Genomic DNA, 57,671 nt, shown 5'->3' on the forward strand with positions numbered 1-57,671 from the left:
GGTCTGCTCAACCAGCCTGAGATCTTCTTCGGTGCCTACCCGGAAAACATCTTCATCTCGCACGACCTGGCCGACTATGAGTACGACCCCGTGGAGAATGTGTATATCAAGCACCTGGAGACCAAGTTGCGCCCGCTGGTGTATATCTACCTGGTGCAGTTTATCCTCTACAACAACGAGGATGGCAAGATCAAGGGTATCAACGGTAATGCGGCACTCTCGTCGATGGCCAGTTCGACCAACGTGAACACGGGCCACACGGGCAACAAGCCTGCGCTGATCTACTTCAACACGCGCATGAAGAAGGGCCTGACGGTGAAGGGTCGCAAGAGCGACGTGATTGGTGGCAAACTGACTACCTTCGGCCTCTGCGACAACGAGCCCTACACGCGTTCGGGTGCGAAATACATGGGATCGCGCGCTGCACTGCGCAACTTCCTGTACTATGACCTGGTGTGGAAAGACGGACAGGTGAAGACCTACGAGTTTGACGTCACCGACCAATGTCGCGCGCAAGCGCACGGCGGCATCCTGACGGTGTGGGTGGACTGCGACAAACTGACGCCACCCGACCCTGTGAACCAAGGCACCGGCAGTCTGTTCATACCTACGGTAGAGGACTACGACGAGGTGTTCTGGGAAATTGAGATATAGGGGAAAAAGCCTCCCCTAAAAGCCTCCCCTAACCCCTCCAAAAGGAAAGCCTCCCCTAACCCCTCCGAAAGGAGGGGGATATAGAAAGAACTAAGATTATTCACTCTATTATATAATATTAAAACCATTAAAATGAAAAAATTAGCATTCCTGGCAGTAGCCGCTGTAGCCCTCGCAAGCTGCAGCAGCGATGATCTGGTTGACCGATCAGCTGCCGAAAACGAAGCTCCCATCGCCTTCAGCGTGGAGAAGAAAAACATTACTCGTGCTACGAATCTGGAGAAGCTTGGTCACTACAACTTCGGCGTGTGGGCTTACAAGTATGGTACAGGCTTGACAACTCAGCAAGTGATGAACAACTACCTGGTGGGATACTCTAACGAAACAACCAAAAAGGGTTATGATCACACCAACGCTACAACTTGGGCTAGCGAAATTGGTACAGAAACTGACCACACTTCACCTTGGTTCTACGAGTATCTGGGTAAAAATGAGTACACTTACACTGGCACTGATGGTTACTACACAAAGAACGACAACGATTACATGTCAGCCAATGCTAATCAGTACCTGCGTTACTGGGACTTGAAGTACACCAACACCAACTTCTATGCGTATGCTCCTTATCGTGCTACCGGCGTTAGCTTCGACGAGGACACAAAGAAGATTACTGTAGCAAACGGTGCTCAGAAGGCTGGCTACGATGATCCCTCACTGCAGGAGTTCATGTATGCTGGCGCTCAGGCCACCAATGCAGACCTGAAGGACGTGAAGCTGAACTTCAAGCACCTGGGCGCACAAGTAAACCTGCGTTTCTACGAGGACGTTCGCGGCTACAGAGTGGAGATTATCGATGTGACCGACCCTAACACCGGCATTCAGGCAACTCCTGCGACCACAGATGGCACGACCTACACCAAGGCTGACTATTACACCACCTGTGGTGCAACCATCGACTTCAGTACTGTTGGCAATCCCACTGCCAACGTTGACCACAGCACCGCTTCAAAGACTCAGGACAACCTGAAGTTCGTGATTCCAGCCGGAACTGAAGACGGACTGACTTCATTCACCTCAAAGCTTAGCACAAACTACAACGTGATTCCCGAAGCAGTAGCAACCGGCAACACACAGAACTATGCTAAGTCTTCTACCATTTATTATCCCGTAGCTCAGCCCACTACCAGCGAGGTTGGTTTCACCTTCCACGTGTCTTACAAGCTGATTGCTGAGGACAATGGCGAGGAGATCACTGTTCACAATGCCCGTGTCTATGTGCCTGCAAAGAACGGTTCAGAGTTTATCGCCGCTTGGCAGCCTAACACCAAGTACACCTATACTTTCAAGATTACAAAGGACTCTAAGGGTACGACCGATCCTGATGATACCACCATTGATATCACCAAGCCTGATGTGCCTGCAACTCCTACTGTTTATCCTATCGTATTCGACGGTGCAACTGTTGAGGATTACACAGAAAAATCTAATGATAGCAATTTCTAATCATAAGATAAATAAAACACTAAGCTGGTGGACTGGCGCACTCCTGTTGTGCGCCAGCCTCACCGCTTGTTCTTCTGACTCTACTTTCCTGGATGAGGATACGGACGACGGACGCGTGCCCATGCAGTTCAGTCAGGCTGTGATGAGCGCTCCGGTGATGAAAGCACCGACACGTGCAGCATCAAGCAACTACCTGACACAGGGATTCCTGGTGAGCTGCTGGAAAGGCTTTGCCACCGCCAAACAGGCCGTCATCATGGATAAGTATGAGGTGAAATACAAAACAGACGCTTGGGCCAACCTGTCGAAATGGGACTATGTTGGCTCTAAGACCGAAGGCTACTACAAAACACAGATTGAGCGCTATTGGGATGCCTCGGCTTTCCCTTACCGCTTCTATGCCATCAGCCCCTGTCCTGCTCAGGACGACATTGCCAACTTCACGCTGGATGCCAGCACGTTGGAGATACCCGCCACCACCGCATACGTCTATCAGACCTGCAACAACGGTGTGCTGACTGCAGGTGCCGAGCCTTACATGCCGGCACAGGTGGCATGCAACGATGGCTCTAACACCAAAGACGTGGACCTGCTGAACGGCAGCACGTTTATCAGCAAAGACCGCACAGAGAATGGCGCTACCACCAAGTACGACCGCTACGTGGCGCTGCCCTTCCACCACCTGACGTCGAAGGTGCGCTTTGCCATCTACAACAACTACGGCAAGGAGACACCTGCCAACTTCTACTTATATAATATAAAGGTGAAAGTTGTTTCCGACAACTTCGTCACCGAGGGACACGGCTACACAGCCGACCTCGCCGGCAGCGACATGCTGCATGGTGCCTTCACCACCACGACGAAGGCCGCCAACGACAGCCAGAGACTGCTGCTGCAGACCGACGACAACAAGCAGGGCGACCTGAACAAGGCCATCGACCGCGAGCACGCCTACTACTGCGAATGCAAAGACGGCATGCTGCAGATACCACAAACGGGAGTGAAAATGACCATCTCGTTTGATGTCTATGGCTTGGACTACGAGAGCGACTTCACCAGTGCCGATGGCCACATCACCTACGACAAGGCGAGCAAGACCATCCACTACACAGACATCGCTATCAAAGACGACAAGAAGAATATCGACGCCTTCAACTGGGAGTCGAACAACATATACACGTACATTCTAAAGGTCAGTGAGTTCTATCCGTTGACCATCGACTTCAGCGCAGAGCTGATGCCCTGGACGAATGTTTACGGCGACATCGAGACCAACCTCGAGCAATAAATCTATCACAGAATCATAATTAAAATACAATAACCAAAATGAAAAATCTCTTTTTCCCGCTGTTAGCCGCTACCGCACTGGTAACCACAGCATGTTCAAACAGTTTGGAGGACGATGCAAACGCCATCGATCCAAGTAACAAGACAGCCATCTCGTTCGTAGGCGAAGACAACGCTGCCATGACACGTGCAGGCTTTGCCATTAACACCCACATTGCCATGCATATCCGTAGTAACAAAAACGGTTTGACCACTGATGGTAATGTCCGCGAGACACGTACAGTGGCCAGTGCTCTGGCAGATGCAACACTATCAGATGCTTCTTTCTCTTCGATTGAAGCTCCCAGCAACGAAAACGTGTGCTATTGGGATGATGCTTATGGCCGCAGTGCCCAGCTGTCAGTATTTGCTGTGGCTGTACCTGGAAAGGACTACACCTTGAAGAACAACAACACCACGCTAACCGACCTCCTTGCTGGCGGCAGAACCTGGAGTACTAGTGCTCTGTCTGAGGAAATCGCATGGACTGTATCTGCCGACCAGAGTGGTGCCGGCGTGATTGACAACGAGGACCTGACCTATAGCAACAACATCAGTGCTAATGGAGAGGGCGGCGCTAAGGCGTTCAACTATACCGATAATGGTTATACTACTGTAAATGACGGTTGTCTGCAGTTCCGTCTGAAGGACGCCAACATGCAGGACGGTCCTGGTAAGTTCGACCAGGGTAACCTGAAGTTCAACCACGCCCTGAGCCGCATCACCGTCAACCTGAAGAAAGGTGAGGGTTATACTTCTGCTCCTTTTATCTTTGCCTCAGGCACCAATGTTAAGATCAAGAATGTACCGACACGAGGTCAGCTGGACATTGAGAATGGTTCATGGCCTGCTGCTACTTCTGGAGACATCGAGAAGATGGCCACGACAAAACCCGCAGCGAATGCCGTTTACACTCTGCAGGCTCAGATGTTGCCTGGCTACACTTTCAATGAGGGTAGCAACGTCAACGTGCTGGAATTTATTATTGATGACAACAAGTATTTCATCACTCAGGATATGATGCTCGATGCACTGAACAAGGGACAGGGCACTTCCGAGCCTTCGCTCACAATGGCTCAGGGCAAGAACTATGTGTTTACCATCACTGTCGGTAAGAGTAAGATTATCAACGTGACGGCAACTCTGGAGCCTTGGACTGATGTGACGGCTGCCAACAAGGATATGGACAACTCGCACATCGAACTGAGCCTCTTTAAAAACGATAATGGTACTCCTGCTGACAACTTCGACCTCTATCGCTTGAACGACGAGTCTGCAGAGATTAACACAGGTGCAAGTGAAGCTAAGAACTGGAAGGGTAACTATACCGACAAGGCTGGCCTTAAACCGAATGGCAACATTTGGACTACCGACTGGTTCTTCGAGAACAACAAGTCATTCTATCACTTCCGTACCGTAAACTCAGGCATCAAAATTAAGAATACAGATAACACCGAAGATGACTATTTCGATATCACCTCTGGTGACCAAGCAAGTCACGATTATCACTGGGGTGCTCCCTTCCTCACCAGCACAACCAGTCCTATTCAGTACAGCACCACCGACGGTTATGCAGCCACGCTGAGCCCTGCTATCGGTGCTACCAACTCTACCATCAACATGACAGAGCTGCACATGATGAGTAACATCAACGTTGTATTGCGTACCACCAAGTCAACAAGTCCTGATCATGTGGAGCTGGAGGATGGTGCTAACCAGTGTGTGGTATATCTGACCTACTTCTATGTTAATGGACAGGTGAAGATGGGTAATGGTCTTGTTACCCCAACAGGCAGCCTCACTGACAGCGATGCATTCACTGCACCTAACGCCGGACTTGATAAAACTGATAAAACATATGATGTAACAGGTACATTTACCTATGCTGTTGTACCGCAGGCTCTGGTTCGTACAACAGGAGACCAAAACCATTTGTATGTTGGTATCACCATCAAGACTCCCGACAACAACCAATATTACGTGGTTAAGAAACTGAGCGAAATCGTTGCTACGGCTAATGGTGGCAGTCAGAACCAGACCGCCAACAGTCCTGTTACTTTCTGGTATCCCAACCACAACTACACCTACACCTTCACTTTGACAAAGGCAGGTATCAAGAGTGTGACCTGCACCGTGGAAAAATGGGTTGACGTAACTGCTGAAAACAAAGATATCACTCTGGAAGACTAATTCTCTGTAATGACAGGAAAGAATTTCATATATACGCTGATGACCTCATTTGTGCTGGTACTTGGTGCCTGCACAAGTGAGGACGTGAGCGATTCGTTTGACAGGACGGCTGATGGCACGATAGACTTCAATGTTGGTGTTGAGGCTTCGCCTGTCAACCGCACCATTACTCGTGGCGGCGAGTCTTCGGCTTCCAAGTACTATGCCATGAAGGCAGGTACGCAGGTGCGACTGAAGGTGGATGGTACATGGGCAGGAAAGGATCCTGAAGCTATCAGTAAAAAGACCACATGCACCACAATAGCTGCCACTGATGCCGCACCAACCATCAATGCCTTGTCGTTTACAGAGAACGAAATGCTCTATTGGGACGATTATGGCACAGGTGATCCCAACAACAAAACCAACACTGATAATGGCTTAAAAGTACTTGGCGTAGCTGTGGATGGCATGGCTGAGGTTCCTGCTGTAAAAGACACAGAGTGGGAGAGGCTTACTTGGCCTGTTATCACCGATGGCAAGGATGTCTTGAATGGCGACATCATCGTATCGAACAACCTTTATACGGATCCTTATAAGTTCGTGAAGCCAACAAAGGAAAATGTTCGTAACATGATTTTCGTTCATCCTTTGAGCAAGATCACATTCAACCTGAAGGCTGCCGATGGCTTCACAAAGGGAACCGTAGGTGCAACGAAATATAAGTTTGAGAAGGACCCCACGGTGACGCTGACCAATGCCAACACGCTGGCCGGCATTAGCAACCCAGACCACAACTATGCGCTGACCAAGGGTAAGGTGAGCATTGCCAGAGCCGTGGCAGAAAGCGACGGCACGAAGGAGACGCTCATTGCCGGCACCACCAGCACCACAGATGAAGATATCACCGTGATAAAGCAGGCAGTGGTTTACCCCGGCACACAGTTGGGCGCAACCGCAGACACCGTGATTGCCATCGTGAATGCCGACGACAACATCTACTATATCAGAGCGAAAGAGATACACGATGCTATCGATGACAAAGGCGGGCATACAGACTATAAGACCCTGGCGGGCTACAACTATATCATCAACGTGACCATCAAGAAGACAGGCATCGTGCTGACGGCTACCGTAGAGAAGTGGGTGGACGTGAACTCTGACGAGGTACACCCCGTCATCAACGTCAACACGACCGTAGGTGGTGGCAGCTATAAGCCTACTGGAGCCAACATGTTTGCCTTCTATCGCAGCGAAGCTATTGATAAGGGTTATACCAATGACGCAACGCCCGAGATGGAGGCCGACGGCACGGTGAACTGGAACAACACCACAACACTCTACTGGACCAGCCATTATCAGCACTACCACTTCCGAGGCATCTATCCCGCAACAAGAACCGTGGTGGAGGATGCTACCGACCAGACACAGTATGTAGAGGTGGCAAACGGTGACTACGATGCTGCGACCTTCCCCAGCAACTTCGTGATGGGCATGCCCGAGATTGCAGCAGGAACGCTGTGCGGCAACCCAGACCACACTCAGGTGGACATGAGCATACATGGCATCTGCGCCCGTGAGGCTGCCATCAACCTGAATTTCCGCTATATGATGAGTCAGGTGGAGGTGGTTCTCTCTTCAAGCGCTGAGGGAGCCCACGACCATGTGGACCTGAGCAACGTGAAGGTGGAACTGGTGAACGTCTATAACACAGGACACATCCTGCTGAAAGATCGCTCGGCCGTGGTCACTGGCACAGCTACCGACTTCACTCTGCCACAGATAGATGACGCCAAGCATCAGTACCTGGGCGTCATCGTACCACAGGCGCTGCCCTACACCACCGCTGGTGCAGCAACCAACCTGCGCTTCCGCATCACCGTGACCAACAGCGATAGCACGAAGGACATCTACTATGCCGACGTGGAGCCTATTCTGAAGAAAGGCACCACCGAGAAAGTAGCGCCCAAGGGCAAATGGGAATCGGGCATACACTACGTCTATAACCTGAAGGTGACAAAGACAGAGATCAAGTCCACCGCATCGCTCACCGACTGGCAAACTGAAGATGCCGAGGAGGAAGTGTGGTTCTAATTATAATATAAGGTATAGGTAAATGACAATCAAAAGATACATCATACTCGCACTATCAGCACTGACGCTGGCTGGATGCAGCAACGACGACGAGGCCTCGCTGGTGCAGGAGCGCTTGCCCCTGACATTCGAGACATCGCTCTCGGGCAGTAGTCTGGTGACACGCGCCGCTGGCAGCACGATAGAAGCCGACGACAAGCTTTTGTGCTACGTGCGCCACATCGCTGACCAACAAGCAGATCCCGTGCAGAGCAAACTGGTGACCATCATCAATGATGCGCCTACCGAGCCCCTCTACTGGGATGACTTCAGCGAATCGACAGCAGATGGCGCCAAGGACCTGCGCACCAGCGGTCACGGACTGCAGTCGTTCTACGGCTACTGCTATAATGGCGGCACGCCGACGGTGCTTGATGAAGCAACGGGTGTCCTGGGTTGGACCACCGCTGCCGACCAGACAACTACCAAGGCGCTGAAGGAGAACGACCTGCTGTGGTCGGACGCTCAGAGTATGATAACCTATCAACATGCTAAGGACAAGCATGGCACGCTGACAGTGCCTTTCTATCATGCCATGAGCAAGTTTACCATCGTGGTGGTGCTGGACAAGGGCTTTCAGGCTGACGACCTGGCAACTACTACAGTCACCCTGGCTGGTATGAACCTGAATGGCACCTTCACGGCGCCAGACTCGACGGTCACCGCCACGGGAACTACCCCCGTGAAGATGTATGCCAACGCAGCCTCAACGACAGAGGCAGGCAAGCCATGTCGCACCTACGAGGCCGTGGCTGTACCCCTGACAGCACTGACCGACGGCAAATTGCTGGCCACGATTCAGTCGGTGGATGGCAACGACTATGAGGTGGTGCTCAACTCGGACGTACTGAATAGTTGGCAGGATGGCATCAAGAACAATGCCAGCATCAGCGGCGTGAACTATAAGCTCACCGTGACACTGAACAAGCAAGCCATCAGTCTGGTGGCCACGCTGGCCGACTGGACCGACGTGAGCGCAGAAACTATTGGCGAAATCAACTTCACCGCAGACGTGAAGACCATCGACAAGACCAACAATGCCAGCCTGAAGGCCGGCGACTCGTTCTCGCTGTGGCGCTCTACCGACGATACCGAATTTGGTACGATGGCTACCACAGCGACTTACGACGGCAGCAAGTTTGTCAACACGACAATCATCTATTGGCCCAACGGCAGCACCAACTATTATTTCCGTGCATTGGCCCAGAAGACCAACGAGAAAACACTGGAGGCTGTCACCACGATGGAGGCTCATCAAGGCACCGACCTGCTGTGGGCTACCACCGCTGCGCACACAGGTACGGAAGCCGATGGCACCACCACACATGACTATGCCGAAGGCGACGCCATCAATCCCCGTACGGGCGACGTGCCCCTAGTGTTCAAGCACGTGATGAGCAACGTAAAGGTAGAGCTGAAGACCAGCAGCGATGCCTCTGCCGTTGACCTGACAGATGCCACGGTGACCATGACAAACCTGAAGAACAAGGGTGAGGTCAGTCTGGCAACAGGTGTTGTCACGGCTGGTACAACCAAAGCCACCATTCCGGTGGAGGACGAGACAATCATGGTGCCACAACACATCACAGATGCGTCAAGACTGGTCATCACCCTGAAAGATGGTACGACCTACTCAGTGCAGTTGAACCTTTGTGAGGATGACACACAACAGGTCATCACCAAATGGCTTGGCGGTAATAAGTACACCTACACCATCACACTGACGAAAGAGGCTATTCAGTTCCGTGCCCTGATCAAGGATTGGACCGAGAACACCGGCAGTGGCAATGCAACACTGGATTGGGACTAGAGGGGTGCGGCTGCGCCACAAGATGAGAGATGAGAGATGAGAAGTGAGAGGTACTTTTAAGTGAGAAGACGTGAAGAATTGGTATAACATATATTTAAGCTTTGTATTGCTGTTGGCAGGATGTACTGCTGAACAGGAGACATACGACGGCGGACAGCAGATGGAGCGCATGCCGGTGCTTTTCTCTGCCGGCAATACGGATGCGGTCATCACGCGTGCCGCTTCGGCTTCCTTTATGCCAAAGGATGGCCGCTTCGTGTGCTCGATGTTCTTCCATGCCGGTGCCAACGACGACAACGATACGGAGTTCTACTCTGAGACTAAGGAGTTGTCGGAGGATGTCAACATGACAACGGCATGGATGAAGATCAACAACACCGTGGGCAATGCCGTTTACTGGAACAGGGCCTATGAGGATGCCATCAAGACCGACAGCTATGGTTTTGACGAGGCTGCCAAGTGCTTCTACTGGCAGAACCGCCTGAACCATATCTTCTTGGCACTGGCCGACTACAACAAGCTGAACAGCGATGATGGTACGGATGCAGGCAACCTGAGACTGTATCCCAGCGTGACCACGCAGTACAAAGACCAGTATATGATGGCCTATGACCTGACCCGTGGCGACAAGACTGCCATGACACAGCAACCCGACCCCATCCTGGCTGTAGAGGTAGCCAAGCCCTCAGGTGCTACACCCGAGGCCAACCGCGTAAAACTGTTCTTCAAGCACCAGTTCTCGCAGATTCAGGTCAACCTAAAGAACTCGCAGGATGCATCGGTCACCATCTCCCCCGAACAAATATTAAGCGTAGAACTGCTGGGCGTTGCCGAAACAGGCTATGTGCCCTATTGCATACAACCAGATGGCAGTGTGCCCGCCACCACGTCGGTCCCCATCAATGTGGACGATGCTAGATACAGTGCCACGAAGAAAGACAATCCCTACGGTTCGCTCTTCAACATGTTTGAGCGCGCCACCACGACACCCGGCTACCTGAAGTCGTTCGAGGGTATTGCCTTCGGTACGCTGCAGGGCATCCGAATCACGTGGAAGGAATCAGATGCTGCCGATGCCGTGGTGCACAAGGCCACCTTCAAAGGCGTGAAGAACCTGACGCTGGAGAGTGGCAAGAAATATATCTATAATATGGAGTTGCGTCGTAGTCTGATAGCACAGGTTACAGCCGAGATTGCCGACTGGGAAACCGACAAGACGGTTTACGATGCTGATGCCACCATTCAAAATAACGATTAAGACACGTATGAATATCAACCAGCTATATAAACAGTCACGTATCGCACTCATGGCCGCACTTGCCTGTTCGCTGACAAGCTGCAGTGAGTTGCTGGACGGTCTCTTCTCTGACAATGGTTCAGAGCAAGAAGAGGTGATGTTTACCACTGCTATTCCCAATGTCACGATGACTCGCTCGGCCAAATCAGAATACGAAGAAGCCATGGGAGCCTATCAGGCCGTGAACAAAGCCTACGAGTTTACCGTAGGCATGTATGCAGCCAACGGAGAGCTGTTGGGCACCGGCATCTATCAGCCTGTGGCCGACGACGCCCTGGGCACGCTGGCTTCCAAGGAGGACGAGACACCCCTGTACTGGCCCAGCACCACCACGGCCTATGGCTTTAAGGCAACTGCCGGTACGGAGACGCTCTCTGCCAACCAATCGACAAAAGAGAGCTGGCTGCTGCAAGACCGACTGGAGGGCTACGGTTATATCCAGAAATGGGATGGCGACGACGACAGTGGCAGTCCTATTGATGACCTTGACGCCCTGAACTACCACACCGCCAAGGAGTGGCGACGACTGAATAGCGAGACAAAACTGGTGAGCGATGACGAGGACTACAAGAAGATTCCCCTCTACCTGCAGCACCAGCGCGCACTGATCACCATCATCCTGAAAGCCGACGAGGGCGTGAGCAGAAAGGCACTGAACTTCAACGTGGCCGAAAACGACCTTAGCGCCAAGATCTACTCGTACGACACCGACGCCATGGCCATCACACCCCTGGCAGGCGAGGAGTTTATTGACTACGACGAAGACAAGAACGGTGCTGCCGAGACGCATGTCAGCACCACACGCTACGATGCAATTGTTGAGCCTCACGACTACTCCCTTCAGCCCGCCAGCGACCTCATCACGCGAATCTCGCTTTCCGGTCAGCACTATTCTTTCTATGCCGGCAACGACAACGACTTCGAACACAATAAAGACAGTTACAACCTGGAGGCTGGCAAGCACCTCATCATCACCGTGACGCTGAGTCGTAACAGTCGTAAGGTGATGATGACGGCCTATATCGAGGACTGGACCGAACAGGTGACCAACACCATCTGCGACGACTATGGCAATGCGGGCGACCCCATCATGATTGAGAACCGCCAGGAACTGATAGACTTCCTCAGAAGCGAGTCGCAGAACAAGGCCGGAAACATTGCTTTGATCACCAACGATATTGACCTGGAAGACTGGTCCACGACCTACGACCTGAACTGCACGTTGAACCTGGGTGGCTGCACCCTGTTGAGCAACTATCGTTTCCTGAACAACATGCAGGATGCTGCCAGTCTGCTGAATGGTACCATCCAGATAGGCGCTACCGTCGATGCCGCCATTGCCACCACCAACAACGGAACCATTGAAGACGTCAAGGTGACAACGAGAAGCAATAGTGATGCCCATGCCACCGTGGCAGGTGCCGTGGTACACAACGCAGGTACCATCTCGCGCTGCCGTTCGTCGCTGAAGGTAGTGGGTGCCGCCACTACCGCATTCGTCGGTGGCATTGCAGCCATCTCTGCCTCTAGCAGCAACAAGATAGCCACCATCGACGCCTGTAGTGTGAGCAACAGCGTGAAGGGCGGACAGGTTGGCGGCGGCATTGCAGGTCAGGCCAACGGTGTGGTGACGAACAACACCTTTGAATACGGCATCACCCTGCTGCAAGACAAACAGACCCATAAGAACATTGTGGGCCTCAAGAATGCCGACCATACCTTCACGGCTGAAGGCAACGCCTGGCCCACGGTCGATGACGACCTCGACCTGGAGAATGTCACAGCCAGCGAACTGCGCTATGATGGTATCATCGACAATGGTGAAGAGCTGCAAGAATCAACCAAGAACGCCTATAACAGCGACACCAAGCGCTACCGTCTGGCTCAGAACATCAACGTGAGCCATCAGGTGGGCAGCATCGCCTACGAGCTGGATGGTAACAACAAGCAGATTGCTACAGAGGATATGATCTTTGGTGCCATCACCGGTCGTGTACACGATCTGACCGTCTATGTAACAAAGAACCTGATTGCCAAACCAGACGAGACCGCAGCCACCGATGCCATTGCCGCCCTAGCCTACGAGGTACATGGCGAGAATGCCTCCATAGAGCATGTCAACGTGAAGATGGCCGATGGCACCAAGATACAGGCATCCAACCCTGCTGGTCTGGTGGTATGGATATGGGATGGTGCCACTCTGAGCGGCTGTGAGGCCAAGGTGAACCTCTTTGCCGATGTCGAGGCCAACATCACCCAGGGACGTAAGTTCGCCGGTGGACTGGTATCTACCGTTTCCCGCGGCACCATCACCCAGTGTATCCTACATTCTGGCAGCACCTTTAACGGCACCACGTCAACCATCATCTTCTATGGCGGCATCGTGGGCGGTATCGAGAAAAAAGACGATTCCAACGATGTTCCCTCGCTCTGCATCACCGACTGTACCAGCTTTGTGAAGATGACGAAAGACGTACACCATGGTGCCATCCTGGGCAATGCCTTGCAGGCCTCGCAACTGGCCACCAACGACTGCCAGGGCAACTGGTGGGATGCCGACTGCAACGGTGTAGGTACCTGCACAGGGCATAGCATCGAGGAAGCCATCGGTAAGCGTAATGCTATTATCCCCACAGAAAAGGACTTTTAAGTATGAAGATGAAGACTACTTATATCTATATAGCAATGGCCCTCGCCATGCTGTCGGCTTGTACGCAAGACGAGGACCTCGCCACTGTCGATGACAGCAGCATCATCCACGTGGGAGGTGTCAGCACCGAAGCGATGATGACCACCGCTGTGGTGACACGTGCTGTCACACCCGTACCAGCAGAACAGGAAGACTGGCTGGCAACCATGCTGAAACAAGGCATGGACATCACCTATTTCACCAAGAGCGCTCAACAGAAAGCGAAGCTGCTGCTGCAGACCGACGATGAAGGAAACATCCTGAAGTCTGAAGGCGGTTTCACGGTATATAGTCTGAATGCCTATAACACCGACGGCGAACTGACAACCATCCCGGCCAAATGGCTGAACAACGGTGTGCACACCTTTCAGGGAGTCATCGTGCCAGACGGTCTGAAAGACCAGCAGAGCGCAAAGACCCACGAGGACCTGTCGCACTACACGGCCGTGCCGCCAATGGCAGACATCTCGGCCACCGTGGGACGCATCACCATTCCCCTGCAGCACCGTCTGGCGCGTGTAGAGGCCTATGTGCTAATAGAGCCGGGCATGAATGCCACCCTGAAGGGCTACGACACCAAGAATCCGCAAAACAACGAGAACGTAGAGAACACCAAGTTGCGCTTCTGCAACGTGAAGACGCTGGACTATGTCAACGCACAGGGCCAGCCCGTGTGGAAGACGGAACGTAAGGCCATCCCCCACTTCATGGGCGAAGAGGAGGTCATCCTCTACAAGAACAAATCTACCGGTGACCTGGTCTTCCCAACCGATGAAGGATGGACCGAGGCCCACGCCGACTATACGGCTAAAGGCAGCAGCAGTAAGTACACCGCTACGAACTATGGAAAGTGTCCTTACTACGACCTCATCGTGCGTCCCACCTATACCGTACGTACCGAAGGCACAAATGTGATGTACGATGAGACAACACCCACCGCAGCAGAATCAAACAATATCGACTTTGAACTCACGCTGAACAACGACCTGGAATACGAGAAGTCGTTCACCTTCGACCTCAATGCCAACGACGAGACGGTGGTCTATCTGCGTGTGAGTCCGGAACGCATCGACTATAACAGTGCCGGTTCGCGCCTGTGGAAGGAGAGTACCCATGCCGACAACTATTATGGCGTGAACAACCAGAACGGCAACAACCTCTCGGTGGCTGGCAGCGGTTGGCAGCGTGCCTACACCAACAAGATATTGAATACAGGCGTCACCGATGGTCACCTGTATGATGCTGACGAAGAAGATCCGGAAGCACAGTATGTCTCTGACGCCAAATGGATAGAGCTGTTCTTCCAAGCCTGTAAGGATCGCGCACACCACGGCGACTACTTCATTCTGGACCACGACATCACCATCCCAGCCTCAGCCATTCCCGCAGACTTCAAGTTTACCGGTCATCTGGACGGCATGGACCACACCATCACCATCGAAGGCGACTACCTGCTGACAGGACTGGACGGGACCTATCTCACCGCACAAGAAGACAATCCCAAAGCCCCGTGGGAGGCCAACGTACACCTGGAGGGCAACACATGGGTGCCCACCACAGGCTGGCGCTCTGAGATTGTCAACATCACCATTGCCGGCGGCCGTTTGCTGCAGGCTGGTGCCGATGTGACGGGCTATATCAACAACTGTCAGGATAAAACAGGTGCCATCACCCATCATCCCACCACCATCCCAACCTATTAAGCAATGAAGATAAAACACACCATATATTATTTGTTTGCAGCCATCGCACTGACGGCTTGCACCGCAGACGACGACGACATCGTGCTCTCTGACGAGCAGCAAGAGCTCATCGGTCAGGCCGTGCATTTCGATGCGTCGATGGCGGAACCTTTCACAACACGCGCCACCTATCGCCACGATGGCTCGTTCAACGAGGGCGACCAGATGCGCATCTTCCGTCAGTATGCCGATGCCACCGGCTCGACGTTCCTCACTGACGGCGAGAACTTTCGCACTTACTACCAGAAGGTGAACTACGCCGCCGGCACCTCGGTGTCGCTCGATGCCGACTGGCTTCCCATGGCAGGCAAGCTGAAGTCTGATACCCTCGGAAGCACTGCCGTCCAGACCGCAGCCGACTCGCTGACCTGGGAGAACGGTAAGATTGTGCGTTTCCGTGCCTGGGGTCGCAGCAACCTGGCTGGTGCGCTGAGTGCTGGCACCAAAGGCAGTTACTATCCAGACTATACCATCTCTGACTGGGTGACGGTGTCGGGCCCCACGAAGAGTATTCCGCTCACCATGCGCCACATCACGTGTCGCATCGGTCTGACCTGCAAGGCCGGCAACGAGTTTGGCAGTGCAGAGATATGCACAGACTGGCACGACTATAAGCGCCAGGATAATGCCGACACCAACGAACACGACGCGCTGGAGACAGACAAGAGCGACGAGCAAGCGCAGGCAGAGCTGGCCCAGGTGATGGCCGTCTATAACAAGATGTGCATGCCTGCCGGCGTTGACGACCAGACTTTCCTGTTGACCACCATGACTCAGGCTCTCTACGACGGCGCAACTACCGACTTTAAGAACCTGGAGAAATACACCGAGGCCGACGGTATCGTGAAGATTGGCACCAAGACGGCTGAGGAGATTGCCAACGAGGTGCAGCACCCCGTGTTCAATGGCAACGACGGTCGCCTGTATATGATGTCTACCCCCATCGACATGAGCAGCAGCGATGCCGGTCAGGAACTGGTATTGCCTGCCTGCACCCGCTTCAAGGTGTGGCTCTACGACGTGAACAATGGCGACCGCCAGACCACCACGGGTACCACGGGCAGCGAGAGCAGCTATCATATCTTTGCGCTGAGCGACATCAAGAACAGCAAGGGAGAGCCCCTCTTTGCCGACGGTCTGACGCTGAAGGCAGGCTATAGCTACCTGTTCAACGTGGGCTACCACTACGACAAGTTCACCATCACGCCCGCCGACAACTTCTCATGGGAAAAACAGGACCTGGGTTCACAGAATGCCGACAACAAGGCGGTGACGCAGAACGCCCTGGATTTCAGCTGGTGGACCAGCGCCTATGTCAAGGCAGCTAAAGAGGCGCTTTCCGGTGGTGACTTCCTACCAGAGTTCAGCATTGCCGACCAGACGCAGTTCGTCACCTTTATCAAACTTGTCAACGGCACTGCAGCCACTAGGATGACCGGACTGACACGTGGCGAGGTGCGCGGAACAGACCAGGATGGCTTTGAGACCTACTGGTGGATTTCCGACACCGAGACCGACGAGAACGGACAACCCAAACAATACACCAAGGCTGAGGCTGAGGCTGTGGGCTATGTGTTCTATCCCCACTTCTACCCCACGGTTTCTACACAGGCTGCTCATGTGATTGAGGACTACGTGCAGGGCCCCATGGACTTCTACGACACCGACTTTGGCAATCGCTATCGGGTGAACCTCATGAGCGATCTGGACCTCTTCGACTGGGCGTTGCCCAGCATCGGCGAGGACAACAAAAAACCCTTCCGCGGCAACTTCCTGGGCCATGGCCACACGCTGCGCAACGTGAACATGCAGCGTGGCTATCTCTTCGACCACGTCATGGATGGAGCCATCAGCAACCTGAAGATAGAAAGCACACACCCCACCTGTCTGCTCAACACGGCTGTGGCCAGTGGCACCACGGGATGGGGCTGCTATATCGCCGGCATCTCGATGCTGTGCCCCAGCACCACCAACAGTATCGCCACCAGCCTCAGCGGCACCAGTTCGGTGGTGGGCTGCATCCACGTGGGCAAAGCCGGTGGCGCACTGGTTGGTTCGGCCGACAATCTCACCATGCTGGGCTGCATGCAGGCCGCTGCAGGCATCCCCACGGGCACTGGCGCATTGCTGGGCTCCTATGGTGCAGGAGCCAAGACCAGCTTCTTTGCACCTCTGTCAAAGAGCAGTCTGACGTGGGGCACGTTTATGTGCAACTACTACGACGCGGAAAAGTCGCCCAAGACCAATGCCGTGGGCAGCACCACCGACGCCTATCTGCCCCAGCAATACATCCGCGGCAGGAAGTCGCACATCCTGAAGGCGAAGAACGACTACCTGCTCGGCTCTAGCGAGGACTACAATAAGCTGAATGCCAACATGAAGCAGGAGATCTACGGTGTGGCACCATGGAGGGCCATGAACTATGCCATCGCTAAGTACAACGAGTCGAAGCTCGGCAAGGATTATCCCTGTGAGATGAAGTACAAGGCGTCGGAGGTGGGCTACAGTCACCTCTACCCCACACTGATCAATGGTGCACCCGCCATGGATGACAGTGCGAATCCTTTGGTGCAGAACAACTGAGAAGTGAGAGGTGAGAAGTGAGAGGTGAGAAGTGTAATTAGATTTTTATGATGAGATTATATAATACATTTTGTTTCTTTGTTTCTTTGTGTGCAGTTTTCCTGTTGATGGTGGGCTGCACAGCTGAAGATGCGGAAGAGGGGGAGCAGCAGGGGATGCTGACGATTACCACGGCTGTCGAGAACTTCGATGGCGAAACGGTGACACGCACTAACTTTACGGGTAACGCCTTTGAAGATGGCGATAAGATCAAACTGAAGATTATCTGTCCATTCTCTGCACACACCGAGTTTGGCGAGACGACCTATGGCAACAGCTTCGATGCTTTCTGGCTGTTGAAATGGGATGCCAACAAATGGAGCACGCTGACCGCCAAGGATGGCTTCGACATCAATGGCGACTACAGTCCTTCGGGGTCGCCAGACATCTATGCGCGCTACGAAGCACAGCAAACGCCCTATGTCTATACGGCTCAGACCTGGAGCGAGGAACAGATCTTTATCGCGGGCAAGGGCACCCGCGTAGAACAGTATAGCAACGTGTTTCATGCCGATCAGACGAAGGCCGCCGACTATAAGGCCTGCGACCTGATGTGGGCACAAACCATCCAGCAGACAGGCTCGTACAATGTGCATCTGAGTTTTAAGCATGTCATGGCGGCACTACTGATCACGGTAGATGCCAAAGCAAACCTTAACATCTCTGACAATGCGGTGCTGACGCTCGAAGGTATGCCCGACATCGACCAGCGTGAGGTAATCGTGGGCGACTACTATGCCGCTAAAAGCAAGGTCAACTCCAGCGCCTATGGCTATATGAACAAACATAACTGCACGGTTGCAGACAATGGGAAGGTGATTGGTGTGGCAGTGGTTGACGACAGTCAGGCGAAGGCCTACGCCAAGTCGCTGGACAACGTAGATCAGACTGCCACCTATACGGCTTATAATGCCGGCAGTAAGACCTACCGCCTGATTGTGCCTCCCTGCACGCTCAATGGAAAGGCCACCTTCTGGCTGCGCGATGGCGAGAAGCGCTACAGCATGCAGCTGCCCCTGAATGAGTTTAAGGGCGGCAAGCTCTATCAAATAACAATGAAGATTCAATGATGAAAGCATATCAGTATTTCTGTCTCATCGCCATGATGGCGCTGGCCTCGTGCAGCAACGAGGACGACAGCTTCATGCCAAGCGATGCCCTGGAGATTGTGGGCATCGAGGCTACCATAGACGGCGAACAGCCCAGCCGACGTGCTGCGGCCACCCCCGCCGTGACGGTGGGCCGCACAGAGTTTGCGCCCGACGACCGCATCGTGTTCACCAGCATCAAGCGAACCACCGCGCCACTGGAGAGCTTCACCTATAGCGACATCCGCTATTACTTCACCGACAAGAAGAACTGGAAGCGCACCGAGGGCAACCTGCCGGAAAAGATCTATTGGACCGACGGTTCGTCGCCCCACACCTTCATTGGCTATAGCCTTCCTGCAGAAGACTACCACTGGGTGGATAATGACAATGGTACCTATTCCGGCGAACTGGGATATGGCAAGGATACGCTCGACTTCTCCACAGGTAACGACGAGATCAAGAAAGAGGACCTGCTGCTAAACTACAGCACGAAGACGGTGGCTGAGACCGGCGGTCTGTCCACCAAGGTCATCTTTACGCATGCCCTGAGCAATGTGCGTGTCGTGGTGAACATCAAGAACTTTGCTTCCAGCGCCAGTGCGGTAGATACCAAGGTGGGCGTCGGCAATATGGTACTGCATAATCAGCCCACCAAGTTCAAATGGGGTATTCATAGCAGTAAGGTGCAGGTGCTCGACATCAACGACAGCAAACAGAGAACAAAGGACCTCATGCTGTGGTGCCCGGCTGCTGACGGCGAGGGCACTGGCCAGAGCAAGACGTTTACGTTTTATGGTCTGACCACGCCCCAGGACGAGCTCTACCATCACATCAACGGCAACGACCAGCCGCTGACGTTCTCGTTTACGGTGAGCTACCCCAACCCCATGAATCCCGCCGAGACCCTGACAAAGACTTATTCCGGTGCGTTCAACGACCTGGTGCACTTTAACCCAGGCATGTGCACCACCATCAATATCTCGCTGAACCACAAAGACGAACAGATGTTCACCGATGTGTCTTATAGCGACTGGAACTTCGTGGCCACCCCCGACCTGGGTGAGCTCCGCAAGAAATCAACGTTCCTCGACATCAACAGCAACGTGACCATCCACACCGACGCACAGGCCACCATCTACGACGCCACATGGCTCTACAACGATGGCGCCGTGCTGAGAGACATCTATGGCAACGACGGAACGGTGGGTATGCCCTACCGCATCTCGTCGGCATCGCAGCTGCTGTCGTTTGCAAAAGAGGTCACGGCAGGACTGACGTTCAAAGACAAGTATATCCGTCTGGATGCCGACATCACCATGCAGTCTAGCTCTGCCAAGACCAACCTGGAAGACACCACCTCGACGCAGGCGGCGGTGAAATGGATTGGCATCGGCACTGCTGCCCACCCCTTCGAGGGCACGTTCTTGGGTGGCGACCGCTTTGTAAACCGTCTATACGACGCACCCCTGTTTGCGTGTCTGGGAAGTCAGGCTCGCGTCGAACAACTGCACATCACCACCATAGGAAGTATCTCGGGTGGCGGTGCACTGGCCCAGACCAACCAGGGCATCATTGGCGCCTGCAAGGTGATTGACGACGTGGAGACCACGGGTGGCGCACTGGTGGGCACCAATAGCGGCCTCATCTATGCCAGCTATCACACTGGCGACACCAAGGGCACGGCAGGCCTAGTCGATACCAACACCAACACGGGCACCATCGTCGGCTGCTATCAGGCTGGCGATGTTGCTGGCGGCACGGCCTTCAGCATTGCCAAGACCAACCAGGGCACCATTGCCTGTCCTGTACCCACATCGCTCTACGAGATTCAGCAGCAGGCATTCACCGACCAGCTGAACAAAGGCCTGAAAACCTGGTATGCCACACAGGCCAGCCGCACTCAGTTCTACTACGTTCACACGGCCGCCAACTGGCCCACCGTGCAGAGGCAATAAGTTTGGTTACACATTATTAGCGTTTATTAACTTGGGTAGTTCGTCGAAATAGCGTACCTTTGCACGCGGTTTTCGAGCCGCCCCTCTAAAGAGGGCGGTGACAGGCTAGTAAGTAATAAGGCAACCATTTTGTATTATATTCAGGATAAAACCATTAAACATGTACCAAACAAAATTCAGTGCTGCTGATATCCATGCAGCTTTTGTGAACGACAGAAACAGAGCGTACAAGGTGTTTTTCAATGAACATGTTGAGGTCAGCGGAGAGATTTCCTATATTGGTCCCGACCGTTACGATCGCCCCTCTATCGAGATGGGCGGCAACCACTACGACGGTTCACAGGTGGTTTTCATCTTCGCTTCGGGCTACGACAAGAATGTCACCGTAGAGAAGAACCAGAACGTCACCATCAGCGGCGAATGCCGTGGCGCCCTTCAGAACGGTACCGTGGTGATTGAGAACTGCAAGATTCTGTAGTCTGTCAGAGACTGCAGGACGTATTCCAACGGAAAAGACGTGATGAACATGGCCTACATGCTCATCACGTCTTTTTTTGTTGTACAGAAAAAAAAATCTGCTGCCACAGAATATTCTTCAAAATAATGATGGTCTATTAAAAGATAATTTGTATCTTTGCCGACAAATCCTTAAATAGAAAGACATGGCACTAAAAGTATTGTGCGACCGCATCCTGTCAGACGGCCGCAGTCTGGAAGGCGCCATCCTGAAGGTTGACCGTTTCATCAACCATCAGATGGACCCCTACCTAATGAAACAGATAGCAGTAGAGTTCATACGTCGGTTCAACGACATTCAGCCCAACAAGATCCTGACGGTCGAGGCATCGGGCATCGCCCCCGCAGTGATGCTGGGCTACATGATGGAACTGCCCGTGGTCTTCGCCAAGAAGAAGCAGCCCTCCACCATGGACGACGCCTATGTAGCACTGTCGCACTCGTTCACCAAGGACAGCGACTGCCAATATATGGTCAGCCGCGAGTATCTCACGGCCGATGACCGCATCCTCTTTGTCGATGACTTCCTGGCCTATGGCAATGCCGGCAAGGCCATCATCGACCTGTGCCAGCAGGCTGGCGCCACCATCGAGGGCATGGGCTTCATCATCGAGAAAGAGATGCTGGGCGGGCGCCAGCGTCTGGAGGACGAAGGCATCAAGCGCATCGAATCGCTGGCTATCATCGACTCGCTCGAGAACAACGAGATACACATCAAGGAGGATTAGGCTCGGTGGGCACACCGCGCTGAATAGATTCAGAAAGTGGCACTATGAACCGTCAAAAGCAGTCCTTTTGACTCGTTAAAGTGCCACTTTCGCTATGCAATAGTGGCACTCTTGCTCTGATTCTAGACTCTAGAAACAGGCTTTCTAGACTTTAGAAATGGTCGTTCTAGACTCTGGATTTGGTGATTCTAGACTCTAGAATTGCCTTTTCTAGAGTCTAGAATCGAAATGAGAGTTTGACTGTGGCGTGCCGAAAGGCAGGGAATAACGTGCTGAAAGCATGCGTTTTGTACCGCCATATCGGCTATTTTCTTAACTTTTCTCAAAAGCTTTGGTAGTCTCGTGCAAAAGACTTAACTTTGTAGCATCTAAAACTAAATAGTAATGATTAAAAGCCTTGACATGAGAAAATTATTTGTATTTTCCGCAATTATCGCATCTACATGCATGGTGACCATTTCTGCAATGGCACAACGACTGACATCTTTTGTTGACCCCTATATTGGCTCGGGCGGCCACGGCCACGTGTTTGTGGGTGCCAACGTGCCGTTTGGCATGGTTCAGCTGGGCCCCACCGAGAAATCGCGCGGCTGGGACTGGACCTCGGGCTATCACTATAGCGACTCTATCATCGTGGGCTTTGCCCACCTGCACCTCAGCGGCACGGGCTGCGGCGACCTGGGCGACCTGGCACTGCTGCCCATCAGCAATGTGCAGCAGCGCGACATTCACTTCAAACACAGTCAGGAGACCGTGGCACCGGGCTACTATCGTCTGAAGACCAGCGACGTGGACGTGGAGCTGACCAGCACCAAACGTGTGGGCATGCACCGCTACACGTTCAGCGGCAAGAACGGTCTGCTGCGCATAGACCTGAACGAGGGCGTCGGCGACGAGCTGACGGCTGCCGACCTGCGCCAGGTGGACGACTGCACCCTGGAGGGCTACCGCAAGTCGCGCGGATGGGCACCGCGTCAGGAAGTGTACTTCACCATCACGTTCAACCAACCTGTCCGTCTATGGGAGCCTCAGCCCGGCGAGGGCATCGTGGACCTGAAAGACACCAGTCGCCCCGTGCTGGTGAAGGTAGCGCTGTCGCCCGTGAGCAGCGAGAAGGCGCATCAGAACATGACGGCCGAACTGCCCGGTTGGGACTTCGACCAGGTGCGCCGCGATGCGGATGCTGCCTGGGAGCGTGAACTGGCGCGCGTAAAGATTGAGACCGCCAACGTGCAGGACAAGAAGATCTTCTACACGTCGATGTATCACCTCATGGTGGCTCCCTCGGAGTTCTGCGATGTGGACCGCCAGTATCGCGGCAGCGACGGCAGGGTGTACAACGGCGACTTCACCAACTACACCACCCTCTCGCTCTGGGACACCTATCGCGCCTTCCACCCGCTGATGACGCTCATTTACCCCGAGCTGCAGGCCGACTATGCCGAGACGTTCATCAAGATATTCGAACAGCAGGGCCGTCTGCCCATCTGGCACCTGTGGGGCTCGGAGACCGACTGCATGGTGGGCTCTTCGGCCGTGCCCGTGCTGGCCGACCTGGCCCTGAAGGGCTTTGTGCGCAACCCCGAGCAGGCTTTCAACGCCATGAAGACCTCGCAGTTGCAGGACGTGCGCTCGCTGGGACTGCTAAAGAAGTATGGCTTCATCCCCTACGACAAGGAACCGGCCAACGAGACCGTGGCCAAGGCGCTGGAGTACTGTCTGGACGAAGACGGACTGGCACGCGTGGCCAAGCAGTTGGGACATGAGGAAGACTACCAGTATTTCTTCGACCGCAGCCGTTCCTACAAGAAATACTTCGACCGCGACATCCAGTTCATGCGTGCACTGGGCAGCGACGGACAGTTCCGTCCGGAGTTCGACCCCATCAAGGTGATTCACCGTGCCGACGACTATACCGAGGGTAATGCCTGGCAGTACACCTGGCTGGTGCCCCACGATGTGCACGGACTCATCGGCCTCTTTGGCAGCGAGAAGCAGTTCCTCAAGAAGCTCGACGAGTTCTTCGTGACCGAGGGCGACATGGGTCCCGAGGCTTCGCCAGACATCAGCGGCTTCATTGGCCAGTATGCTCACGGCAACGAGCCCAGCCACCACATCATCTACCTCTACAACTACGCCGGACAGCCCTGGAAGGCAGCACCCAAGCTGCGCTATGTGATGCGCAAGCTCTACCATGCCGAGCCCGACGGACTTTGCGGCAACGAGGACGTGGGCCAGATGTCGGCTTGGTATATCCTGTCGTCACTCGGCCTCTATCAGGTGGAGCCTAGTGGTGGCCGCTTCATCATGGGCACCCCGCTGTTTGCCAAGGCCCAAGTGAACGTGGGCAACGGCAAGACGCTGCAAATCACGGCACGCAACCTGAGCGACAAGAACATCTACGTGCAGGGTGTGCGCCTCAACGGCAAGAAATACACCAAGACCTACGTTGATTTCGACGTGCTGCGCCAGGGTGGCACCCTCGAGTTCCAGATGGGTCCACGACCCTCGAAGTGGGGCACAGCCATTGCCGACCGTCCATAAGTGACGAGAAAAGTATAGACACCCTTTTAACATACACTTAAGAACAATGAAACGACTCGTTATTTTTTCATTTGCCTGCATGATGGCCGTCACTGGAATGGCACAGCAGGCATTGGGTATGCGCCCCTCTGTGAAATCGCCCATCGTGAATGGCGACGGCACGGTGACGTTCAACTTCTTCGGTCCTAAGGCTCAGGAGGTGAGCGTGACGGGCGACTTCGAAGAGATTCACTGGAAGACACTGCCCATGACCAAGCAAGACAACGGTGTATGGACCGTGACAACCAAGGCTCTGAACCCTGAGCTCTACTCTTACATCTTCAACGTGGACGGACAACGCATCGTGGATCCGGCCAACAGCTATGTGAACCGTGACATCTCGACACTGAGCAACTTCCTGATTGTGACAAAGAACAAGGACGACAAGGGGCACCTCTACCAGGTGAACAACGTGCCTCACGGCACCTTGGCACGCGTTTGGTACAACAGTCCCACACTGGGACAGCAGCGCCGCATGACCGTCTATCTGCCTGCTGCCTACGACGGCAAGAAGCGTTTCCCCGTGATGTACCTGCTCCACGGACATGGCGGCGACGAGACGGCCTGGGGCGACCTGGGGCGCACCTCGCAGATTATGGACAACCTGATAGCTGAAGGCAAGTGCGTGCCTATGATTGTGGTGATGCCTAACGGCAATCCCACGTGCAACGCAGCACCGGGCTGGTGGCACGAAGGACTCTACACGCCCGATGGCAACGCCTTCAACGAGCGCGGTGCCAAGGCTTCGATGGAAGAGAGCTTCATGGATATCGTGAACTATGTGGACCGTCACTACAAGACCATCCGCAAGCGCTCGGCACGTGCCGTGACGGGTCTGTCGATGGGTGGCGGCCATACGTTCAACATTGCCCGTCTCTACCCCGAGACGTTCGACTACTATGGTCTGCAGTCGGCTGCTGCCCGCATGAGTCGCGATGCCGACAAACTGGACGACCAGATGGCCCGCCTTTTTGCCTCGAAGCCCAAGCTCTACTGGATAGCCATCGGCAAGGAGGACTTCCTGTTTCAGATGAACAGCGACCTGCGTCGCTATCTGGATGCCCACAAGTATCCCTACGAATACTACGAGAACGATGGTGGACACATCTGGCGCAACTGGCGTATCTACCTGACACTCTTTGCACAGAAGATATTTAAATAGAAAAAACGAAGTGAACCCCAGAAGCTTGACAGGATGCTTCTGGGGTTCACTTCATTTTGAGACAACCTCTATTTTTTCTAACGTTATCGGTTCAGTCTGACAAACACGGGATAGTGGTCGGACGGCAGGCGTTTGGTATGCTTGCTAAAGTCTATCTCCTGAGGAGCATGCGCCCCTTTCTGCTTCTGCTGTGATGCCTCGTTGGCAGTCCAGTAGGTGTTGGTCAGCACGCCATAGCGCTCCACGGTGAACGCGGGCGACACGAAGACATGGTCTATGCGGCTGTCGGTCTTCAGCTCGGGGTCGAAAGCGTTGAAGGTGCCATTCTCGGCAAAGCGCCAGGTGGCATGTTCGTAGCTGTCCTTCAGGATGCCTGATTTGGTAAAGATGGTGTAAATCTCATTGGTCTGGTCCACATTGAAGTCGCCAGTCAGGATGACGGGCTGGCCCTTGGCAATCTCGCGGATGCGGCTCACCACCAGCTTGGCACCCTCGCGGCGTGCCACGATGCCCACATGATCCATGTGGAGGTTAAAGAAGAAGAAGGTCTTCTTGCTCACCTTATCCTTGAACTTACCCCATGTGCAGATGCGTGTGCAGGCAGCATCCCATCCCAGTCCTGGCTTCTCGGGGGTCTCTGACAACCAGAAGTCGCCATGATCCAGCACCTTCAGTCGCTGTTTGTCGAAGAATATGCACTCGTGTTCGCCCCCACTCTTTCCATCCTCGCGGCCCACGCCGATATAGTCGTAGTCTGGCAGTTGTGCCAGCATATCGTCCAACTGTGAGCGCAGCACCTCTTGTGTGCCGAAGATGTCGGGATGCTCGAAGTTCAGCTGACCGCAGATCACAGGGCAGCGCTGCACCCAGCCATTGCCCTGGCGGGCATCGTCATTGTTCTGATTACGAATGTTGTAGCTGCCCACATACAGTTGTTGAGCCAGCGCGCCGGTGGTCACCAGCAGAAATGCTGCCATCAGCAGCAGACGACCTACCGCAAGACCTCCGGTTGTGAGGTACTTGCTGTGAGAAATCTTGTTTGTTTTCATTTTTACTTCCTATTTAATAGTTGTTCTAGATATTGTTTCAACGACTTATTTCCGCTTGAGATATTCAAAGCCAATGCGACAACGCAGACAGTCTTTGCGGTCGCAATACTCCTTTTTGAGTTGGATGAGCGCCTGCGACTCACCGGCGGTGCTCACCTCCAGGCCGCACTCTTTCCACATGGTGATGATGTGGTTGCGCTCGGCTCCCAGCTGTTCCAGGAAGTCGAAGGCGCGGTCGCACAGCTCGTCTTTCTGACGGTGGCGCCCCACGGCAAAGAGCATGGGAACGGCCGTGTTGATGATGAGCAGATTCATGGACGATGCCGATATGTTCTTGGTGCTCTTCGTGCTCTCTGAACCAAAGGTGTAGTGCGTCTCCCAATAAGGGGTGACGTGTGTGGAGAGCAACTGTCGCAACTGGTCTAGCGACTCGCACTCGAGCAGGGCGCTCAGTCCCGCCCGGCGCTCGTAGTAGAGGTTGGCCAACTGCGAGATTCGCACGTGAGGGAAGTTCTGTGGGCGCAAGCGCAGAAAGCGCCAGGCAGAAGCGTTCATCGGTGTCAGCGAGAACTTATGCGCCAGGTAGGCATATTCATTTTTGAGCTTATTAAAGTAGCCCTCTTGCAAGGCCGCATCATGATAGCGGGCGGGGATTGCATCGAGCGTGAGCAGTCCGGCCTGTCCCATAAAGATGGCCTCTATCTGGAAGAGGTCGTCGCGGTGCTTGCCGACAGCATTCAGCGGCACGTATTGTGCCCACTGCTCGAAGGCATCGCCATTGATGCCGAAGCCGAAGTTGCGCGCCAGCGTGGTGAAATAGGCATCTTCCCACGAGCCGTTGCAGTGCTCCACGCGCTGCACGATGGCTTGTGTCTTCTGCTCGAGTCGCTCGGTCTGCAGGGCTGCCATCCAGGAATGGACGGTGAGGCGACTCAGGTCGGGAATGATACGATAACAAGGGGGATACATGTCAGTGGCTAACAGTTCTCGATAGCTGGTGACGACAGTCTCGGGCACCGTGATGACCAACTGTGGCAACCAGAGGCCGCTGGCCGTCTGCACCTCGCGGTCGGCCTCGGCTACTACGTGCAGCACCACATTATTATAGCGGGCATCATGCTCATGGCCGTGCAGATACCAGTCGCTGGAGCGCTGGTGTATCTCCACATTGCCCACCCACAGCGTGTCATCTATCTTCACCTTGGCATTGAAGAAGTCAGGCCCCGCATTTTGATTGTGCAAGCCCACGTCAACCACCTCGACAAGGCGTCCGTCGGTGGTCCGTAGCTCTTTCAGAGGCAACAGCTTGTGTTTCCAAGTGTAGTGCAACAGTTGTTCCATGGATGATTTTTAGTTTTTGTGGTGCAAAGGTATAAATAATTCTTAATTATGGCCTTAATTCGTAGATTTTTTTTATCTTTGCACCCGTATTAACACGAATTACAACATGAAGATTGCTTTGATAGGCTACGGCAAGATGGGTAAAATGATTGAAGAGATTGCCATCAGCCGAGGCCATGAAATTGTGAGTGTCATCGACATTCAAAATCAACAGGACTTTGACAGTGAGGCCTTCGCATCAGCGGATGTGGCCATCGAGTTTACAAACCCCACCGCAGCCTTTGGCAACTACCAGAAAGCCTGGAGCAAGGGCGTGAAGGTGGTCAGCGGTTCAACAGGTTGGATGAAGGAGCACGGCGACGAGGTGAGAAACGCCTGCGAGAACGGCAAGACGCTGTTCTGGGCCTCTAACTTCTCTATCGGCGTGGCCATTTTCTCGGCAGTCAACCGCTATCTGGCTAAGATTATGAACCAGTTCCCACAGTACGATGTAGAGCTGGAAGAGACGCACCATGTGCATAAGTTGGACCATCCCAGCGGTACAGCTATCACCCTGGGCGAGGAAATCGTGGAGGCCATCGACCGCAAGGAGGCTTGGGCCGAGGATACCACCGATCCCAAACTGCTGCGCATAGACCATATCCGCCGCGGTGAGGTGCCAGGCATCCACACCATTCGCTATGACAGCGATGCCGACATGATCAGCATCACACACGACGCGCACTCGCGTCGCGGCTTCGCGCTGGGTGCTGTGCTGGCAGCAGAATACACCAAGGAGCACACGGGTCTGCTGACCATCAGTGATATGTTTAAATTCTAAGACATGGAAAAAAGAGAAAAGAAAAAGCTAAATATGAAGGTGCAGTGGACCAAGTTCGTGATTGTCACGATCTTGTGGCTGCTGTTCCTCTATTGGGTAGAGTCATGGCTGGGCCTCCTGGTGTTGCCTTTCATCTATGACGCCTATATCTCGAAAAAGATCGACTGGCAGTGGTGGAAGGATGCTGAGGGTCCCACGCGCTTTGTGATGTCGTGGGTCGATGCCATCGTCTTTGCGCTGGTGGCCGTCTATTTCATCAATCAGTTCTTCTTCCAGAACTACGTCATCCCCTCTTCTTCACTGGAGAAGTCGCTGCTGACAGGCGACTACCTGTTCGTATCGAAGGTGAGCTACGGTCCCCGCATTCCTGAAACGCCCCTCACGGTGCCCCTAACGCAGCACACGCTGCCCATCGGCAACATGAAGTCGTATGTGGAATGGCCCCACTGGGACTATCGCCGCGTGAAAGGTCTGGGCAACGTGGAGCTGAACGACATCGTGGTGTTCAACTACCCCGCCGGCGATACCATCTGTGCTTTCATGCAGACAGAATACTACCACCTGTGCTACGGCTACGGCCACGGCATCTATGAGCAGCTGTACCCCGATGCCGTGAGCATCGACTCGCTGTCGAAGGCCGACCAGCTGAAGCGCTTCGAGGAGATCTACTATCTGGGCAGCCAGTATATTCGTCAGAACCATGCGTCGTTTGGCGACATCGACACACGTCCCACCGACCGTCGTGAGAACTACGTGAAGCGCTGCGTGGGACTGCCCGGCCAGACGCTTCAGATCGTGGATAAGGTGATCTACCTGGACGGTAAGCCCAACAAGGAGCCCGACAATGCGCAGTTCGAATACGACGTACAGTTTGTGGAACATGCCCAACTGACCGACGACCTGCTGAAGGAGCTGCACATCACGCTGGAAGACCTGAACCTGTCAACGGCCGACCGCGGCGCGCTGGACAGCAATGGCTACGTGGAACTGCTCTATTCGCACGTGATCATGCCCATGACACGAGCCACCTACGAGGCACTGAAGAAGCGCTCGGACCTGGTGGTCAACATCACACCAGTGAAAGGCGGAGACACGTGGGACATCTACCCACAGAACGGCAACTACCACTGGACGCGCGACAACTACGGACCGGTGTGGATTCCGAAGAAGGGCGAGACCATCGACCTGACACTCGACAACATTGCCATCTATGAACGCCCCATCAAGATCTACGAGAAGAACGACTTGCAGATTCGCGACGGCAAGATTTTCATCAATGGCAAAGAGAGCAAGAAATACACCTTTAAGATGGACTACTACTGGATGATGGGCGACAACCGTCATAACTCGGCAGACTCGCGCTACTGGGGCTTCGTGCCCGAGGACCACATCGTGGGTAAGCCTATCTTCATCTGGTGGTCGAAAGATCCCGACCGCGGCCTCATCTCGGGCATACGCTGGAACCGTCTGTTCCGCATGGTCGATAATATCAAGTAAATGAAATAGTGTGAGTAAAAGGAGTCTGGTTCGTTTCCTATTGGCGCTTGTCATCGCCTTCGTCCTGATGCTAGTCTTCAGGACCACTGGTGTGACGATGTGTACCATAGCAGGAAATGGACTGGAGCCTACGCTCTTGGAGGGTGACCACGTATTGGTGAACCGCTGGAGCTACGGTCTGCGCATTGGCGGAACAGGCAAGCTGTTCAGCTATGGCAGAGTGGGCCGGCAGGAGGTGAAACGTGGCGACCTGATAGCTTTTGAGAACCCCGCAGACTCTGCAAACAGACAAATGCTGATTTGTCGCTGTAAGGCGTTGCCTGGCGACACCATTACCACGGCCGAGGGTACGGTGGTGGTGCCAAGCATCAAGGACTGTGCCGACCGCGACTACTATTGGGTGGAATCGCTGCATAACGACAAGACGAAAGAGGGCCCTACGCAGGGATTTATCGCCGAGGAATACATCATCGGACGTGTCTGCATGGTTGTGTATAGCCGCAACACGGCAGATCCGATACACAAAGGATGGCGCTATTACAGAATGTTTGTTCCACTATGAGAAAGGCATTACTAGCAACAACCTATTTCGGACCAATACAATGGTATCAGAAGCTGAACCGCTACGACGAGGTTGAAATCGAACAGCATGAGTCGTTTCAGAAACAGACCTACCGCAACCGTTGTATGATAGCAACTACGCAGGGTGTTCAAGCACTATCTTTCCCTGTGGAGCATGGAGCCGACGACCGTATTGCCAACATGCGGTTGAGCGACCATGGCAACTGGCGACATGTGCACTGGCAGGCTATCGCTTCGGCCTACGGCGACTCGCCGTTTTTTGAATTCTATGAAGATGACATCAGACCGTTTTTCTTTGAGAGAAACTGGGAACGCCTGATAGACTATAACGAAGCCATCGCACAGACCATGTGCGAACTGCTAGACATCCATCCCGCAGTACGTCGCACGGAGCAATATGCGGCCAACAGCGATGCGGATGATTTCCGCGAGGTGATACGCCCCAAGCGCCCATTGCCCGACGAGAGTTTTGTGACCAAGCCCTACTACCAGGTATTCCGGGAAAAGCACGGCTTTCTGCCGAACCTGAGCATCCTGGACCTGCTGTTTAACATGGGACCAGAAGCCATTTTCTACTTATAACAATAAAAATACCAAGCTATATGAAAACAAGCCTACTAACTTCACTACTGACTCTTGTGTGTGCTACAACAGCATGGGCACAGCCCCGACAAGAAATAACCCTGCAAGACAACTGGCAATTCTCGCGTGACATGAAGTCATGGGAGACCGTCAGCGTGCCGCACGACTGGGCCATCAGTGGTCCTTTCGACAAGAAATGGGACCTGCAGGTGGTGGCCATCGAACAGAATGGCGAGAAAGAGGCCACAGAGAAAAGTGGACGCAGCGGTGCTCTGCCTTGGATTGGCGAGGGACACTACGAGCGTATCTTTTCTATTCCCGAGAACTTCAAGGGACATGCCGAACTGGTGTTCGACGGTGCCATGGCAGAACCAACAGTATCTGTCAACGGACAGCATGCCGGCTACTGGGCCTATGGCTATAACGCCTTTCGCATAGATATCAGCAAACTGATTGTGGCTGGCGACAACAAACTGAGGGTTGACCTCAAGAATCTTGAGGAGAGCTCGCGCTGGTATCCCGGCGCCGGCATCTATCGCCCGGTCAAGCTGATTCTCACACCGCAACAGGCGCATATCGACGACTGGGGCATCACCACTAAGACGGAACTGCACGCCATGAAAACGAAAAACGGGCACGACGTGACGAAGTTTACTGTCGAGGTGCCTGTGGCTGACGGTCAACTGCCCGTAACGATGGAGCTTATTGCGCCCAACGGAGAAGACCATACATTTGTGAGTCCTGCACCTATGCGCAAGGGTACATCAACGGCAGTGGGCACCTTCATGATTCCCAACGCCAAGTTGTGGACTCCCGAGACGCCCGACCTCTATACGTTACGCATCACGCTCTGCGATGGTAAGGGCAACCCCAACGTGTATGATGACTTCGGAAAGGTCATCGACCAAAAAACCATGAAGGTGGGACTGCGCACAGTCAAAGTGTCGAAGGAAGGCGGCTTCCAACTGAATGGCGTGACACGCAAGCTGAAAGGTGTCTGTCTGCACCACGACCTGGGACCACTCGGTGCTGCCGTCAACAAGGCGGCACTGATACGTCAGATTAAGATTATGAAGGAGATGGGCTGCGACGCCATCCGTACAGCCCACAACATGCCGAGTCAGATGCAGATGGAGGTGTGCGACTCGCTGGGTATGATGGTGATGGCCGAGAGCTTCGACATGTGGATTTATCCTAAGTGTAAGAACGGTTACGCACGCTTCTTCAAGGAGTGGGCCGACTGCGACATTGAGAATCTGGTGCGTGCCAACCGCAACCACCCCAGCATCGTGATGTGGAGCATTGGCAACGAGATACCCGAGCAGTGGTCGAAGGAAGGCACGGAGATTGCTGCTCATCTGCAGAACCTGTGTCACCGTCTGGACCCCACACGTCCTGTCACACAAGGCATGGATCGTGCAGAACAGGCTCTTAAAAGTGGTTTTGCGCAGGTCATGGACGTGCCGGGATTCAACTACCGTGTTCATAAGTACGAGAACAATATCAAGCAGTTGCCACAGGGCTTTTTGTTGGGTTCCGAAACAGCATCAACCGTCTCGTCGCGCGGCGTGTATAAGTTTCCTGTGGTGCCTCAGGCTGCCGACAGCCGTGAAGGAAAAGCTTTCCACCAGGACGGACAATGCTCTTCGTACGACGTTGAATGGTGCTCATGGAGTAACTTGCCCGACGACGACTGGGTGTGGCAGGACGATAAAGACTGGGTCATCGGTGAGTTCGTGTGGACGGGTTTCGACTACCTGGGTGAACCAACGCCCTATGACGAATACTGGCCCAGCCGCAGCAGCTATTTCGGCATCTGTGATCTGGCAGGACTGCCCAAAGACCGTTATTTCCTGTATCGCTCGCACTGGCGCAACGATGCGCACACCATCCATTTGTTGCCACACTGGACATGGGGCAAGGACCGCATAGGACAGGTGACACCCGTCTATTGTTATACGGACTATAACGAAGCTGAACTCTTTGTGAACGGCAAGAGTCAGGGACGCATCAAAAAGAATACAAAGGAGCGCCTGGACCGCTATCGCCTGCGCTGGAACAACGTGAAGTATCAGCCCGGCAAACTGAAGGTGGTGGTCTATGACGACAATGGCAAGGTGGCTGGAAAGAAGACTGTGAAGACAGCTGGAAAGCCTGCCAGACTGCAGGCCAACGTATGGACACAGCATGATGGCGACTTCCTGAAAGCCAACGAAAACGACCTAGCCTTCGTCACCCTGCAGCTCACCGACAAAGATGGCAACCTGATTCCCGACGCCACTGATCAACTGACCTTCGAGGTGGCAGGTGCCGGCACTTTCAAGGCCGTCTGCAACGGCGATGCCACATCGCTAGAGTCATTCACCGAACCCACGATGAAACTCTTTGCTGGTCAACTGGTTGTGATTGTTGAAGCAGGAAAGGAGCGAGGCCAGATTGAGCTAACAGTCAAGGACTCACAACGCAAGCTGTCGCAGAAGGTTCTGATTGGGGTTAGATAATCCCTCTTAACTGCCATAGGTACCCGACATAACCTCCCCTTGGGGAGGCATAAAAAGTAGTGAACCTGGAAAGTCGCATAGGCCTTTCCAGGTTCACTAGATTTTTAAAAGCCCCTCCCTTTGGAGATGCGTCGGGAGGAGACGCCAGACTAAAGTTTCTCGCCATAACACAGGTCACCGCAATCACCGAAGCCCGGAACAATGTATTTCTGTTCGTTCATGCCTGGGTCGATGGCGGCGCACCAGAGTGAGGTATCCTCGGGCAGGTTGCTCTTCAGCATCTCAACACCTTCGGGCGTGCCAATCACACTGGCAATATGAACACTGGCGGGCTTGCCGGTCTTCAACAGAGCCTGATAGGCTGCTACCATCGAACCACCGGTGGCCAACATGGGATCAACGATGATGAGCGTCTTGCCCTTGACCGATGGCGAAGCCAGGTATTCCGTATGCACGCCCACCTCTGTATGCTCACGATTCGTGTACATACGATAGGCCGAGACGAAGGCGTTGGCAGCATGGTCGAACACTCTCAAAAAGCCCTCGTGGAAAGGCAGACCGGCACGCAGCACAGTGGCCAGGACCACCTCGTCCTTCACGAGAGGTATATCGATAGTACCTAAAGGTGTAGTAACCGTTTTCGTCTTGTAGGTTAACGTTTTAGAAATCTCATAAGCCATCATCTCGCCAATGCGCTCGATGTTATTGCGGAACAGCAAACGGTTCTTCTGATAGCTCTTGTCGCGAATTTCAGCCATGAAATGGTTCATGACGGAATTCTGTTCACTGAAATTAATGATGTTCATAGTGTAAGCTTTAAAATTGAGGACAAAGATACAAAACCCATTTTAATTTTGTAAACTCCGCGTGCCAAAAAAGCAGCAAAACACTTTATTTTTTGATACTTTAACCAAAAAAAGCTTTGTGCGCGCACAAATAAGTAGCTTGATTCAAGTAGCAATTCTGAATTTATTCGTAACTTTGCACCCGTAAAAAGAATCACACATAGTAATTTTTAAATATTTAAGAAAGAAAAATGGCAAAGTTAGATTTAACGCAGTATGGCATCACCGGTTCTACCGTGATTGCTCACAATCCTTCGTATGAGACTCTGTTCGCAGAGGAGACTAAGGCTGAGCTGACTGGCTATGACAAGGGTCAGAACACTGAGCTGAACGCTGTTAACGTGATGACAGGTATCTACACCGGCCGTTCACCTAAGGACAAGTACATCGTTTGCGATGCACAGAGCAAGGACAAGGTATGGTGGACTTCTGAGGAGTATAAGAACGACAACCACCCCATGAGCGAGGACGTATGGGCAAAGGTTAAGGAGATCGCCGTTAAGGAGCTCTGCAACAAGAACCTGTATGTAGTTGACGCATTCTGCGGTGCTAACGAGGGTACTCGTCTGGCTGTTCGCTTCATCGTTGAGGTAGCTTGGCAGGCACACTTCGTTACAAACATGTTCATTCAGCCCACCGCTGAGGAGCTGGAGAACTTCAAGCCTAACTTCGTAATCTATAACGCCTCTAAGGCAAAGGTTGAGAACTACAAGGAGCTGGGTCTGAACTCAGAGACTTGTGTTGCCTTCAACACAACAAGCCGCGAGCAGGTTATCATCAACACATGGTACGGTGGTGAGATGAAGAAGGGTATGTTCTCAATGCAGAACTACTACCTCCCCCTGCAGGGTATCGCTTCAATGCACTGCTCTGCTAACACCGACATGGAGGGTAAGAACACCGCTATCTTCTTCGGTCTGTCTGGTACAGGTAAGACCACTCTGTCAACCGATCCTAAGCGTCTGCTGATTGGTGACGACGAGCACGGATGGGACGACGAGGGTGTATTCAACCTCGAGGGTGGTTGCTATGCTAAGGTTATCAACCTGAGCAAGGAGAACGAGCCCGACATCTACGGTGCTATCAAGCGCAACGCTCTGCTGGAGAACGTAACTGTTGACGCAGAGGGTAAGATCGACTTCGCTGATAAGAGCGTAACTGAGAACACTCGTGTTTCTTATCCTATCGATCACATCGAGAAGATCGCTCAGAAGGTAAATGGTAAGAGTGCTGGTCCTGACGCTAAGAACGTTATCTTCCTGTCAGCTGACGCATTCGGCGTACTGCCCCCAGTATCTATCCTGACTCCCGAGCAGACCAAGTACTACTTCCTGTCTGGTTTCACAGCTAAGCTGGCTGGTACAGAGCGTGGTATCACTGAGCCTACTCCTACATTCTCTGCTTGCTTCGGCCAGGCATTCCTCGAGCTGCACCCCACAAAGTACGCTGAGGAGCTGGTTAAGAAGATGGAGAAGAGCGGTGCTAAGGCTTACCTCGTTAACACTGGTTGGAACGGTACCGGCAAGCGTATCTCTATCCCCGATACACGTGGTATCATCGACGCTATCCTGGATGGCAGCATCCTGAAGGCTCCCACCAAGAAGGTTCCTTTCTTCGACTTCGAGGTTCCCACAGAGTTGCCTAACGTTAACTCTGGCATCCTGGATCCCCGCGACACTTACGCTACTGCAGCTGAGTGGGAGGAGAAGGCTAAGGATCTGGCTGCTCGCTTCATCAAGAACTTCAAGAAGTACGAGGGTAACGAGGCTGGTAAGGCACTTGTTGCTGCTGGTCCAAAGCTCTAAAACAGCGAAACAGCGCTGTAAAGGCGCTTGTTTAGGGCTAAAAATTGAAAGATTTGTTAAATCCTTCACAATAGAAGAGGTAAGGCTTTGCTTTACCTCTTTTTTTTGTATCTTTGCAACACCAAAAAACCTTTAAACCATTTATCATGAAGAAGAGTCGCAGTTTCGTCCTGCTACTGATGAACGTTTTACCCTCTCATCAACTGTGCCTTATTGGTGCTGCTATGCTTTTATTTCTTTCGGCTTGCAATCGCCCTCTGGTCCCTTTTGCAGCTGAAAACGGAGTTGATTCTATCTGGGCTGACTCTGCCTACCAACGGGCAAAGAAAGCCGAATTCTACTATAACAACAATCTTAAAGACTCACTGTTCAAACAGGTTGCAGAAGACATGGCCTTTGACAAGGAGCATCAACAATGGAACTGGTACTACTATTCCTGGATGCTGCTGGTCAACAAGTGCACCTTCAGCGGCGATGTCAAGCGCGCCCTGGAGGAGTCGAACCTCATGCACTCTGATGCCACCGAGCGCAACAACGCCTATGGTCTGGCACTGGCCAAATACGCCATGGCCCTGGTCTATGCCTGTCAGGAGAACTATGAAGAGGCCACCATCGGCTTTGAAGAGGCTCTGAGGCGCTATCCGAAGGACTGCGACCCCTCGGTGCTGTTCGTCATCTACTATTACTACAGCAGCACACTGGAGGAGAAGCACGACCTGAAAAGCAACGAGGAAGTGCTCACACTGTGGAAGGCCACACTTGACAAGACTTTCCAGGAAAGCGATAAATACGACGACACCAAAGCGCTGTGGCTCTATCAATACTATAAGGCCCTCTTCGGCTTTCACTTCTCGCAGCAAGACCTGGCACAGGCCACCGACGACCTTGACTCCATGCAATACTACGTGGAGCACAGCGGCAACACCGTCTTTGGTGTAGCCTACGTCACAAGTTCACGTTCAAAGCTGGCATTGGCATCGAAAGACTATGCCACAGCCATTGCATATAATAATAAGGAATACGCAGAAAGTAAGAAGCTCGGTCCTACGATCTACATGAAAGCTGTGGAACGCCGTGCAGAGATTCTGGAGGCCATGGGCATGTATCGCGAAGCGCTCAAACTGAGAAACGAGTTCGACCGCTTGAAAGACTCGCTCAACCAGGCCGACAGCCAGCACGAGTTGAACGAGATGGCCAAGCGCTATGAACTGGACGAACTGCGCACGCAGCAGGAGAAAGAGAAAGACGCCCTCAAACAGCGCCAGATGAACTTCATCAAGGCCTTTGCCGCCATCCTCTTCTTCATCATGCTGGTAGTCAGCATCATCCGTCACCGCTCAAGACTGCGTTTGGCACAAGAGCACCAGAAGTTGACCGACGCCTATAAGCAGTTGACCATCGCCAACGAGAAGGCCGAGGAATCGTCGAAGATGAAGACGATGTTCATCAAACAGATGTCGCACGAGATTCGTACGCCACTCAACATCCTCTCGGGCTTCACACAGGTGCTGACCTCAACCGACGTTGAACTGGACGAAGAGACACGTGCCGAGGTGAACGAACGAATCACGAAGAACACCGCACGCATCACCGAACTGGTCAACAAAATGCTGGAGCTCAGCGATGCCAATAGCACATCGGTCATCGAGAAGAATGACACCATCACCGTGGAGCAGATCATCATCAGCGCCGTAGAGTCTGTAGGCATGTCATCCTACAAGATGATTGACTTCCGCACAGAGATAGCCCCCGAAGCCAACAATAAGACGCTGCTCACCAACTACGACCAGTCGGTGAGAGCACTCTCGCTGATTCTGGCCAACGCCCGCAAGTTCTTGCAGAAGCCCACAGGCGAGGCCAACGGTCAGTCTATTGGTAAGATTCGCCTGAAGGCCGATCTCCAAGCCGATAACCTCATCGCATTCGCCGTCGAAGATTCTGGCATTGGTGTGCCACCATCGGAGGCCGAACACATATTTGAAGAGTTCGTTCAGTTGGATTCCTACTACGAAGGTATGGGAATTGGACTCACTGTGGCTCGCAGTATAGCACGAAGACTGGGTGGCGACATCACCCTCGACACCACCTTTACAGGCGGCGCAAGGTTCATTATGACGCTTCCTTTGAGTTAATAAGTGTCATTTTTGTACCTATAAATCTTTATTTATTTAAAATCGTGTTATAAATGTGTTAAGAAATGTGTCTTAACGATACAACTGAAAGAAATTCTTTGTACCTTTGCATCCGTAGTCGAGATGACTATACACGTTATTCATTAGGTTAGTAGTTAATAGATTTAAGGTAAAGATTATGTTATTAGATTTTCCGACGGTCATGTAAGTTTAACCAATTGGTGACTTGCATCCGTTGAAAGGAGCGCGGGGTGAGTGATTCATACCGCGCTCTTTTTTTATTTATTTTTGAAAGAACACAGCATGGAAAAACACTAAAACAACTTAAAATAGAACAAAGAATGATATTTTTTCATTAATAATAAGGTGAAAAAGTACAATAATTGAGGAATTGTTTTTACCTTTGCACCTAAATTGTTTAAACAATAAGAAATGAAAAGAGTTTTTAGGAACCTTGGCGTTCTGCTGGTGGCACCCATGTTGCTTGCCTCATGTCTGGGCGATGGCGACACGGAAGAAATAACCCCACACAGCGATGTGGCCATCACATCCTTCACCTTGGGAACGCTGAATAGAGACACCCATACCACCTCGTCAACGACAGGCAATGATACAATCATCAGGACCACGTTGACTGGCTCTGACTATAAAATGACCATCGACCAGCTGGGACATCAGATTTATAATCAGACGTCTCTGCCACTGGGTACAGACATCAAGCACGTTGTTTGTACTGTAGTGTCGAAGAACAGTGGATGGATCACGCTGAAATCCATGACCAGCGATTCTTTGTCATGGTACAGCTCTACAGACTCTATCGACTTCTCACAGCCACGCACATTCCGCATCTTCGCGATTGACAATTCGGGCTATCGCGACTACACCGTGACGCTGAACGTCAACAACACCGAAGGACTGGACTTCGGATGGACCAAGATGAAGGACGACGCAGCCCTCGCTGGTTGGACAGCCAAGAAACTGGTGCCTTTCGCTGACACCGTCAAGCTGGTAGATGATGGTGTGGTGATGAGAGCTGGCAAGGGCTATCGCATCAACGGTCAGGGTTATGTAGAGGCGTCAGAAGATCTGGAGAACTGGTCGCTGGCCGATGGCGTGGTCTATACCAATGCCAATCTGAAACAGCTCCTGGGTGCCAGCAGCAAAGAACTGTATGCACTGGGTAACGACGGCATGCTGAAAGTTTCTGCTGATGCCTATGCAAAAGACTGGACCAATGAGACACTCGACGAAGCTGCCTCGCTGCTGCCTGCCAATAATATCGCCATGATCAGCTGGCCCTATGCCTCTGCCAACAATACCGACTATGTCCTGATGGTTGGCGATGCTTCGTATGCCAACAACCAGACATCCGTATGGCGCAAGCTGAGCTGCTACGACACAGAAGCCAACAACAAGTGGGTGTTCATGGGACTGGATGACAGCAACCGCTACACGCTGCCTATACAAGAGCACCTGTCGCTGACCTGCTACAACGGTCACGTACTGGCCATTGGCGATGCCAAGACCATCTACGAGAGCCGCGACCAGGGCCTCACCTGGCGCGAGGAATCCATCTATCAGTTGCCCACATCCGTGCAGGGCACGCAGTTCAGCATGACCACCGACTCGCAGGGACGCCTTTGGGTGATTACCAATAGCGGAGAACTGTGGAAAGGCTATAAGAAATAAAAACGAAAGGAGACAAGGCTTTTGACGATGCGAATCCTGATTCTCACCACTTGTCTGCTGCTGGGCGTCCTTGGGACAAAAGCGCAGGAAGAACCTGAATACCGCATGGAAATAGGTGCTGGAGCAGGTGCACAGAGTTACGTGGGCGATTTGGATGCCAACCTGCTCAGAGGACAGAACGCCATGGCAGGAGTGGTGGCAAAATACAAGCCAAACCCTCGCACCGCATGGGCCGCCAACCTGCGTTTTGGCAAACTGGACGGTTCTTCATCCAATGCGGAGACCGTCTATCCCGTGCTGAACGGAGAGGCATGGAACTTCAAGACTAAGACGGTGGACTTTGACGTCACCTTCGAATACAACTTCTGGCCCTACGGCACAGGACAGGAATACCACGGTGCACGTCCCTTTACGCCCTTCATCGCACTGGGCATGGGACTCACCTTTGCCAATGCCGACGTCACCGGCCTCGACAACTTCAAGAAGTCATCGACCGGTTTCCAGATGCCTTTCGGCATAGGCGTGAAATATAAGGTTGCCAACCGCCTGAACCTATCAGCAGAATGGCTGATGCACTTCACAGGCACCGACAAGCTCGACGGACTGGCAGACCCCTACGGCATCAAGAGCAGCGGCCTCTTTAAGAACACCGACTGCTACAGCACCTTGCAGCTGTCACTTACCTACGACCTATGGACGAAGTGTAAGACCTGCATGAATGACGACGATTAACAATGAAATAACGATAAGCATTATGGAATATGCATTAGATATGACGCGCATCCCCCAGCACATTGCCATCATCATGGACGGTAATGGCCGTTGGGCCATGGAACGTGGCAAGGAGCGCACCTACGGCCACCAGGCCGGAGTGGAAACCGTGCGCCGCATCACCAAGGAGTGTGTACGATTGGGTGTGAAGTATCTCACGCTCTACACCTTCTCTACGGAAAACTGGAACCGCCCTACCGACGAGGTGGCAGCCCTGATGGGACTGGTACTGACCTCGCTTGAGGACGAGATCTTCATGAAGAACAACGTTCGTTTCCGTGTGATAGGCGACCGCAGTCGCATTCCTGCCGAAGTCAACAAGAAGCTTGACGAGACCGAACAGCATACAGCCAACAATAGCGCTATGACCATGGTCGTAGCGCTGAGCTACTCTTCAAAACTTGAGATCGTCAAAGCCACTCAGAGCATCGCTCAGCAGGTGAAAGACGGTCTGCTCAAGGTCGAGGATATCAACGAGACCACTATCGACCAGAACCTATGGACCAACTTCATGCCCGATCCCGATCTACTGATTCGTACGGGCGGCGAGGTGCGCATCTCTAACTATCTGTTGTGGCAGATTGCCTATTCCGAGTTGTATTTCTGCGACACCTACTGGCCCGCCTTTATGGAGGAAGACCTGCACAAGGCCATCGGTAGCTTCCAGCAGCGCCAGCGCCGTTTCGGCAAGACCGAAGCCCAGGTAGAAGAAGAGGATGTGAAGAATGAAAAGTGAACTGTAAAGATGAATAATAAGATCATATATAATATGGTGAAGAAAGGCATGAAGAAGACCAAACTGATGCTCTGCGCAGCATTCCTCCTTCTGCAGGCTCCACTATTCACTATAAATGCACAGAACGTCATTGTCAACCCCGATATCTCTTATGCGGGTACACCACGCCAGTGCACCATCGGTGGCATCAGAACCGAAGGTGTAGAAGGCTATGAGGACTATGTACTCATCAACCTGTCTGGACTTTCTGTTGGTCAGCAGATTGAAGTGCCTGGCGCTGAGATCACCGAGGGTGTGAAACGCTACTGGAAGCACGGACTGTTCTCAAAGGTGTCTATCACCGCCGACTCTATCGTGGATTCGCGCGTTTATCTGTGCATCCATCTGGCTCTGCGCCCACGTATCTCTGCCATCCACTACACGGGTGTGAAGAAGAGCGAGCGCGAAGACCTCGAGTCGAAGCTGGGCATGGCAAAGGGCATGAGTCTGACCAAGAACCTTGTTGACCGTGCAAAGATTCTGGCCAAGAAATATTTCGACGACAAAGGCTACAAGAACGCCGAGATTGAGATCACCCAACATGACGACGTGACTGGCAAGAATCAGGTTGTACTGGATGTAAACATCGACAAGAAAGATAAGATGAAGATACGTCACCTCATCCTGGATGGCAACAAGCAGCTCTCTGACACCAAGATTAAGGGTAGCCTGTTTAAGAAAGGTGCCTTCGGCAAGATTCATGAAGCTGGCAAACTGTCTTCTTTCCTGAAGTCCAAGAAGTTCACCCCCGAGCGCTATCAAGAGGCGAAAGAAAAGCTCATCGAACGCTACAACGAGCTGGGATTCCGCGATGCCACTATTGAGGAAGACTCTATCTGGAACAACGACGAGAAGCACCTCAACATCTACTTGAAGATTGACGAGGGACAGAAATACTATCTACGCAACATCTCTTGGGTGGGCAACACCGTGGTAAACACTGACTATCTGGATGCCGTGCTGGGCATGAAGAAGGGCGACGTGTACAACCAGAAGTTGATGGACAAGCGTCTGAAGACCGACGACGATGCCGTGGGCAACTACTATTATAACAATGGTTATGTATTCTCGAGCGTTGACCCAACTGAAATCAACATCGTTGAAGACTCTATCGATATTGAAGTACGCATCCACGAAGACCGTCAGGCCCACCTGAGCCACGTACGCATCTTTGGTAACGACCGCCTCTACGAAGAGGTCGTACGTCGTGAGCTGCGCACCAAACCCGGTGACCTGTTCAACAAAGAGGCCTTGACACGTTCTTACCGCGATATCGCCTCAATGGGCTACTTCGACCCTGAGGCCATCGACCCGAAGGTGGAACCCAACTACGAAGACGGTACTGTAGATATCAACTGGAACCTGGAACAGAAATCAAACGACCAGTTGGAACTCTCACTGGGTTGGGGACAGACAGGTATCATCGGTCGTGTAGGTATCAAGTTCAACAACTTCTCGCTACGCAACCTCCTGGGCAAGAACAAGCTGCACCGCGGCATCCTGCCTGCAGGTGATGGCGAGCAGATCGGCCTCAGCTTCCAGACCAACGGTCGCTACTACAGTTCGCTGAGTGGTAACTATTCTACCGGCTGGTTTGGCGGCAAGCGTCCTAACGCCTTTAACATTGGTGCCTACTACTCTAAGCAGAGCGACGTATCGAGCAACTACTATAACCAGTCATGGATGAACAGCTATATGTTGTCATCTCAGGGTTTAGGCATGTATAATGGTGGCTACTTCAACAACTACGAGAGCTTCCTTGACGACGACAAATACGTGAAACTGTTCGGACTTTCTGTTGGATGGGGTAAGCGTCTGCGCTGGCCCGATGACTACTTCCAGTTCTCGGCCACCCTGGCCTATCAGCGCTACATGCTGAAGGACTGGCGTTACTTCCTTATCTCTAACGGTAACTCCAACAACCTCAACCTGTCGCTGGCACTCACACGAACATCGACAGACAACCCCCTGTTCCCACGTCATGGTTCAGAGTTCTCGCTTAGCGTAACTCTTACCCCACCCTGGTCACTCTTTGACGGCAAGGACTACAAGAACCTGGCACTGGCATCAACTTATGAGAATGACCAAGAGCGCTACCAGGCCGAACAGCAGGAGAAATACCGCTGGGTGGAGTATCATAAGTGGAAGTTCAAGAGTCGCACCTATACAGCCCTCACCGGCGGTCAGAAGTGCTTCGTGCTGATGACCCGCGTAGAGTTCGGTTTGCTGGGTGCCTACAACCAGCATAAGAAGTCACCCTTCGAAACCTTCTATGTGGGTGGTGACGGTATGAGCGGCTACAGCACCAGTTATGCCGAGGAGACCATCGGTCTGCGCGGTTACGAGAATGGTTCGCTCTCTTACTCTGCCAACGTGAAGGCTGGCTCTACCGGTGGCTACGGCTACTACGATGCCTACGCCTATGACCGCTTCACGCTGGAGCTTCGCTATCCCTTCATGCTGGGCAATACCACCATCTACGGTCTGACATTCCTCGAAGGAGGTAATGCCTGGGCCAACACCCGCAGTTTCAATCCCTTCGACATGAAGCGTTCGGCCGGTATTGGTGTGCGCATCTATCTGCCAATGGTTGGTCTGATGGGTATCGACTGGGCCTACGGCTTTGACAAGGTGTATAATGGCTCTGGATGGAACAAGGGTGGCAGCCAGTTCCACTTCATCCTTGGACAGGAGTTCTAGGGAACTGAGAGGGTGCGGCTTTGCCGCAAGATGAGAGGTGAGAACTGAGAGGTGAGAACTGAGAGGTGAGAGATATGATTAGATTATGCGTCTGACTCTTCCCTTGAAAAGTCGCCTGAAAGAAATAAAGTAATTGTGGAACTATCAACAATGAATATGATGAAAAAACTAATTATCCTAATGATTTGTGCTGTATGCGGGCTTTCAACGGCCTCAGCACAGAAGTTTGCCTTGGTAGATATGGACTATATCTTCAAGAACATCCCTGCCTATGAGCGCGCCAACGAGCAACTCTCACAGGTATCTAAGAAGTGGCAGGCCGAAGTTGACGCTTTGACCACCGAGGCACAGACCATGTATAAGAACTATCAGAACGAGGTAGTCTTCCTCTCAAAGGAACAAAAGAAGGCCAAGCAGGATGCTATCATGGAGAAAGAGAAGCAGGCTGCCGACCTGAAGAAGAAATACTTTGGACCCGAGGGCGAGCTGTTCAAGAAGCGCACCGCCCTCATGACTCCCATTCAGGACGAGGTCTATAATGCCATCAAAGATGTGGCCGACTTCCGCGGCTACCAGCTGGTGCTGGACCGTGCCAGCGACACCGGCATCATCTTCGGTTCACCCAAGATCGACATCAGCGATGAAGTGCTGAAGAAGTTGGGCTACACCTATTAAACGAAAACATTAAATTAATAAAATCATAACAACAATGAAAAAGATTATTCTTTGCGCTATTTGCGCCATCTGCAGCTTCACCGCTGCATCAGCACAGAGTGCTCCCAAGTTCGGACACGTAAACACTCAGGAGATCATCCAGGCTATGCCCGAGTTCACCGCTGCCCGCACCGAGATCGAGAAGCTCACACAGCAGTATGAGGCCGACCTGAAGTCTATGCAGGAAGAGCTGCAGAAGAAGGCTGAAGCTTTCGAGAAGGAAGAGGCTACTCTGCCCGAGAACATCAAGACCCGTCGCAACCAGGAGCTGCAGGACCTCTACCAGCGCATTCAGCAGACCTATCAGGACAACCAGCAGGCTCTGGGCAAGGCTCAGCAGGAGAAGATGCAGGTGATCCAGACCAAGGTGCTCGACGCCATCAAGGCCGTTGGTCAGGAGGGTGGCTATGTATATATCATGGACACCACTGCCGGTATCCCCTTCATCAGCACCACACTGTCAACCGACGTAACCGCTTCTATCAAAGCTAAGCTGGGTCTGAAGTAATGAAGAAATTCCTGTTATTAATCATGATGATGGTGTCGCTGCCTCTTCTGGCTCAGGAGAGTAGCGACACCACCACCGTTGTTCCTCGCCAGCCTGTCATCTGCATTGGCTATCTGAGCTACGACGCAGCCCTGACCGCCATGCCCGAGTACGGCAACGTACAACAGCAGGTGAAGGATCTGCGTGCAGCCTACGAGGCCGAGATGAAGCGTGTGGAGAAAGAGTTCAACACCAAGTACGAGGCTTTCCTCGACGGACAGAAGGACTTCCCCCGCACCATTCTCTTGAAGCGACAGACCGAACTGCAGGAGCTCCTGGAGCGCAACCTCCAGTTCAAGAAGCAAGGACGCGAAGATATCCAGAAGGCAGAGCGTGAAGCCATGGCTCCCCTTCAGCTCAAACTGAAAGAGGCTATTGCCAAGGTGGCACAAGAACAAGGACTGGCCCTCGTGGTGAATACCGACTCAAATGCCTGTCCATTCATCGAACCCCAGATGGCCGTTGACATCACCCTCGACGTCAAGGAACTACTGAATCAAACAAAATGAAGCTTCCCTCCACAGCCGGTCCCATCGGCATTTTCGATAGCGGATATGGCGGACTGACCATCCTGCATGGCATCCGTCAACTGCTGCCCGAGTACGACTACTTGTATCTCGGCGATAATGCACGTGCACCCTACGGTCCACGTTCGTTCGATGTAGTCTATGAGTTCACCAGACAGGCTGTGCTGCGACTTTTCGAGATGGGCTGCCACTTGGTCGTACTAGGGTGTAACACGGCCTCAGCGAAGGCGCTACGCACCATTCAGCAGGTCGATCTGCCACAATGGGATGCCGACCGTCGTGTGCTGGGCATCATCCGCCCCACTGCCGAGGTCATTGGCTCGCTCACCCAGAGCCGCCACGTAGGCGTGCTGGCCACCGAAGGCACCATCAAGAGCGAGAGCTATAACTTAGAAATTCACAAGCTGCATCCAGACCTCACCGTCTCGGGTGTGGCTTGTCCTTTTTGGGTACCACTGGTAGAGTATAACGAGGCCGACAGTCCGGGTGCCGACTACTTTGTGAAGAAGCGCATTGACCAGATCATGCGCCTCGACCCGCAGATAGACACCATCATCCTCGGCTGCACGCACTACCCGTTGCTGATGCCCAAGATACTGAAATACCTACCCTCAGGCGTCCGTGTCGTCCCACAAGGTGAGTATGTGGCCGACAGCCTGAAGCACTATCTGCAGCGCCATACCGACCTAGACAGCCTCTGTTCGAAAGGCGCCACAGTCCACTATCTCACCACCGAGAATCCCCAGAAGTTCAAGGAGCAAGCGCAAATCTTCCTCCACGAACCCGTAGAGGTGGAAAACATCACCCTCGGCTGAGGCTCTTTATCGAGTAACAACTAACCAATAATAACGTACATTTTAATGAAAAAGAATCTATGGATGCTTACCGCCATCCTGATGACCTGCGGTATTTTGTTTTTCACTTCGTGTTCAGATGATGACAACACAACCGTTCCCGATGTCATAGAACAGCAACTGCAACAGATGACCCTCCGCGAGAAGATTGGTCAGATGTTCATGACCCGCATCGAGTCGCTCGACACCACCATCCACACCCATGACTATGCGCCCATAAAGACACAAGAGGTCAATCAGACGATGACCAACGTCAATGCCGATTATCCCGTTGGTGGCATCATCCTCTATGCCCACAACATCAACGACGAGACACAGCTGACACATTTCGTTTCACAGATACGCCGCTTTAAGGGTGCACCTATGCTCTGCATCGACGAGGAAGGCGGTCGCGTGGCACGCATCGGCAACAACCCCAACTTCAACGTTGATAAGATACAGCCCATGGGCACCATCGGAGCCACAGGCGACCCACAGCAGGCTTACAACGCTGCCAACTACATTGGTACTTATCTGTACCGCTATGGCTTCGACGTAGACTTTGCACCCGTTGCCGACGTCAACACCAACCCCGACAATATCGTCATTGGCGCACGTGCTTTCAGCGACGACCCCGAAGTGGCCGCCACAATGGTTGTCAGTTATCTGCAGGGACTGAAAGACGCAGGCATCACCGGATGTATCAAGCACTTCCCCGGTCATGGCGACACCAAGGCCGACACGCACTATGGCTACGCCCAGTCACTGAAGACCTGGGACGAGATTAGCAACTGCGAGATGATACCCTTCCGTGCAGGTATCAACTGGGGCTGTCAGCTCATCATGACTGCTCACATCTCACTGCCCAACGTATCAGGAGCCGACATGCCCTCTACCCTCTCCAGCTACATTCTGCAAGACAAGCTTCGTAAGGAGATGGGCTATAAGAACGTCATCGTTGCCGACGCCATGGAGATGGGAGCCATCACTCAGCAGTACAACAACGTAGAAGCCACGCTGCTGGGCATACAGGCAGGCCTTGACATCATCCTCAACCCCTACAACCTTGTAGAGGCCTTCGATGCCGTTGTCGATGCCGTCAACAAGGGCACCATCAGCGAAGCGCGCATCGATGAGAGCGTGCGACGCATCCTGAAGCTGAAGCAGAGCCTGCGTCAGCCCACCAGCAAGAAATAAGCATTCGTACATCCCACAACGGGGTGTTGACACCCCCATCATAAAAGCCTGACTTTCCCGTAACGAAAGTCAGGCTTTCAAGTAAGCAAGCTCCAGGTTTCAGGGCTCAGTAGAAATTTAGTGGGCTCAGTTGCAATTGCGTAGGTTTCGCGATGCTCCCAGAGTCTTGAATTGGCATTTCCAGAGTCTGGAGAGGGTCGTTTTAAAGTCTAAAAGCACGTATTCTTAAGTCTAGAAGAGGCATTTCTGAAGTCTAAAACCGAAGCTATCATTTCTGGTCTAGCCCCTGGATGCTCTACATCCAGCCCTTAGAACAACCGCATCCAGGGGCTAAAACGACTCGTTTCAGGGGCTGAATGCGCCACATCTAGGGGCTAGACGGACATCAAAAGTAAAGCTATTACAACGCAAAAGCGAAACTATAACAAGACGAAAGCAGCACTATGACAGTGCGAAACCGTTCCTATTCCGACCAAGAACAACCCCACCACGACTCTCCCTCTGGAGGGCTGGGCTGTTTTTTTAACCAAAACCGTGAAAACCCGCTTCTGTTGTTGATGGTCCTTCGGCCCATCGGTTTGTTGCCAATGCTTCATCGAAGTCAAGCAAGCTTGCCTTCGCCGCCGCATTACCCCCAAACCGCCTGTCGGCTGCAACAACAGAAGCGAAAAACCAAGAAAACCGCCTACGGCTTGGTAAATATTAACTGTGAGTAAGGCTTTAGGAGTCAGATTGGAAAGGACAGAATTACTCCCTCCCTTGGGAGGGCCGGGGTGGGGTTCCCCCATTGGTTTTCAGGACCGAAGGTCCGTGGTTTTTCCTTTGTGAGACAGAAAGCCCCAAAGGGGGCATGGTGTCAGTGGGAAGCTTGATGTGAACCTGTTCACAAGAAGGATTACCACTGACACCATGAAAGGCTCGACAGAGACTTCTGCCTCACAAAGGGGTATTCTCGGTTTTTGTTCAATAAACACAAACTGAAAACACGAAAGGTCTCAGAAAACTGCGTTTCTCGGTTTTGTTCAATAAACACAGACTGAAGTCGGGGCAAGCGAAAAATAAAGGATTACCCCTATGAATTTTCGCTTGAGCCTAACCAAAGTCAACGAAAGGCAGACCCAACGATTAATGTTCCTTGATATAATCCGTAGGACTCTTTCCTGTAAACTTCTTAAACTTCTTTGAGAAATAGTTGGGGTCGGAGAATCCGCTGCGATAAGCCGTCTCCGACACTTTATAGCCTTCGTCCATCAATCGGCAGGCATACTGTATGCGCTTGTGGTTGATATACTCACTGATAGACATATTGAAAAGACTCTTCATCTTAACATGAAGCAGCGTACGACTGACGTTCATCTCGGAGGTGATATCTGCCACACAAAGGTCACCGTTGCAGATATTCTGATCTATATAGGCATTGATGCGCACAATAAACTCCTGGTCCAGCTTGTTCAGATGCGGCACTTCCTTCTCCTCTTCAACGGGCGTCTTGAGCAAAGCATCCTGACGAGCCTTTAACAGCTGAATCATATTGTTCACCTGAAGGTCGAGTGCCTGCGGATCGAAAGGCTTTGGAATATAAGCCTCAGCACCACTCTGATAGCCCTCAATAAAGTCCTGCTGCTGATTCTTAGCCGTCAGCAGGATGACGGGAATGTGCGAGGTGGCCACATCGCTCTTCAACCGATGGCACATCTCTATGCCATCCATGCGTGGCATCATCACATCGCTGATAATCAGCATCACGTCGTTCGACTGTGCCATCTTCAAGCCCTCATCGCCATCACGCGCTGTGAAAACGCGGAAATGAGGCGAGAGATAGTCGGCCAAGAACAGCCGCAACTCATCGTTGTCCTCCACAATGAGGATGGCATTCTTCTTTTCCTCACCATCTTCGGTCTGTTCTGTGGTAGGAAAGAACGACGTGGTAACCTTAGCAATATGATAGTCGTCGATAGATGCGAGCGTCTTAGCATCGCCAACCAGACTCTTCTCGTCGAAAGCACGTCTGTCCACATTCACCCATACCTGGAAGTCAGAGCCCCTGTTTACCTCGCTTTCCAAACCGATGAAACCCTTGTGAATCTCCACCAGGCGCTTCACCAGCGAGAGTCCGATACCCCATCCCGTTGTACCAACAGAGACACCGCGAGGCGTCTGATAGAAGCGATTGAAGATGTTCTGCTGCTCTTCCTTCACAATGCCTATACCATTGTCTATCACCTCAAAGAACAGGTAGTTAAAGATATCGCCCTCGCGATTCTTTATCGCAGCATTAACGATCACCTCACCACCGTTCTTCGTATATTTAAAGGCATTGGTCAAGAGGTTGTTTAAGATACGCTCTACATAGAACGGCGAGAACCACACCTCCTCGCCATTATCCTCACAGCGCACATAGAAGGCGATACTCTTCTCGCGTGCCACATCCTGGAAGGCAGCTGTCACACGGTGGATGAACGCCAGCGGGTCGCCTTTCTGCAAATAAAAGGGGAAGTTGTCGCTTTCCACCTTGTTGAAGGTCACCAGCTCGTTGATAAGTTCCTCCATTTTCCCCGTGTTATGAATGGCCATATCCAGATGCTTGCGTTCATCCTCTGGAATGTTTTCACGGTGAATGCTTTTCAAGGGGGCGACAATCAGCGAAAGCGGGGTCTTCAGTTCGTGAGACACCGTCGTAAAGAAGCTCGACTTTGCCTTGTCCAATTCCTCTATCTTCTCCTTCTCCATCAGCGCCATCCTTGTCTGGTTGCGCGCCTCCATACGGTGTGTGTACTGCCGTTGTATGTAGCCCACGATGAGTACCAGTATGATGAGATAAAAGACGTAAGCCCACGTAGAGCGATAGAACGGTGGTTTTACTACTATCTTGAGCACCGTCTCCGGACACTGATCCCAGTTCTCGCTGCTGTTATTAGCCCTGAGATGCAGCACATAAGTGCCAGGTGCCAGGTTGTAGGCCATAAAGCGATGGTCGTTTCCTGCATCCTGCCACGTCTTGTGAATACCCTCCACCCATATCTGGTAATTGATGCTACTATTGTTAGCAGGGATTATCACACCATAATCGATGGCAAAAGAACGACTTTGCTCATAGGAAAGCGTTACCTCTCGAGTCGAATTCAGCTCCTTTTCGAGTGGAGAATCAACTGTTCCCGCATCGATTAGCTTACCATTGATGGTCAGTTGCTTGAGGAACACCTTATAATCCACCTTTCCGCCCTCCAAGTTTCCGGGGTTAAAATAAACCAATCCATCGACCGTTCCGAAGTAGAGATTACCATCAGAACAGCGAAGGGAGGAAGAGAAGTTGAACTGATTGGTAGGTAGTCCGTTCTCTGTGGTGAAGCGTGTCAGCGCACGTGTCTTTGAAGAATAGCGGAAAAGACCGCGGCTGGTACTTATCCATATATGTCCGAAGCTGTCGCCAATGATACTGCAAACGGTGCATTGCTGCAGCGTGGACTCGCCCTCTATCTGGCTGAACTTGCCCGTTTGCGGATGGAACGTCTGCAAGCCATTATTGTTTGTACCCAACCACACGAGGCCGTCGTCAGCCACATAGATACTTGTCACATAATTGTCCTTCAGTCCATTCCTTGTATTAGTGACATTCCATTCCGTCACCTGACCCGTTTTTCCCTCTATACGGAAGAAGCCATTAGTAGTGGTTCCTGCCCATATATTATTAGCAGCATCAGCTGTCAGCGTATAGACAAAGTGGTTATCCAGGAAATCATGTCCCATCTTCTGGAACGAATCCGTCTTGTCATCATACCAACGCAGTCCCTGCGTGGTAGCCACCCATAGCTTTCCATCGCGCTGCTTGGCAAAGCTAAAGACACTGTTGGATGTAAAACCAGGAATTATCTCATAGCGTTTCTTAGCCTTTGTCTTCAGATTATACCTGAAAAGACTATTGCGGAAAGTACCTATCCACATGTCACACGTCTGCTCATCGTAATAAAGACTATGGATATTAGTGCCTATATCAGGAATCGCCGTGAAAGGCTGTATCTCCCTCTTCTGCATGTCGCAGATATTCAATCCTCCGTCTTCCGTAGCTATCCAGATAATACCCTGTCCCACTTCAGCCATCATACGTGCCACCTTACCGGACAGGTTGAACTGTTCCTTGCCAGGTACAATCCATTGGAAGGTGTGATTATTCTGCAACAACAGGTCTACACCACCAAAGTAAGTGCCTATCCATGCATTGTTATCAAAGTCAAATAGGATATCATAGATGGCATTGTCAGAAAGCAAGTCCTTGTTCACCAAGTCCTGACGAATGATGTCTATCTGTCCGTTCTGCCGGATAATCGTCACTCCCTGCTCAGTACCCAACCAGATGTTGTGCAAAGCATCTTCGCGAATTACACGCACCGTACCATCGGAAAGCATCTGTGGCTCATAGACCCTCAACTGTTTAGTCTTCAAATCGATGACTTCTACGCCCTTTCCATTACGACCTACCCATAAACGATCATAAGCATCAAAGAGCATAGGACATATACCATCAGCTCCCGTCAGAAAGTCGTAGTATTCCGATGGCAGATGCTCTATGCGCTTCATGTCTTTGTCGTAGTAGTAAATGGAATTGTTGGTAGCCACAAAGACCCGTCCTTTCTTATCGGATGCCACAGCAAGGTTAAAGCCCTCGCCAATAGAAGGTATCGCATTGAAACGGTCGTTCTCCTCATCATAGACATAGACATCGGCTCCGGCTGCAATGATACGCCCAGAGGTTGTCTCTGTGATACAAGGTATTTGACGGTCGGGGTAGTCGTAGTTCACGAAGTCGTTCGTCGTATTGCGATATCGACTGATACCCTCTTCCGTACCTATCCACAGACGGTGCTTTCTGTCAATAAAAAGATCCTTGATGAAATTATGACGCAGAGAATGAGGGTTGCCATCATCGTGGAAATAGGTTCGCATGCCGTAGCCGTCGTAACGCGCCAAACCATTACGCGTGCCAAACCAAATATAGCCATTGCCATCCTGGGCAATGGCCTCGACCTGCTGGTGCGGCAGGCCTTTCTGACTGGAGATGTGCTGGAAACGAATACCGTCAGCCCGTATGACCATTGCCAGAAGGAGCAATGGGCATAACAGGAGTAACCGGAGTTCGTTTCTTCTCGTCATCATTTCATCATCACCTTATGTATGCTCGTAGAACCATCAGCATGCTGCTGACGCACAATGACAGGTGCTCCCCTCTTACGAAGAAGAGGGAAGCTATTGCCATTCGTTTGTTCTATTAATCGTCCTTGAAGGTCGTAGATACCGACCTTGTTTGTCTTGTTGCTTACCTTCGTATCTTGAACGGCTGATACGTCATGAGGTTGCAGATAGAAGTCCATCCACGACCACGACTCGTCGCGCTTGGCATCAGGCAGCATCTCATAGTTCAATGTTGCATCACTGGTACTGCGGTTCTGCAACATTACATTCACACGCATATGTGTGCCATTGGGACGTGTTTCCTTAGAGAATCCTAAACGTTCCCAGGGAATGGCCGCCTCAACAATATAATAACGGTCGGTGCCGCCACGCTTGTAATTCACGCCAAGCGTATCTGCACTCATGGCATTCCATTGCCACGAGCTGGTGCCATTACCTTTAGCCACTCGCATCTTCCCATTGGCCATAAATTGGAAGCGGAATGTTCCTTCTGAAATAATTTGGTCAGAAGAACTATTCTTGGTATCAATGAACAACGTGACACCATCGCCATTAGAGCCACTTGAAACCTGATCGGTGTCTGACACGCGCGAAGTGAAATAGAGCGAATCCTCATCATAGGCAAAGTCGCCTGTGAAACGCATGCCGTTCTGCAGACCCAGTATCATTTGCGTAGCCATAGCGCCATAATAGCCCTCGTTGCGCGTTTGCACACCATCAATCATCGTTTTGGCAAACGGGGCCTGCAACATTCTTACGGCATAGCCTTTCTCCATATAGACACCGCCACCCACCAGGTTTCCTACGGCCACGACGACACCCGTATCAATCACGCTGACGGAGTTCCACATATAGTCCTCGTTGGCACTGGTCTTAAACGGATTGCTCATCGCCTTGAAGCTCTGCGCCTTTTCATCACCCACATAGACCATCATCTCGTATTTCCCGTTGTAATGAGTCTGGTGCGACAAGACCGTCTCACCCCATGGCAACTTACGGATATAGGGAGCACCACCCTTGACCTGCGGATTCACATAATCGCGATCGATGGCCTGCCAACGATTTGTCGAAGGATAAGGCACAAAGCGCTTCCAGTTGTCCTTGACAGCACAGACAGCTATTGTTGGAATGAAGTCGCCAACGCCCGGCCATCCAGGATTCTCAAAACAGAGCGCAATACTGTCGTTGTCCAGAATCACAGCCGACGGCATTCCGTCGCGACTTCCAGAATGGTAGGCAACGATCTTCGGAGTCGTCCACGTAACACCTTTATCAGAAGAACGACAGATGGCTATGCGCTGGTCATCATTACTGGTAAAGGGAGTCTCGTCTGCAAAGTAAAGATGCACCTCTCCACCGGGCATTTCCAGGAAAGCCGGCTCCCAACAACCGTCCCTGAAGTCATAGTTTCCGTCAAACACCGCGATATCGTCGCTCCAAGTCTTTCCGTTGTCGGTGCTTCGCTTCAAGTGAATACCAAACAGACGATCGGCAGAATAAGGTGCCGAAGGTCGAGGGTTGTAGGCCACAAGGATGGTGCCGTCGCTCAACTGAATCAGATCGGGCGCACACTCAGGGATGTTCCCGTTCGTCACTATCTTTGTAGGAGCGGTCCACGTATTGCCCTTGTTGCTACTAAAGGCAATGTCGATACCGTGATTTTCACAAACAGCCATCAGCCTACCGTCCTGCAGCTCTATCATTCGCGGATAGCCGCCACTGGAAAAAATCTGTTTCTTGGTAGCCGTATCCCAGAAGATACGAGAACCTGTATAGGGAGCCTTACTACCTGCATACACACCTTGCAGACAGAAAAGTATCACGAGAAAAAATGAGAATATCTGTTTCATTGTTCAAAGGATTTCAAAAGTAATAATAGATGTTGCTTTCACACGACTGTTCTCTGGCGCTGTTGTTACAAGGGTATAGGTAGCCCCCTGTGTTAAGTCAATTGCGGCGCCCGATTGCATCTCGCTTCCATTAATATAAAACTTCACATTTGCATTTATATTGTATAAAAGAGTGAGATTTCTCTTATCGGTACCCTCGGGAAGCGTAAACTGATAAGTCAGCGCATCCTGATTGAAAGCATTACGAACCAACACGCCGTCAACACCATTCAGTGAGACAGAAGTAAACTCCGGATAGATAAGTGTATAGAGTTTATAATCGCGCACAGAGCCAAAGTCTGATTCCACCTTGATGCTATGCGTCTTGGTCAAGTCATAATAGGTCTTGGCTGTCCAAAGCACATCGTCAACATAGATTTTCGATGAGTCTGACTCTATGTCGAAACTCAAGCGCTGCTTTTCGGCTTTCAATGTCACCTCACGATTGTTATACACCTGCTTGGAAGGAAGGCGAAGCACCCAGTCACTACTCTCTTCCAGCAACTCTGCATAATAGACATTGGGGGTGATGCTGGAGTAAACCCTGTCGATGGTTGTCACATCATCCTTCACCACGACATCGAAAGCTATTGTGTCACTGCTCAGACTGCCACCCATATAGGTATCGTAAGTGGAAGCTACCACCACCACATGAAACTCTCCAGGCACACTATACGAATAGGAGAAATGTCCTTTGTTCATTGCAAAACCGGTATCTCCTGCCTTACGATTGGCATAGCTGTGTCCCTCATCACCAGGCCACACCACAACTTGGTCGGCTACGCCCGTAAAGGAAATCTGTGCACTTTGATTGATTTCCAGTTCCGTCTCACTGATTGTGGCACTGGCAACGGGTGTGCGAGCACTCTCGTTTTCGTCAGAGCATGCCACCAAAAGGAGACCCATCATTATAATAGCAAATATTTTCTTCATGTTCGCTTATGTTTCTATTTATTAATAGCCATGATTCTGTTTCACCACACCATTCGACACATCGACCTCCGTCTGAGGGATAGGCATCAGCTCATGCACACCTTCACGGAAGTAAGCACCACGACGAGTAGCACGATACTGAGCAAAGTTGTGAAGCGTCTTGGCAGCGATACCCTGACGAACCAGGTCGAAATAACGGTCCCACTCAAAGGCAAACTCCATGCGGCGCTCACTCCATATCTGGTCGCGTATATAGCCATAGCCACCTGCCACATAGAGTTTCGTGGAATTATTAAGCGTGTTGACCTGTGCCTTACACTTATTCAGATTGGCAAGCGCCTGCTCACGCTGTCCGCACTCGTTCAGCGCCTCAGCATACATCAGCACCACATCGGCATAGCGCAAGACGCGACGGTTTCTGCCGTTATCGCCGGCATACTTTGGTTTATCCTTCTTTGGCGTGTACCATTTCAACGACACATAGTTGCCTTCGCCACCTTGCCATATCTCTCCATCGAAGGTCTGGCCCTGGTGATGAATCGTAAAGTCCTTTCTCACGTCGGTATCAAAGATATTAGTCAACAACTGATCGGTGGCGTACATCTTCACCTGACCAACATTGAAGAATTCCAGCCCCTGTCCTTCGTTGGTATCACCACTGGTGCCATCGGCACTCTCCTTGAAGTTGATCTCCCAAATAGACCCTTTGCTGAACTCACCATCGTTGTAGAACTGATACAGATACGACAGCTTATCACCATTATGCAGAGCATTG

General features: G+C 52.2%; 39 protein-coding genes (2 of these 39 cut by a window edge). 32 read left to right on the forward strand and 7 right to left on the reverse strand.

Annotated elements, in window-relative coordinates:
- The 16 genes from T433_RS0109100 to T433_RS0109175 all read left to right on the forward strand — a co-directional run.
- Positions 1 to 654: the 3' portion of a hypothetical protein gene (locus tag T433_RS0109100; protein ID WP_155808448.1), read on the forward strand. It extends 522 nt beyond the left edge of the window; the window shows 654 of its 1,176 coding nt (coding positions 523-1,176); the start codon falls outside the window, past its left edge; it ends in the stop codon at positions 652 to 654.
- A 132-nt stretch (positions 655 to 786) separates the two neighbouring features.
- On the forward strand, positions 787 to 2,157 hold the full coding sequence (locus T433_RS0109105; protein ID WP_027455576.1) for a fimbrillin family protein: 1,371 nt from the start codon (positions 787 to 789) through the stop codon (positions 2,155 to 2,157).
- Positions 2,141 to 3,445, forward strand: coding sequence for a fimbrillin family protein (locus T433_RS0109110; protein WP_027455577.1), 1,305 nt, complete (start codon positions 2,141 to 2,143; stop codon positions 3,443 to 3,445). The genes T433_RS0109105 and T433_RS0109110 overlap by 17 nt, the downstream gene beginning before the upstream one ends.
- A gap of 38 nt (positions 3,446 to 3,483) precedes the next feature.
- A complete protein-coding gene (locus tag T433_RS0109115) occupies positions 3,484 to 5,673 on the forward strand; it encodes a fimbrillin family protein (protein ID WP_044109587.1) in 2,190 nt (729 codons plus the stop codon).
- 9 nt (positions 5,674 to 5,682) lie between these two features.
- A complete protein-coding gene (locus tag T433_RS0109120) occupies positions 5,683 to 7,746 on the forward strand; it encodes a fimbrillin family protein (protein ID WP_027455579.1) in 2,064 nt (687 codons plus the stop codon).
- Positions 7,747 to 7,768: 22 nt separating this feature from the next.
- The gene (locus tag T433_RS0109125; RefSeq protein ID WP_027455580.1) at positions 7,769 to 9,595 is read left to right on the forward strand and encodes a fimbrillin family protein; all 1,827 of its coding nucleotides are present in this window, start codon (positions 7,769 to 7,771) and stop codon (positions 9,593 to 9,595) included.
- Between the two features lie 112 nt (positions 9,596 to 9,707).
- Entirely contained in the window at positions 9,708 to 10,853 is a 1,146-nt protein-coding gene (locus T433_RS0109130) for a fimbrillin family protein (RefSeq protein WP_211249748.1), read from the forward strand.
- Positions 10,828 to 13,542, forward strand: a complete 2,715-nt coding sequence (locus T433_RS0109135; protein WP_155808449.1) for a fimbrillin family protein — start codon at positions 10,828 to 10,830, stop codon at positions 13,540 to 13,542. The genes T433_RS0109130 and T433_RS0109135 overlap by 26 nt, the downstream gene beginning before the upstream one ends.
- Before the next feature lie 2 nt (positions 13,543 to 13,544).
- Positions 13,545 to 15,284, forward strand: coding sequence for a hypothetical protein (locus tag T433_RS0109140; protein ID WP_027455583.1), 1,740 nt, complete (start codon positions 13,545 to 13,547; stop codon positions 15,282 to 15,284).
- Between the two features lie 3 nt (positions 15,285 to 15,287).
- A complete protein-coding gene (locus T433_RS0109145) occupies positions 15,288 to 17,906 on the forward strand; it encodes a fimbrillin family protein (protein WP_027455584.1) in 2,619 nt (872 codons plus the stop codon).
- A 47-nt stretch (positions 17,907 to 17,953) separates the two neighbouring features.
- Positions 17,954 to 19,015, forward strand: a complete 1,062-nt coding sequence (locus T433_RS0109150) for a fimbrillin family protein (RefSeq protein ID WP_081778434.1) — start codon at positions 17,954 to 17,956, stop codon at positions 19,013 to 19,015.
- The gene (locus tag T433_RS0109155) at positions 19,012 to 20,991 is read left to right on the forward strand and encodes a fimbrillin family protein (RefSeq protein ID WP_027455586.1); all 1,980 of its coding nucleotides are present in this window, start codon (positions 19,012 to 19,014) and stop codon (positions 20,989 to 20,991) included. Before T433_RS0109150 ends, T433_RS0109155 begins: the two co-directional genes overlap by 4 nt.
- A gap of 160 nt (positions 20,992 to 21,151) precedes the next feature.
- The gene (locus tag T433_RS0109160; RefSeq protein ID WP_027455587.1) at positions 21,152 to 21,469 is read left to right on the forward strand and encodes an OB-fold protein; all 318 of its coding nucleotides are present in this window, start codon (positions 21,152 to 21,154) and stop codon (positions 21,467 to 21,469) included.
- 184 nt (positions 21,470 to 21,653) lie between these two features.
- Positions 21,654 to 22,235: a xanthine phosphoribosyltransferase gene (xpt, locus tag T433_RS0109165; RefSeq protein WP_027455588.1), complete on the forward strand. Its 582-nt coding sequence runs from the start codon at positions 21,654 to 21,656 to the stop codon at positions 22,233 to 22,235.
- A 402-nt stretch (positions 22,236 to 22,637) separates the two neighbouring features.
- Positions 22,638 to 24,779: a GH92 family glycosyl hydrolase gene (locus T433_RS0109170; protein WP_027455589.1), complete on the forward strand. Its 2,142-nt coding sequence runs from the start codon at positions 22,638 to 22,640 to the stop codon at positions 24,777 to 24,779.
- A 46-nt stretch (positions 24,780 to 24,825) separates the two neighbouring features.
- Entirely contained in the window at positions 24,826 to 25,980 is a 1,155-nt protein-coding gene (locus T433_RS0109175) for an esterase (protein ID WP_027455590.1), read from the forward strand.
- 83 nt (positions 25,981 to 26,063) lie between these two features.
- On the opposite strand, the gene T433_RS0109180 is transcribed toward T433_RS0109175, so the two are convergent.
- Both T433_RS0109180 and T433_RS0109185 read right to left on the reverse strand, forming a co-directional pair.
- Entirely contained in the window at positions 26,064 to 26,957 is an 894-nt protein-coding gene (locus T433_RS0109180; protein WP_027455591.1) for an endonuclease/exonuclease/phosphatase family protein, read from the reverse strand.
- A gap of 117 nt (positions 26,958 to 27,074) precedes the next feature.
- Positions 27,075 to 28,370, reverse strand: coding sequence for a DUF2851 family protein (locus T433_RS0109185; protein ID WP_027455592.1), 1,296 nt, complete (start codon positions 28,368 to 28,370; stop codon positions 27,075 to 27,077).
- Between the two features lie 106 nt (positions 28,371 to 28,476).
- Here T433_RS0109185 and dapB point away from each other — a divergent pair, with 106 nt between their 5' ends.
- The 5 genes from dapB to T433_RS0109210 are packed head-to-tail and all read left to right on the forward strand — an operon-like array spanning position 28,477 to position 34,352.
- Positions 28,477 to 29,190, forward strand: a complete 714-nt coding sequence (gene dapB / locus T433_RS0109190) for a 4-hydroxy-tetrahydrodipicolinate reductase (protein WP_027449372.1) — start codon at positions 28,477 to 28,479, stop codon at positions 29,188 to 29,190.
- Positions 29,191 to 29,193: 3 nt separating this feature from the next.
- Positions 29,194 to 30,687, forward strand: coding sequence for a signal peptidase I (gene lepB, locus T433_RS0109195; RefSeq protein ID WP_027455593.1), 1,494 nt, complete (start codon positions 29,194 to 29,196; stop codon positions 30,685 to 30,687).
- Between the two features lie 10 nt (positions 30,688 to 30,697).
- Positions 30,698 to 31,249, forward strand: a complete 552-nt coding sequence (lepB, locus tag T433_RS15945) for a signal peptidase I (RefSeq protein WP_155808450.1) — start codon at positions 30,698 to 30,700, stop codon at positions 31,247 to 31,249.
- Positions 31,246 to 31,851, forward strand: a complete 606-nt coding sequence (locus T433_RS0109205; protein ID WP_027455595.1) for a WbqC family protein — start codon at positions 31,246 to 31,248, stop codon at positions 31,849 to 31,851. Before lepB (T433_RS15945) ends, T433_RS0109205 begins: the two co-directional genes overlap by 4 nt.
- Before the next feature lie 20 nt (positions 31,852 to 31,871).
- Positions 31,872 to 34,352 carry a glycoside hydrolase family 2 TIM barrel-domain containing protein gene (locus tag T433_RS0109210; RefSeq protein ID WP_027455596.1) on the forward strand — a complete coding sequence of 827 codons (2,481 nt, stop codon included), beginning with the start codon at positions 31,872 to 31,874 and terminating at the stop codon, positions 34,350 to 34,352.
- A gap of 149 nt (positions 34,353 to 34,501) precedes the next feature.
- Here T433_RS0109210 and upp read toward each other — a convergent pair whose 3' ends face one another.
- The gene (gene upp, locus T433_RS0109215) at positions 34,502 to 35,158 is read right to left on the reverse strand and encodes a uracil phosphoribosyltransferase (protein ID WP_027455597.1); all 657 of its coding nucleotides are present in this window, start codon (positions 35,156 to 35,158) and stop codon (positions 34,502 to 34,504) included.
- 230 nt (positions 35,159 to 35,388) lie between these two features.
- On the opposite strand from upp, the gene pckA reads away from it, so the two are divergent.
- The 11 genes from pckA (at position 35,389) to T433_RS0109270 (ending at position 48,887) form a co-directional block, all read left to right on the forward strand.
- Entirely contained in the window at positions 35,389 to 37,002 is a 1,614-nt protein-coding gene (gene pckA / locus T433_RS0109220; RefSeq protein WP_027455598.1) for a phosphoenolpyruvate carboxykinase (ATP), read from the forward strand.
- A gap of 146 nt (positions 37,003 to 37,148) precedes the next feature.
- The gene (locus tag T433_RS0109225; RefSeq protein WP_027455599.1) at positions 37,149 to 39,134 is read left to right on the forward strand and encodes a sensor histidine kinase; all 1,986 of its coding nucleotides are present in this window, start codon (positions 37,149 to 37,151) and stop codon (positions 39,132 to 39,134) included.
- 432 nt (positions 39,135 to 39,566) lie between these two features.
- The gene (locus tag T433_RS0109230) at positions 39,567 to 40,823 is read left to right on the forward strand and encodes a DUF6242 domain-containing protein (protein ID WP_027455600.1); all 1,257 of its coding nucleotides are present in this window, start codon (positions 39,567 to 39,569) and stop codon (positions 40,821 to 40,823) included.
- 27 nt (positions 40,824 to 40,850) lie between these two features.
- A complete protein-coding gene (gene porG, locus T433_RS0109235; protein WP_027455601.1) occupies positions 40,851 to 41,555 on the forward strand; it encodes a type IX secretion system protein PorG in 705 nt (234 codons plus the stop codon).
- Positions 41,556 to 41,577: 22 nt separating this feature from the next.
- The gene (locus tag T433_RS0109240; protein ID WP_027449382.1) at positions 41,578 to 42,330 is read left to right on the forward strand and encodes an isoprenyl transferase; all 753 of its coding nucleotides are present in this window, start codon (positions 41,578 to 41,580) and stop codon (positions 42,328 to 42,330) included.
- 66 nt (positions 42,331 to 42,396) lie between these two features.
- Positions 42,397 to 45,069, forward strand: a complete 2,673-nt coding sequence (locus T433_RS0109245; RefSeq protein WP_027455602.1) for a BamA/OMP85 family outer membrane protein — start codon at positions 42,397 to 42,399, stop codon at positions 45,067 to 45,069.
- A gap of 159 nt (positions 45,070 to 45,228) precedes the next feature.
- Positions 45,229 to 45,744 carry an OmpH/Skp family outer membrane protein gene (locus T433_RS0109250; protein ID WP_044109612.1) on the forward strand — a complete coding sequence of 172 codons (516 nt, stop codon included), beginning with the start codon at positions 45,229 to 45,231 and terminating at the stop codon, positions 45,742 to 45,744.
- A gap of 34 nt (positions 45,745 to 45,778) precedes the next feature.
- Positions 45,779 to 46,291 carry an OmpH/Skp family outer membrane protein gene (locus T433_RS0109255; protein ID WP_027449385.1) on the forward strand — a complete coding sequence of 171 codons (513 nt, stop codon included), beginning with the start codon at positions 45,779 to 45,781 and terminating at the stop codon, positions 46,289 to 46,291.
- Entirely contained in the window at positions 46,291 to 46,839 is a 549-nt protein-coding gene (locus T433_RS0109260) for an OmpH/Skp family outer membrane protein (protein WP_027449386.1), read from the forward strand. The genes T433_RS0109255 and T433_RS0109260 overlap by 1 nt, the downstream gene beginning before the upstream one ends.
- Complete coding sequence (murI, locus tag T433_RS0109265) at positions 46,836 to 47,672, forward strand: glutamate racemase (protein ID WP_027455603.1); 837 nt, start codon at positions 46,836 to 46,838, stop codon at positions 47,670 to 47,672. The genes T433_RS0109260 and murI overlap by 4 nt, the downstream gene beginning before the upstream one ends.
- A gap of 45 nt (positions 47,673 to 47,717) precedes the next feature.
- Positions 47,718 to 48,887, forward strand: coding sequence for a glycoside hydrolase family 3 protein (locus T433_RS0109270; protein ID WP_027455604.1), 1,170 nt, complete (start codon positions 47,718 to 47,720; stop codon positions 48,885 to 48,887).
- A 1,125-nt stretch (positions 48,888 to 50,012) separates the two neighbouring features.
- Here T433_RS0109270 and T433_RS0109275 read toward each other — a convergent pair.
- The 4 genes in view from T433_RS0109275 to T433_RS0109290 are tightly spaced (at most 21 nt apart) and all read right to left on the reverse strand, a layout consistent with a single transcriptional unit that may run on beyond the window.
- Positions 50,013 to 54,038 (reverse strand): hybrid sensor histidine kinase/response regulator transcription factor, encoded by a 4,026-nt coding sequence (locus tag T433_RS0109275; RefSeq protein WP_248616507.1) that lies wholly within the window; start codon positions 54,036 to 54,038, stop codon positions 50,013 to 50,015.
- Positions 54,035 to 55,924, reverse strand: a complete 1,890-nt coding sequence (locus tag T433_RS15075; RefSeq protein WP_052357063.1) for an exo-alpha-sialidase — start codon at positions 55,922 to 55,924, stop codon at positions 54,035 to 54,037. The genes T433_RS0109275 and T433_RS15075 overlap by 4 nt, the downstream gene beginning before the upstream one ends.
- Positions 55,925 to 55,927: 3 nt before the next feature.
- Entirely contained in the window at positions 55,928 to 56,896 is a 969-nt protein-coding gene (locus tag T433_RS0109285; protein WP_027455606.1) for a hypothetical protein, read from the reverse strand.
- A 21-nt stretch (positions 56,897 to 56,917) separates the two neighbouring features.
- Positions 56,918 to 57,671, reverse strand: partial view of a RagB/SusD family nutrient uptake outer membrane protein gene (locus tag T433_RS0109290; RefSeq protein ID WP_044109593.1) — the 3' portion only. The gene runs 950 nt beyond the window's last position; the window shows 754 of its 1,704 coding nt (coding positions 951-1,704); its start codon lies off the right edge, out of view — the gene reads right to left on this strand; it ends in the stop codon at positions 56,918 to 56,920.

Origin of the sequence: Xylanibacter brevis ATCC 19188 (genome assembly GCF_000621725.1) — a bacterium.
Classification (GTDB): domain Bacteria; phylum Bacteroidota; class Bacteroidia; order Bacteroidales; family Bacteroidaceae; genus Prevotella; species Prevotella brevis.

Excerpts from the sequence above, each read along its gene's own strand:
- T433_RS0109240 (WP_027449382.1), top strand. The coding sequence starts at position 41,578 with ATGGAATATGCATTAGATATGACGCGCATCCCCCAGCACATTGCCATC.
- T433_RS0109285 (WP_027455606.1), bottom strand. The coding sequence starts at position 56,896 with ATGAAGAAAATATTTGCTATTATAATGATGGGTCTCCTTTTGGTGGCA.
- porG (WP_027455601.1), top strand. The coding sequence starts at position 40,851 with ATGCGAATCCTGATTCTCACCACTTGTCTGCTGCTGGGCGTCCTTGGG.
- T433_RS0109270 (WP_027455604.1), top strand. The coding sequence starts at position 47,718 with ATGAAAAAGAATCTATGGATGCTTACCGCCATCCTGATGACCTGCGGT.
- xpt (WP_027455588.1), top strand. The coding sequence starts at position 21,654 with ATGGCACTAAAAGTATTGTGCGACCGCATCCTGTCAGACGGCCGCAGT.
- T433_RS0109150 (WP_081778434.1), top strand. The coding sequence starts at position 17,954 with ATGATGAGATTATATAATACATTTTGTTTCTTTGTTTCTTTGTGTGCA.
- T433_RS0109160 (WP_027455587.1), top strand. The coding sequence starts at position 21,152 with ATGTACCAAACAAAATTCAGTGCTGCTGATATCCATGCAGCTTTTGTG.
- T433_RS0109255 (WP_027449385.1), top strand. The coding sequence starts at position 45,779 with ATGAAAAAGATTATTCTTTGCGCTATTTGCGCCATCTGCAGCTTCACC.
- pckA (WP_027455598.1), top strand. The coding sequence starts at position 35,389 with ATGGCAAAGTTAGATTTAACGCAGTATGGCATCACCGGTTCTACCGTG.
- T433_RS0109140 (WP_027455583.1), top strand. The coding sequence starts at position 13,545 with ATGAAGATGAAGACTACTTATATCTATATAGCAATGGCCCTCGCCATG.
- T433_RS0109135 (WP_155808449.1), top strand. The coding sequence starts at position 10,828 with ATGCCACCATTCAAAATAACGATTAAGACACGTATGAATATCAACCAG.
- T433_RS0109205 (WP_027455595.1), top strand. The coding sequence starts at position 31,246 with ATGAGAAAGGCATTACTAGCAACAACCTATTTCGGACCAATACAATGG.
- dapB (WP_027449372.1), top strand. The coding sequence starts at position 28,477 with ATGAAGATTGCTTTGATAGGCTACGGCAAGATGGGTAAAATGATTGAA.
- murI (WP_027455603.1), top strand. The coding sequence starts at position 46,836 with ATGAAGCTTCCCTCCACAGCCGGTCCCATCGGCATTTTCGATAGCGGA.
- T433_RS0109210 (WP_027455596.1), top strand. The coding sequence starts at position 31,872 with ATGAAAACAAGCCTACTAACTTCACTACTGACTCTTGTGTGTGCTACA.
- T433_RS0109145 (WP_027455584.1), top strand. The coding sequence starts at position 15,288 with ATGAAGATAAAACACACCATATATTATTTGTTTGCAGCCATCGCACTG.
- T433_RS0109230 (WP_027455600.1), top strand. The coding sequence starts at position 39,567 with ATGAAAAGAGTTTTTAGGAACCTTGGCGTTCTGCTGGTGGCACCCATG.
- T433_RS0109245 (WP_027455602.1), top strand. The coding sequence starts at position 42,397 with ATGCTCTGCGCAGCATTCCTCCTTCTGCAGGCTCCACTATTCACTATA.
- T433_RS0109110 (WP_027455577.1), top strand. The coding sequence starts at position 2,141 with ATGATAGCAATTTCTAATCATAAGATAAATAAAACACTAAGCTGGTGG.
- upp (WP_027455597.1), bottom strand. The coding sequence starts at position 35,158 with ATGAACATCATTAATTTCAGTGAACAGAATTCCGTCATGAACCATTTC.
- T433_RS0109105 (WP_027455576.1), top strand. The coding sequence starts at position 787 with ATGAAAAAATTAGCATTCCTGGCAGTAGCCGCTGTAGCCCTCGCAAGC.
- T433_RS0109115 (WP_044109587.1), top strand. The coding sequence starts at position 3,484 with ATGAAAAATCTCTTTTTCCCGCTGTTAGCCGCTACCGCACTGGTAACC.
- T433_RS0109185 (WP_027455592.1), bottom strand. The coding sequence starts at position 28,370 with ATGGAACAACTGTTGCACTACACTTGGAAACACAAGCTGTTGCCTCTG.
- lepB (WP_027455593.1), top strand. The coding sequence starts at position 29,194 with ATGGAAAAAAGAGAAAAGAAAAAGCTAAATATGAAGGTGCAGTGGACC.
- T433_RS0109120 (WP_027455579.1), top strand. The coding sequence starts at position 5,683 with ATGACAGGAAAGAATTTCATATATACGCTGATGACCTCATTTGTGCTG.
- T433_RS0109155 (WP_027455586.1), top strand. The coding sequence starts at position 19,012 with ATGATGAAAGCATATCAGTATTTCTGTCTCATCGCCATGATGGCGCTG.
- T433_RS0109250 (WP_044109612.1), top strand. The coding sequence starts at position 45,229 with ATGAAAAAACTAATTATCCTAATGATTTGTGCTGTATGCGGGCTTTCA.
- T433_RS0109260 (WP_027449386.1), top strand. The coding sequence starts at position 46,291 with ATGAAGAAATTCCTGTTATTAATCATGATGATGGTGTCGCTGCCTCTT.
- T433_RS0109225 (WP_027455599.1), top strand. The coding sequence starts at position 37,149 with ATGAAGAAGAGTCGCAGTTTCGTCCTGCTACTGATGAACGTTTTACCC.
- T433_RS0109175 (WP_027455590.1), top strand. The coding sequence starts at position 24,826 with ATGAAACGACTCGTTATTTTTTCATTTGCCTGCATGATGGCCGTCACT.
- T433_RS0109170 (WP_027455589.1), top strand. The coding sequence starts at position 22,638 with ATGAGAAAATTATTTGTATTTTCCGCAATTATCGCATCTACATGCATG.
- T433_RS15075 (WP_052357063.1), bottom strand. The coding sequence starts at position 55,924 with ATGAAACAGATATTCTCATTTTTTCTCGTGATACTTTTCTGTCTGCAA.
- T433_RS0109275 (WP_248616507.1), bottom strand. The coding sequence starts at position 54,038 with ATGATGACGAGAAGAAACGAACTCCGGTTACTCCTGTTATGCCCATTG.
- T433_RS0109180 (WP_027455591.1), bottom strand. The coding sequence starts at position 26,957 with ATGGCAGCATTTCTGCTGGTGACCACCGGCGCGCTGGCTCAACAACTG.
- T433_RS0109125 (WP_027455580.1), top strand. The coding sequence starts at position 7,769 with ATGACAATCAAAAGATACATCATACTCGCACTATCAGCACTGACGCTG.